Source organism: Zavarzinia aquatilis, assembly GCF_003173035.1.
GTDB classification, from domain to species: Bacteria; Pseudomonadota; Alphaproteobacteria; order Zavarziniales; family Zavarziniaceae; genus Zavarzinia; species Zavarzinia aquatilis.
On record NZ_QGLE01000008.1, the window covers coordinates 171,446 to 223,719 of the forward strand.

General features: G+C 66.2%; 49 protein-coding genes, 2 tRNA genes and 1 pseudogene (1 of these 52 cut by a window edge). 22 read left to right on the top strand and 30 right to left on the bottom strand.

Annotated elements, in window-relative coordinates; translation table 11 throughout:
• On the top strand, nucleotides 1-342 hold the end of the coding sequence (locus DKG74_RS14575) for a hypothetical protein (RefSeq protein ID WP_109906904.1). Its footprint begins 513 nt before the window's first position; the window shows 342 of its 855 coding nt (coding positions 514-855); the start codon falls outside the window, past its left edge; its stop codon occupies nucleotides 340-342.
• Here the strand turns inward: DKG74_RS14575 and DKG74_RS14580 are convergent, their stop codons facing one another.
• From DKG74_RS14580 to ftsH, 3 genes are read right to left on the bottom strand one after another with little or no spacing between them, the layout of a single operon-like run.
• Nucleotides 343-672: a chaperone modulator CbpM gene (locus tag DKG74_RS14580; RefSeq protein WP_109906953.1), complete on the bottom strand. Its 330-nt coding sequence runs from the start codon at nucleotides 670-672 to the stop codon at nucleotides 343-345.
• Nucleotides 669-1,583, bottom strand: coding sequence for a DnaJ C-terminal domain-containing protein (locus DKG74_RS14585; RefSeq protein WP_109906905.1), 915 nt, complete (start codon nucleotides 1,581-1,583; stop codon nucleotides 669-671). The genes DKG74_RS14580 and DKG74_RS14585 overlap by 4 nt, the downstream gene beginning before the upstream one ends.
• Nucleotides 1,580-3,427: an ATP-dependent zinc metalloprotease FtsH gene (gene ftsH / locus DKG74_RS14590; protein ID WP_109906906.1), complete on the bottom strand. Its 1,848-nt coding sequence runs from the start codon at nucleotides 3,425-3,427 to the stop codon at nucleotides 1,580-1,582. The genes DKG74_RS14585 and ftsH overlap by 4 nt, the downstream gene beginning before the upstream one ends.
• A 113-nt stretch (nucleotides 3,428-3,540) precedes the next feature.
• On the opposite strand from ftsH, the gene dinB reads away from it, so the two are divergent.
• On the top strand, nucleotides 3,541-4,644 hold the full coding sequence (gene dinB, locus DKG74_RS14595; RefSeq protein WP_279340880.1) for a DNA polymerase IV: 1,104 nt from the start codon (nucleotides 3,541-3,543) through the stop codon (nucleotides 4,642-4,644).
• Between the two features lie 109 nt (nucleotides 4,645-4,753).
• Here dinB and DKG74_RS14600 read toward each other — a convergent pair whose 3' ends face one another.
• From DKG74_RS14600 to DKG74_RS14620, 5 genes are all read right to left on the bottom strand, one after another.
• On the bottom strand, nucleotides 4,754-5,104 hold the full coding sequence (locus DKG74_RS14600) for a gamma-butyrobetaine hydroxylase family protein (RefSeq protein WP_109906908.1): 351 nt from the start codon (nucleotides 5,102-5,104) through the stop codon (nucleotides 4,754-4,756).
• Nucleotides 5,101-5,319 carry a Trm112 family protein gene (locus tag DKG74_RS14605; RefSeq protein ID WP_109906909.1) on the bottom strand — a complete coding sequence of 73 codons (219 nt, stop codon included), beginning with the start codon at nucleotides 5,317-5,319 and terminating at the stop codon, nucleotides 5,101-5,103. Before DKG74_RS14605 ends, DKG74_RS14600 begins: the two co-directional genes overlap by 4 nt.
• A gap of 8 nt (nucleotides 5,320-5,327) precedes the next feature.
• Nucleotides 5,328-5,996, bottom strand: a complete 669-nt coding sequence (locus tag DKG74_RS14610) for an LON peptidase substrate-binding domain-containing protein (RefSeq protein WP_109906910.1) — start codon at nucleotides 5,994-5,996, stop codon at nucleotides 5,328-5,330.
• 10 nt (nucleotides 5,997-6,006) lie between these two features.
• Nucleotides 6,007-6,942 (bottom strand): thioredoxin family protein, encoded by a 936-nt coding sequence (locus DKG74_RS14615; RefSeq protein WP_109906911.1) that lies wholly within the window; start codon nucleotides 6,940-6,942, stop codon nucleotides 6,007-6,009.
• A 140-nt stretch (nucleotides 6,943-7,082) separates the two neighbouring features.
• Nucleotides 7,083-7,619, bottom strand: coding sequence for a prolyl-tRNA synthetase associated domain-containing protein (locus DKG74_RS14620; protein WP_109906912.1), 537 nt, complete (start codon nucleotides 7,617-7,619; stop codon nucleotides 7,083-7,085).
• A gap of 127 nt (nucleotides 7,620-7,746) precedes the next feature.
• Between DKG74_RS14620 and DKG74_RS14625 the strand changes: the two genes are divergently transcribed.
• The 3 genes from DKG74_RS14625 (at nucleotide 7,747) to DKG74_RS14635 (ending at nucleotide 8,908) form a co-directional block, all read left to right on the top strand.
• A tRNA-Gly gene (locus DKG74_RS14625) sits at nucleotides 7,747-7,821 on the top strand.
• A 48-nt stretch (nucleotides 7,822-7,869) separates the two neighbouring features.
• Nucleotides 7,870-7,944, top strand: a tRNA-Gly gene (locus DKG74_RS14630).
• 121 nt (nucleotides 7,945-8,065) lie between these two features.
• Nucleotides 8,066-8,908 carry an MT-A70 family methyltransferase gene (locus tag DKG74_RS14635; protein WP_207779362.1) on the top strand — a complete coding sequence of 281 codons (843 nt, stop codon included), beginning with the start codon at nucleotides 8,066-8,068 and terminating at the stop codon, nucleotides 8,906-8,908.
• 1 nt (nucleotide 8,909) lies between these two features.
• Here DKG74_RS14635 and DKG74_RS14640 read toward each other — a convergent pair whose 3' ends face one another.
• Both DKG74_RS14640 and DKG74_RS14645 read right to left on the bottom strand, forming a co-directional pair.
• Nucleotides 8,910-9,611, bottom strand: coding sequence for a BglII/BstYI family type II restriction endonuclease (locus tag DKG74_RS14640; RefSeq protein WP_207779363.1), 702 nt, complete (start codon nucleotides 9,609-9,611; stop codon nucleotides 8,910-8,912).
• 140 nt (nucleotides 9,612-9,751) lie between these two features.
• The gene (locus DKG74_RS14645; RefSeq protein ID WP_109906954.1) at nucleotides 9,752-10,627 is read right to left on the bottom strand and encodes a LysR family transcriptional regulator; all 876 of its coding nucleotides are present in this window, start codon (nucleotides 10,625-10,627) and stop codon (nucleotides 9,752-9,754) included.
• A 95-nt stretch (nucleotides 10,628-10,722) separates the two neighbouring features.
• Between DKG74_RS14645 and DKG74_RS14650 the strand changes: the two genes are divergently transcribed.
• Both DKG74_RS14650 and DKG74_RS14655 read left to right on the top strand, forming a co-directional pair.
• Nucleotides 10,723-11,139 (top strand): CidA/LrgA family protein, encoded by a 417-nt coding sequence (locus tag DKG74_RS14650; RefSeq protein ID WP_109906915.1) that lies wholly within the window; start codon nucleotides 10,723-10,725, stop codon nucleotides 11,137-11,139.
• Nucleotides 11,129-11,818 carry an LrgB family protein gene (locus tag DKG74_RS14655; protein WP_109906916.1) on the top strand — a complete coding sequence of 230 codons (690 nt, stop codon included), beginning with the start codon at nucleotides 11,129-11,131 and terminating at the stop codon, nucleotides 11,816-11,818. The genes DKG74_RS14650 and DKG74_RS14655 overlap by 11 nt, the downstream gene beginning before the upstream one ends.
• Here DKG74_RS14655 and DKG74_RS14660 read toward each other — a convergent pair.
• From DKG74_RS14660 to DKG74_RS14705, 10 genes are all read right to left on the bottom strand, one after another.
• A complete protein-coding gene (locus DKG74_RS14660; protein ID WP_109906917.1) occupies nucleotides 11,802-12,101 on the bottom strand; it encodes a DUF2218 domain-containing protein in 300 nt (99 codons plus the stop codon). The genes DKG74_RS14655 and DKG74_RS14660 overlap by 17 nt on opposite strands.
• Before the next feature lie 9 nt (nucleotides 12,102-12,110).
• Nucleotides 12,111-12,704, bottom strand: coding sequence for a PadR family transcriptional regulator (locus DKG74_RS14665; protein WP_243404138.1), 594 nt, complete (start codon nucleotides 12,702-12,704; stop codon nucleotides 12,111-12,113).
• A 66-nt stretch (nucleotides 12,705-12,770) separates the two neighbouring features.
• Nucleotides 12,771-13,196 carry an alternative ribosome rescue aminoacyl-tRNA hydrolase ArfB gene (gene arfB / locus DKG74_RS14670; protein ID WP_109906918.1) on the bottom strand — a complete coding sequence of 142 codons (426 nt, stop codon included), beginning with the start codon at nucleotides 13,194-13,196 and terminating at the stop codon, nucleotides 12,771-12,773.
• A gap of 76 nt (nucleotides 13,197-13,272) precedes the next feature.
• Entirely contained in the window at nucleotides 13,273-14,787 is a 1,515-nt protein-coding gene (locus DKG74_RS14675; protein ID WP_109906919.1) for an ABC transporter substrate-binding protein, read from the bottom strand.
• On the bottom strand, nucleotides 14,784-15,779 hold the full coding sequence (locus DKG74_RS14680; RefSeq protein ID WP_109906920.1) for an ABC transporter ATP-binding protein: 996 nt from the start codon (nucleotides 15,777-15,779) through the stop codon (nucleotides 14,784-14,786). The genes DKG74_RS14675 and DKG74_RS14680 overlap by 4 nt, the downstream gene beginning before the upstream one ends.
• Complete coding sequence (locus tag DKG74_RS14685) at nucleotides 15,776-16,750, bottom strand: ABC transporter ATP-binding protein (RefSeq protein ID WP_109906921.1); 975 nt, start codon at nucleotides 16,748-16,750, stop codon at nucleotides 15,776-15,778. The genes DKG74_RS14680 and DKG74_RS14685 overlap by 4 nt, the downstream gene beginning before the upstream one ends.
• The gene (locus DKG74_RS14690) at nucleotides 16,747-17,586 is read right to left on the bottom strand and encodes an ABC transporter permease (protein ID WP_109906922.1); all 840 of its coding nucleotides are present in this window, start codon (nucleotides 17,584-17,586) and stop codon (nucleotides 16,747-16,749) included. The genes DKG74_RS14685 and DKG74_RS14690 overlap by 4 nt, the downstream gene beginning before the upstream one ends.
• Nucleotides 17,583-18,521 carry an ABC transporter permease gene (locus DKG74_RS14695; protein ID WP_109906923.1) on the bottom strand — a complete coding sequence of 313 codons (939 nt, stop codon included), beginning with the start codon at nucleotides 18,519-18,521 and terminating at the stop codon, nucleotides 17,583-17,585. The genes DKG74_RS14690 and DKG74_RS14695 overlap by 4 nt, the downstream gene beginning before the upstream one ends.
• A 7-nt stretch (nucleotides 18,522-18,528) precedes the next feature.
• Nucleotides 18,529-19,470, bottom strand: a complete 942-nt coding sequence (locus DKG74_RS14700; protein ID WP_207779365.1) for a proline iminopeptidase-family hydrolase — start codon at nucleotides 19,468-19,470, stop codon at nucleotides 18,529-18,531.
• Nucleotides 19,467-20,354: a proline iminopeptidase-family hydrolase gene (locus DKG74_RS14705; protein WP_109906924.1), complete on the bottom strand. Its 888-nt coding sequence runs from the start codon at nucleotides 20,352-20,354 to the stop codon at nucleotides 19,467-19,469. Before DKG74_RS14705 ends, DKG74_RS14700 begins: the two co-directional genes overlap by 4 nt.
• Before the next feature lie 164 nt (nucleotides 20,355-20,518).
• Between DKG74_RS14705 and DKG74_RS14710 the strand changes: the two genes are divergently transcribed.
• On the top strand, nucleotides 20,519-21,277 hold the full coding sequence (locus DKG74_RS14710) for a LuxR family transcriptional regulator (protein WP_109906925.1): 759 nt from the start codon (nucleotides 20,519-20,521) through the stop codon (nucleotides 21,275-21,277).
• A gap of 80 nt (nucleotides 21,278-21,357) precedes the next feature.
• A complete protein-coding gene (locus tag DKG74_RS14715) occupies nucleotides 21,358-22,263 on the top strand; it encodes a proline iminopeptidase-family hydrolase (RefSeq protein WP_109906926.1) in 906 nt (301 codons plus the stop codon).
• 318 nt (nucleotides 22,264-22,581) lie between these two features.
• Here the strand turns inward: DKG74_RS14715 and DKG74_RS14720 are convergent, their stop codons facing one another.
• A complete protein-coding gene (locus DKG74_RS14720) occupies nucleotides 22,582-22,998 on the bottom strand; it encodes a phosphomannose isomerase type II C-terminal cupin domain (RefSeq protein WP_207779366.1) in 417 nt (138 codons plus the stop codon).
• Between the two features lie 714 nt (nucleotides 22,999-23,712).
• Between DKG74_RS14720 and DKG74_RS14725 the strand changes: the two genes are divergently transcribed.
• The 4 genes from DKG74_RS14725 (at nucleotide 23,713) to DKG74_RS14740 (ending at nucleotide 27,518) form a co-directional block, all read left to right on the top strand.
• Nucleotides 23,713-25,017 carry a GSCFA domain-containing protein gene (locus DKG74_RS14725; protein WP_207779367.1) on the top strand — a complete coding sequence of 435 codons (1,305 nt, stop codon included), beginning with the start codon at nucleotides 23,713-23,715 and terminating at the stop codon, nucleotides 25,015-25,017.
• 29 nt (nucleotides 25,018-25,046) lie between these two features.
• Nucleotides 25,047-25,463 carry a hypothetical protein gene (locus DKG74_RS14730; protein ID WP_109906927.1) on the top strand — a complete coding sequence of 139 codons (417 nt, stop codon included), beginning with the start codon at nucleotides 25,047-25,049 and terminating at the stop codon, nucleotides 25,461-25,463.
• Nucleotides 25,464-25,535: 72 nt separating this feature from the next.
• The gene (locus tag DKG74_RS14735) at nucleotides 25,536-25,763 is read left to right on the top strand and encodes a hypothetical protein (protein ID WP_109906928.1); all 228 of its coding nucleotides are present in this window, start codon (nucleotides 25,536-25,538) and stop codon (nucleotides 25,761-25,763) included.
• A 72-nt stretch (nucleotides 25,764-25,835) separates the two neighbouring features.
• The gene (locus DKG74_RS14740; protein ID WP_109906929.1) at nucleotides 25,836-27,518 is read left to right on the top strand and encodes a polysaccharide pyruvyl transferase family protein; all 1,683 of its coding nucleotides are present in this window, start codon (nucleotides 25,836-25,838) and stop codon (nucleotides 27,516-27,518) included.
• 21 nt (nucleotides 27,519-27,539) lie between these two features.
• On the opposite strand, the gene DKG74_RS14745 is transcribed toward DKG74_RS14740, so the two are convergent.
• The gene (locus tag DKG74_RS14745) at nucleotides 27,540-28,757 is read right to left on the bottom strand and encodes a polysaccharide pyruvyl transferase family protein (protein ID WP_109906930.1); all 1,218 of its coding nucleotides are present in this window, start codon (nucleotides 28,755-28,757) and stop codon (nucleotides 27,540-27,542) included.
• Nucleotides 28,758-29,111: 354 nt separating this feature from the next.
• Here DKG74_RS14745 and DKG74_RS14750 point away from each other — a divergent pair, with 354 nt between their 5' ends.
• From DKG74_RS14750 to DKG74_RS14785, 8 genes are all read left to right on the top strand, one after another.
• Nucleotides 29,112-29,894 carry an ABC transporter permease gene (locus tag DKG74_RS14750; RefSeq protein ID WP_165837701.1) on the top strand — a complete coding sequence of 261 codons (783 nt, stop codon included), beginning with the start codon at nucleotides 29,112-29,114 and terminating at the stop codon, nucleotides 29,892-29,894.
• A complete protein-coding gene (locus DKG74_RS14755) occupies nucleotides 29,891-30,625 on the top strand; it encodes an ATP-binding cassette domain-containing protein (protein WP_165837702.1) in 735 nt (244 codons plus the stop codon). Before DKG74_RS14750 ends, DKG74_RS14755 begins: the two co-directional genes overlap by 4 nt.
• Nucleotides 30,552-31,838, top strand: a complete 1,287-nt coding sequence (locus tag DKG74_RS14760) for a KpsE/RkpR family capsule polysaccharide export protein (RefSeq protein WP_133251600.1) — start codon at nucleotides 30,552-30,554, stop codon at nucleotides 31,836-31,838. The genes DKG74_RS14755 and DKG74_RS14760 overlap by 74 nt, the downstream gene beginning before the upstream one ends.
• A gap of 15 nt (nucleotides 31,839-31,853) precedes the next feature.
• Entirely contained in the window at nucleotides 31,854-32,909 is a 1,056-nt protein-coding gene (locus tag DKG74_RS14765) for a polysaccharide pyruvyl transferase family protein (protein ID WP_109906934.1), read from the top strand.
• A gap of 134 nt (nucleotides 32,910-33,043) precedes the next feature.
• Nucleotides 33,044-33,484 carry a hypothetical protein gene (locus DKG74_RS14770; protein ID WP_109906935.1) on the top strand — a complete coding sequence of 147 codons (441 nt, stop codon included), beginning with the start codon at nucleotides 33,044-33,046 and terminating at the stop codon, nucleotides 33,482-33,484.
• The gene (locus DKG74_RS14775; RefSeq protein WP_109906936.1) at nucleotides 33,484-35,148 is read left to right on the top strand and encodes a polysaccharide biosynthesis/export family protein; all 1,665 of its coding nucleotides are present in this window, start codon (nucleotides 33,484-33,486) and stop codon (nucleotides 35,146-35,148) included. The genes DKG74_RS14770 and DKG74_RS14775 overlap by 1 nt, the downstream gene beginning before the upstream one ends.
• A 53-nt stretch (nucleotides 35,149-35,201) precedes the next feature.
• Entirely contained in the window at nucleotides 35,202-36,944 is a 1,743-nt protein-coding gene (locus DKG74_RS14780; RefSeq protein ID WP_109906937.1) for a polysaccharide pyruvyl transferase family protein, read from the top strand.
• A 443-nt stretch (nucleotides 36,945-37,387) separates the two neighbouring features.
• Nucleotides 37,388-37,825, top strand: coding sequence for a hypothetical protein (locus tag DKG74_RS14785; RefSeq protein ID WP_109906938.1), 438 nt, complete (start codon nucleotides 37,388-37,390; stop codon nucleotides 37,823-37,825).
• 4 nt (nucleotides 37,826-37,829) lie between these two features.
• Here the strand turns inward: DKG74_RS14785 and DKG74_RS14790 are convergent, their stop codons facing one another.
• From DKG74_RS14790 to DKG74_RS14815, 7 genes are all read right to left on the bottom strand, one after another.
• On the bottom strand, nucleotides 37,830-39,026 hold the full coding sequence (locus DKG74_RS14790; protein WP_133251602.1) for a DUF1501 domain-containing protein: 1,197 nt from the start codon (nucleotides 39,024-39,026) through the stop codon (nucleotides 37,830-37,832).
• A gap of 5 nt (nucleotides 39,027-39,031) precedes the next feature.
• Nucleotides 39,032-40,369: a DUF1800 domain-containing protein gene (locus DKG74_RS14795; RefSeq protein WP_165837703.1), complete on the bottom strand. Its 1,338-nt coding sequence runs from the start codon at nucleotides 40,367-40,369 to the stop codon at nucleotides 39,032-39,034.
• Between the two features lie 98 nt (nucleotides 40,370-40,467).
• Nucleotides 40,468-43,497, bottom strand: coding sequence for a glycosyltransferase family protein (locus DKG74_RS21820; protein WP_165837704.1), 3,030 nt, complete (start codon nucleotides 43,495-43,497; stop codon nucleotides 40,468-40,470).
• Nucleotides 43,498-43,734: 237 nt separating this feature from the next.
• Nucleotides 43,735-45,063 carry a glycosyltransferase family 4 protein gene (locus tag DKG74_RS14800; RefSeq protein ID WP_109906941.1) on the bottom strand — a complete coding sequence of 443 codons (1,329 nt, stop codon included), beginning with the start codon at nucleotides 45,061-45,063 and terminating at the stop codon, nucleotides 43,735-43,737.
• 18 nt (nucleotides 45,064-45,081) lie between these two features.
• Nucleotides 45,082-46,443 carry a glycosyltransferase family 4 protein gene (locus DKG74_RS14805; RefSeq protein WP_243404139.1) on the bottom strand — a complete coding sequence of 454 codons (1,362 nt, stop codon included), beginning with the start codon at nucleotides 46,441-46,443 and terminating at the stop codon, nucleotides 45,082-45,084.
• A 178-nt stretch (nucleotides 46,444-46,621) separates the two neighbouring features.
• Nucleotides 46,622-48,373, bottom strand: coding sequence for a hypothetical protein (locus tag DKG74_RS14810; protein WP_133251603.1), 1,752 nt, complete (start codon nucleotides 48,371-48,373; stop codon nucleotides 46,622-46,624).
• A gap of 65 nt (nucleotides 48,374-48,438) precedes the next feature.
• The gene (locus DKG74_RS14815; RefSeq protein ID WP_165837705.1) at nucleotides 48,439-49,803 is read right to left on the bottom strand and encodes a capsule biosynthesis protein; all 1,365 of its coding nucleotides are present in this window, start codon (nucleotides 49,801-49,803) and stop codon (nucleotides 48,439-48,441) included.
• A gap of 243 nt (nucleotides 49,804-50,046) precedes the next feature.
• On the opposite strand from DKG74_RS14815, the gene DKG74_RS14820 reads away from it, so the two are divergent.
• Complete coding sequence (locus tag DKG74_RS14820) at nucleotides 50,047-52,155, top strand: capsular polysaccharide biosynthesis protein (protein ID WP_109906945.1); 2,109 nt, start codon at nucleotides 50,047-50,049, stop codon at nucleotides 52,153-52,155.
• Here the strand turns inward: DKG74_RS14820 and DKG74_RS14825 are convergent.
• Nucleotides 52,152-52,274 (bottom strand): annotated as a pseudogene (locus DKG74_RS14825) (IS5/IS1182 family transposase); the annotation flags it as partial. The gene DKG74_RS14820 and the pseudogene DKG74_RS14825 overlap by 4 nt on opposite strands.

Sequence of the window (52,274 nt, forward strand, 5' to 3'; positions counted from 1 at the left end):
CCCGCACCGGCAGCCGCCGCCAGCGGCGCGCCGCAACTGAGCACGGCGGCTTTCGATACGCTGATCCGCTCGATGGGCGGCAAGCCCGAGGCCGAGGCCAAACTCGCCGATGCCGGGGCTGCTGTCGCGACCGAAACGGCGGCGGCGGGCACGACCGAGACCCGGCGCTTCTTCCCGGCGCGGCAGAGCGGCGTGAAGCCGACCCGCGTCGTCGCCATGGATATCAGGCCCGAGGACAAGGCGAATTACGACAATGCCCTGCGCCTGATGCGCCAGAACATCGACCGTTACACGGGCGCCGCTTCCGTGGTGCCGGCGGCCGCGGCCGCGGCGGCGCCGTGATCAGCCGGTCACGGTTCTGATCGCGCTTTCGATCCGGCGGCGGACGTCTTCGGGCTCCGCCGCGATGGCCGTGGCGAGCAGCCGCATCTGACGGCGCAGGCCATGAATCTGGTCGAGCAGCGACAGCACGACGGGCAGCGCCCCGGGATCGAGGTCGAGTTCGCCGCGCAGCTGGCAGACCAGACGGATGCGGGCGAGATCGAACTCGTCGAAGGCGGGATCGGCTTCGTCGTCGCGGGGCAGGACCCAGCCTTCGGCGACATAGGTGCGCAACTCGGTCAGGGTCAGGCCGGCGGCGGCGACGACCTGGGTTTCGGTGTAACGGGTCACGGCATCACCTTCCACAGGGCGGCGCGGGGATCGGGTTTGCCTTTCGCCTGCCACTCACGCATCAGGGCTTCGAGGGCGGGATCGGGCACCTCGGGCAGGACGATCTTCAGCGTCACGCGCTGATCGCCCGCCGGCTTGATGCCCTTGCCCTTCAGGCGCAGCACATCGCCCGAATGGGCGCCCTTCGGCACTGACATCTTCACCCTGCCGGTCAGGGTCGGCACTTCGACCTTGGCGCCCAGCACCGCCTCGTCGAGGCCGATCGGCAGGTCCAGCAGGATATCGTCGCCATCCCGCCGGAAAACGGGATGGGGGCGCACGGTCAGCTCGACCAGGGCATCGCCGGCCGGCCCGCCGCCGAGACCCGGGGCGCCCTTGCCCTTCAGGCGCAACACGGTGCCGTCCTTCGCCCCCGCCGGAATGGCAAGGTCGAGGGGGCCGCCCTCGGGCAGGGTGATGCGCTTCGTCGCGCCGTTGGCGGCGTCGAGGAAATCGACCTCGAGATGGAAACGCAGGTCGCCGCCCCGGGCGGCGAAGCCCCGGCGCCCCGCGCCCTGCTGACCGAACAGGCCGGAGAAGATGTCCGAGACATCCTCGAAGTCGCCATAGGCGCCGTGCGATGTGTAGCGCCCGGTCGGATCGGCCTCGGCGTAATGGCGGTACGAGGGATGTTCGGGCGGCCGTTCCTGACCGCTGGCGTCGATCTCGCCCCGGTCGAAGCGCGCGCGCTTCTCGGCATCGCTCAACAGGCTGTGGGCGGCGGAAACCGCCTTGAAGCGATCTTCCGCCGCCTTGTCGCCGGGGTGCAGATCGGGATGCAACTCCTTCGCCAGCTTGCGATAGGCCTTGCGGATGGCATCGGGCGAGGCATCCCGCGCGACGCCCAGCAGTTTGTAGGGATCGTCACTCAAACTCGGACCTCATGAATTACAGGGGCGGGCGCCGGACGGCGCAGGTCGCGAGCGAGGCCGGTCAGCGCCGCCTCGTCCAGGGTCTCGCGCGCCAGCAGCGTTTCGGCGCCCTTTTCCAGTATGTCGCGATTGTCGGTCAGGATCGCAAGGGTGCGGGCGAAGGCGCCGTCGATGGTCGCCTTCACCGCAAGGTCGATCCGCGCCGCCGTCGCCTCGCTGTAGCGGCGGTCGAACAGGCTCTGCCCGCCCTGGCCGAGGAAACCCGGCCGGTCGCTGTCGTAGGAGACCTGACCCAGCGTCTCGTCCATGCCATAGCGCGTGACCATGGAGCGGGCGATATCCGTCGCCTTGGCAAGATCGTCGGCCGCGCCGGTCGACAGATGGCCGAAGCAAAGCACTTCCGCCGCCCTTCCGCCGAGGAGGACGGCGATCTTGTTCTCCAGCTCTTCCCGCGTCATCAGGTAGCGGTCTTCGGTCGGGCGCTGGATGGTGTAACCGAGGGCGCCGATGCCGCGCGGGATGATCGAGACCTTGTGCACGGCGTCGACCCCGGGCAGGGCGAGGGCGGTCAGGGCATGGCCCATCTCGTGATGGGCGACGACCTCGCGCTCCTTCGGGTTCAGCAGGCGGTTCTTCTTTTCGAGACCGGCGACGATCCGCTCCACCGCCCGGGTGAAATCGTCGAGACTGACCGAAGCCGCCTTTCGCCGTGTCGCCAGCAGGGCCGCCTCGTTGACGAGATTGGCGAGATCGGCGCCCGAGAAGCCGGGGGTGAGCTGGGCGATGGTCTCGCGGTCGACGTCATCGGCGAGGCGGATCTTCTTCAGGTGCACGGCGAGGATCTGCACCCGACCCGCCCGGTCCGGCCGGTCGACCAGGATCTGCCGGTCGAAACGGCCGGCGCGCAGCAGGGCGGGGTCGAGGATTTCCGGCCGGTTGGTCGCGGCCAGCAGCACGAGGCCCGAGCTGGGATCGAAACCGTCGAGTTCGGAGAGGAGCTGGTTCAGCGTCTGCTCCTGCTCGTCGTGGCCGCCGATCTGGCTGGCGGCGCCGCGCGCCCGGCCGAGGGCATCCAATTCGTCGATGAAGATGATGGCCGGGGCTTTCGCCCTTGCCTGCTCGAACAGGTCGCGCACCCGCGCGGCGCCGACGCCGACGAACATCTCGACGAATTCGGAACCGGAGATCGAGAAGAAGGGCACGCCCGCTTCGCCGGCCACGGCACGGGCCAGCAGGGTCTTGCCGGTACCCGGCGGGCCGACCAGCAACACGCCCTTGGGCACATGGGCGCCGAGGCGGCCGTGTTCGGCCGGCGCCTTCAGGAAGTCGACCACTTCCTGCAATTCTTCCTTGGCCTCGTCGACCCCGGCGACATCGTCGAAGGTTACCTTGGTATCGGCGACGACATAGATCTTCGCCTTGCTCTTGCCGATGGCCATCATCCCGCCCATGCCCTGTTTCTCGGCGAAGCGGCGGATGACGAAGAACCACAGGAAGCCGAACATCAGGGCCGGCAGCACCCAGGACAGGATATTGCTCAGCCAGTTGTCGTCGGCCGCGCCGGAATATTCGATGCCCTTGGCGCGCAGCTTCTCGGCCAGCTCCGGCTCGACCCTCGTGGTCACGAAACTGGTCTTCTTGCCCTCGGGCGCGGTGAACTCGCCCCTGATGTAATCCTTGCCGATGACAAGGTCGCGCAGCTTGCCCTCGTCCAGCAGCTGCTCGAAGCGGCTGTAGGGAATGGGCGCCACCGTCTGGCTCTGCACCCAGAGATCGCGCAGCATGAAGATGCCGAAGACCGCGAGGAGGACGTACCAGAGATTGATCTGCGTCTTGCGTTCCATGGGATTGCTGAAGCCCCCTTCATCGCCGACAGAGTGATGCCTTGATGTATTCGCGCTTTGTTCCAGGTCAAGGCTTTGCTAGAACCTCGGACCTGGGAAACCGGAGTCGGCGCGTGACCGGCGAAGATCAGCAACCGCCCCCGATCCGCAAGATCATCCACATCGACATGGATGCCTTCTACGCCTCGGTCGAGCAGCGGGACAACCCTGAACTGCGCGGCCTGCCCGTCGCCGTGGGTGGGGCGCGGGCGCGCGGCGTCGTCGCCGCCGCCAGCTACGAGGCGCGGCGATTCGGCGTTCGCTCGGCCATGCCGTCGGTCACCGCGCTGCGCAAATGTCCGGACCTCGTTTTCGTCCGGCCGCGCTTCGATGTCTACCGTGCCGTCTCGGCGCAGATCAGGGCGATCTTCGCCCGCTATACCCCGCTGATCGAGCCTTTGTCGCTCGACGAAGCCTATCTGGACGTGACCGAGAATATCCCGGGCATCGCCTCGGCCACCGCGATCGCCGAGGCGATCCGCGCCGAGATCAAGGCGGAAACCGGCCTGACCGCCTCGGCCGGGGTGTCCTACAACAAATTTCTGGCCAAGCTCGCTTCCGACTACAGGAAGCCCGACGGGCTTTTCGTCATTACGCCTGCGATGGGGCCCGGTTTTGTCGAGAGCCTGCCGGTCGGCCGTTTTCACGGCATCGGCCCCGCGACGACGGCGCGCATGAACAGCCTCGGCATCCTGACCGGGGCGGATTTGCGCGCCCGTGACCTCGCCTTTCTGGAAAGCCATTTCGGCAAGGCGGGCCGGCATTATCACGGGATTTCCCGGGGCATCGACCACCGCCGGGTCGAGCCCGACCGCGAGCGCAAGTCGATCAGCGCCGAGACGACCTATGACAATGACCTGACCAGCCTTCCCGCGGTCGAGGCCGCTTTGGGCGAGCTTGCCGACAAGGTCTGGCGCCACTGCGCCCGTCATGGCTACAGCGGGCGCACGGTGACCATCAAGGTGCGCGATCCCCGCTTCAACGATGTGACCCGCAGCCGAACCCTGCGCGATCCGGTCGGGGGCGCCGCCGAGCTTCAGGCCATCGCGATGGAGCTGTTCCTGCACAGCCTGCCGGTCGAGGCCGGTATCCGCCTGCTGGGCGTCGGCCTTGCCGCGCTGACCGATGGCGAGGGCGATGAGGCGCGGCAATTGCGGCTGGCGCTGGGTCCGGGGTGACGGCTTATCTCCCCCGTCACCCCGGCGAAGCCGGGGTCTTGCGACGGTGGGGCGTCCTTGCCCGCACCAGATCCCGGCCTGCGCCGGAGTGACGATGGGGAAGCGCGACTTACCGCGACAGGCCGGCGTCGTGCAGGGCTTCGAGATAGGCGGTGAACATTTCCGCCTTGGTTTCGCCGAAGCGGCGCAGCGTCTCCCAGGTGAAGAGGCCGCTGTCGTGGCCGTCGTCGAAGATCAGGCGGACGGCGTAATTGCCGACCGGCTCCGCCCCGATGAGGCTGACGTTGCGTTTGCCGGCGACCAGCTTCTTGGTCGCGGGGCCATGGCCCTGGACCTCGGCCGAGGGGCTTTCGACCCGCAGCAGCTCGGCCGGGACGACATCCTTGCGGCCATCGTCCCAGTCGATTTCCAGCGCCCTTTCGGCGCGGCGCAGGCGAATCTCGACCGGCCAGGGGCTCATGCGGTCGCGCCGTCGTCGAGCGAGCGGGCTTCCTCGATCAGCATGATCGGAATGCCGTCGCGGATCGGATAGGCGAGGCGGGCGGCCTCGGAGACCAGCTCGCCCTTCTCGCGGTCGTAGCGCAGGGGCTGGCGCGAGGCCGGACAGACCAGGATTTCCAGCAGCTTGGGATCGACGGCGCCGCCGTTGGCGGGCTTGCTCGGGGCTTCGGTCATGGTCGTCTCTATTGCAGCTTGGTTTCGGGGGCACCCGGCGGGGCCGCCACCGCCATTTCGAGCAGGGCGATCATCATGTCCGCCCGGTCGGCGATGTCCCGCGCCTCGAGCAGGGCCTGTTTCTCGGGCGGGGTGAAGGGGCAGATCATGGCGAGGGCGTTGATCAGGCTTTCCGCCGGCGCCTTCTCGATCGCCTGCCAGTCGGCCGAGAGGCCATGCAGCTCGAGATAGGAGCGCAGCGCCGGGGCGAGGCGGTTACGGTTCACATCGCCCGCATGGGGCGGCGGTTCCAGATCGTCGGCGAATTCGGTGTAATCCGCGACCACCTTGCGATAGGGGGTGACGCGGGCGAGTTCTTCCCTGATGCGGAAGCGGCTGATCCCGGTCAGAGTGATCTGGAAGCGGCCGTCCTCATTCTCGGTGAAGGCGGTGATCCGCCCGGCGCAGCCGACGGGATAGACCGCCGGCTCGTGTTCCCGGCTCGCCGGGTCGAGCGGCTGGACCATGCCGATGGTCCGGCCCGAGGCCAGCGCGTCGCGCACCATGGCGAGATAGCGCGGCTCGAAGATGTTCAGCGGCAGGCGCCCGCGCGGCAGGAGCAGCGCCCCCGCCAGCGGGAAGATCGGCAGGGTCGAGGGCAGTTCCTCGATCCCGGCAAGTCCGGCCCGGGCCGACATCGGCGGCCCGTCAGGCGAAGAGGATCGACGACAGGCGGCGGCGCCCGTCGATCGCCAGCGGATCGTCGAAGCCCAGCACCTCGAACAGCTTGACCAGCTGCTTGCGCGCGGCTTCGTCATTCCATTTGCGGTCGCGTTTCACGATCTCCAGCAGATGGTCGAGGGCGGCGGCATTGTCGCCGGCGGCGTGCAGGCCGACCGCGAGGTCGAAACGCGCCTGGTGATTGGCCGGATCGGCCGCGACGGCGGCCGCGAGCGGGGCGAGGTCGCCGACCTTGGCCGCTTCCTCGGCGAGGGCGAGGGCGGAACGGGCGCTGGCCACCTCGGCGTCGCCTTCCTTGTCCTCGGGCACGGCGGCGAGGAATTCCGCCGCCTCGTCGAGGGCGCCGCGCGCGACCGCGATCTTGGCGAGGCCGGCGAGGGCAGCGGCGTTCTGTTCTTCCATCTGCAGGACATGGGCGAAGATGCCTTCGGCTTCATCCGCCTGCCCCTCGGCGAGGGCCTGGCGCGCCGCCTCCAGCGCCTCCTCGACCGGCGAGCCGGCACCGCCACCCATCTTGGCGAGGCGCTCGACGAAGGTCTTCACCTGGCTGTCGGGCACGGCACCGGTGAAACCGTCGACCGGCTGACCCTGGAAGAAGGCATAGACCGCGGGGATCGACTGGATGCGCATCTGCTGCGCGATCTCGGGGTTCTTGTCGACGTCGATCTTCACCATGCGCACGGCGCCGCCGGCCGCGACCACGGCCTTTTCCAGCGCCGGGCCGAGCTGGCGGCAAGGGCCGCACCAGGTGGCCCAGAAATCGACGATGACGGGGACCTGCATCGAGGCGTCGATGACATCCTGCCGGAAGGTGGCGAGGCCGCTGTCCTTGATGAGATCGGCGGCGGCCGGGCCGGGCCGGCCGGCGCTGCCCGAGGGGCCCTGTCCGATGAGGGTTTCCATGCTTTTGTTCCGTTGCCTGCGTCGCGATGGCTCTTGGCGAGCCGTTGGGCTCATGTTTAGGCGTCCCCGCGGCCGAAGGCACGCGGGTTTTTGCATCGGCCTGCTAGATTGGGCGGTGCGTGCCCGGGCGCAAGGGGGGATCAGTCCGCCTTCGCCGCCCGCGCCGCCGCCCGTGCCGCGGCAAGGCCGGCCAGATCGGCCATCAGCGGCGGATGACCGACGGCCTCGAGGAAGCGCAGGAAATCGGCGCGGGGCAGCGCCGTCGTGCGGTCGTTGCGCAACGGATGGAAATGCAATGGGTCGAAGGCCATCAAGCCCTCGTCGAGCACGAGTCGCACCGGCGCGGCCGATTCGTTGGCGAGGGCGAGCGGCGTGACCGAGCCCGGGGAAACGCCTAGCAGGGCCGTCATCGCTTCCGCCGCGCCGAAAGACAGGCGCGGCGCCTGCAGGAATTTCTCCAGCGCGGTCAGGTCGACGCGGGTGTTTTCCTCGGCGACCACCAGCCAGAACCCGCCCTTCCTGTCCTTCAGGAACAGGTTCTTGGCATGGCCGCCAACAAGCGCGCCGCGCAAGGCCTGCGCCTCCTCGACGGTATGGGCCGGGGCATGGTCGTGGGTGCGGTGCGCGATGCCGAGGGCATCGAGGCGGGCGAGCAGTTCTGAATCGGTCAACGGCATGTCTCTGTTCTACCGCTTGCGGGCGCCGAAAAACATGCTTGCAAAGATCGGGCGCCTGCGTATAGTGCCGGCCTCGACGCGATCAGCGGCCTTTGAAACGCCACAGATTACGTCGTCCGACGCCAGAGCGGGCGTAGCTCAGGGGTAGAGCACAACCTTGCCAAGGTTGGGGTCGAGGGTTCGAATCCCTTCGCCCGCTCCAGTTTCCCGAAGGAAACTGATATCGACAGGCCGCCGGACAAACGCCAGAGCGGGCGTAGCTCAGGGGTAGAGCACAACCTTGCCAAGGTTGGGGTCGAGGGTTCGAATCCCTTCGCCCGCTCCAGATTTCTATATCTCATCGGCTCTTCGGGCGTGCATTGCGCGTTCTTGGGTATTCCTGTGTCACGGCCAATTTCAGAAAAAAGATCTTTGCGTAGATCTTTTTCGCCGCTAGCATGATGGCCATGAGCATCGCCCAGACCGAACCTCTTCGTCCTGAATTGGATCCCGCGCCGCTGCCCCGAGTGGTTGGCGGCTTTTCGACCGTGCTGGCCGATCCGCCGTGGCGGTTTTCGAACCGTACCGGGAAGGTCGCGCCCGAACATCGGCGACTCGACCGCTATTCGACCATGTCGCTCGAAACGATCAAGGGGCTCCCTGTGAAGGAGGTCGCGGCACGGAACGCGCACTTGTACCTCTGGGTGCCCAACGCCCTTCTGCCCGAAGGACTCGATGTTATGTCGGCGTGGGGCTTCCGCTATGTCTCGAACATCATATGGGCCAAGCGGCGCAAAGACGGCGGACCCGACGGCCGAGGGGTTGGTTTCTACTTTCGGAACGTGACCGAAATTCTCCTCTTTGGTGTCAAGGGGTCAATGCGGACGCTCTCGCCAGGGCGCTCACAGGTCAACATGATAGAGACGAGGAAACGCGAGCACTCCCGGAAGCCGGATGAGCAGTATGACCTGATCGAGCGTTGCTCGCCCGGGCCGTATCTCGAGCTGTTCGCGCGTCACCCCCGGCCCGAATGGACGCTCTGGGGCGATGAGTCTGCGGAAGACCATGTGCCGCGCGGAAAGGCCCACAAAGGCTACTTGGGGGGAGAAATCCTGCCGCCGCTGCGTGCCAACGAGCACTTGCAGCCCGAGGTCGCGGTTGCTCTGGGGGCTGAACTGAAGAGTCGCTATCAGGCGGGAAGTAGCGTGCGTGAAATTTCGGACGAGACCGGCTACTCGATACAGCGTGTGCGTTCGTTGCTGGCCGGGGTGGAGACCTCAATGCGCCCCCGGGGAAGGCGGGGGGGCTGAGTCAGGAGTAGGGCTGGCCGTTCCAAGTGCTCTCGTCGGCCGCAACGATTAACACAGGGCATGAACCCATAACGCCCCGGCGCATTCTCATCTGGGCTTTGTCGAAGGCCGTGACGGTTGAGGTGGAAAGGTCGATAGGCAAATTCTTGTTGCGCTTTTCCTTTGGCAGGGTCGCCTGGTAATCACCCCATATCCGCCGAGCGAGGGCAAGCAATGATAATCTGTCCTTGGTAATAATGACGCCCGCGGAGATGATCCCGGCCTCAAACCACGAGCGATATGCAGCCAGATCGCGATCGAGGTTGCCGTCCTTCGCATTCCATTCCACATCCAAGACAATGCGGTTCTTGAAGTTATCGACCAAATACCCTTCCTGCCTGATTACAGGAAGCTCACCGACTTGATGGCCTTCTTTGTCAAGTAGGAGGCCGCGTGTCTCAAGGTCAAGTCTCGTTTCTCGCCAACCGTGCTTGAAAAACTCGCCGTCTATTTGCTCCGCGATGTCACCTCTGTTCCCCCCTGCCTTCAGCCAGAACTTGGGATCTAACCGATAGGTCGAAAGAACTTCCACGATATCCGCCCACTCTTGGGGGCAGACAGCCTTCATCACGGCCGATGCAGAATTTGATTCCATGAATGCCCAGTGCTCTCGGGCTTCGGCGGGGAGAATGCTCGGATCTCTATAGCTGAATGTTTCATACATGGTTCAACCATGGCGGCATTCCCGCCAACTATCAATACTGACAATGCCACGTGCTTATCAGAGCGAGACGGGTACAAGCCTTTGAGTGGCGTTTCGCTGGCGGTCCCCGATCTCACTCAATCACTTTCGGCTTCTCCCCATCACCCCGCCCCCCGCGCCAGCGCCAGCCAGGCCCGCGCGGCGTCCGAGAGATAGCCGCCGCGGCGCCAGGCGAGGGCCATGTGCCAGTCGGTGTCGGGTTCGGTCAGGGTGGCGAGGTGGACGCCCGGGTGGGGGCGTTGCAGGGCGATCATGCGGGGCAGGAAGGCGACGCCGAGGCCGGCGGCGACCAGCGCCGCGATGAAGTCGATCTGGCCACTGCGGGCGGCTTCGGTCGGGGTGAAGCCCCGGCGCTCGCAGGCGGCGATGATCACGGCGTTGAGGGCGAAACCGCCTTCGAACAGGATGAAGGGGGTTTCGCGCAGGGCCGCGAAATCGACCGTCTCCGCGCCCGCCAGGGGATGGCCGGCGGGGATGAGCGCGGTCAGCGGCTCCCGCCGGACGGGCTGGAAATCGAAATCGTCGCCGAGCGGCAGCAGGGTGGCGATCATCTCGATCTCGCCCGCCATGAGGATTTCTTCCAGCCGCTTGCTGCCATGTTCGACCAGACGGATTTCGACGCCCGGATAACGCTGGCGATAGGCGGCGAAGAGCGGGGCGAAGAGCTGGCTGCTGCCCAAGGGAGGCAGGCCGAGGCGGAGTTCGCCCCGGCGAAGGCCACGCAGATCGTCGATCTCGCGCAGCATGTCGTCCCGCTCGGTCAGGATGGCGAGGGCGCGGCGCTGGACGATGGCGCCCGCCGCGGTCAGCACCGGCCGGTGTCCGGTACGGTCGAGGAGGGTGACGCCCAACTCGTCCTCGAGCTGCTTCACCGCCTTGGACACCGTGGGCTGGGTGGCGAAGACGACCTTGGCCGCCGACGAGAAACCGCCCTGGCGAACCACCTCGACGAAGGCACGGAGGGTGCGAAGGTGCATCGACATTCCAATCTGGAATGAAAAAAATTCAGACAATTCATTTTATCTATAACGCAGGCGGTTCAATATGAAAGGGAATTCCGGGAACCCCTGACATGACCGCGCATCGCCTGCCTCTTCGCCTGAAAGCCATTCTTCGCCGCAGCCGGCTGGCGCAGCTCGCGCTGATCGTCGGGGTGTGGGCGCTGGGGGATGCGGTATCGCGCGGCCTGGCCCTGCCGGTGCCGGGCGGGATCATCGGCATGGCGCTGATGCTGGCGCTGCTGCTCGCTCATGGGCTGGGGCCGGCGTCGATCCGGCGCGGCGCCGATGTCCTGCTGGCCGACATGCTGCTGTTCTTCGTCCCCGCCGTCATGGGGCTGCTGGATCATGGCGAATTCATCGGCCTGCTCGGCCTCAAGCTGCTGGCGGCGATCCTGTGCGGCACGCTGCTGGTGATGGCGGGCACGGCCCTGACGGTCGAGACCGTCCAGCGCCTGATGGCCCGGGCGGAGCTGCGCCATGACCATTGACTGGAGCCTGCCGTTTTGGCCGGCGGCGACGCTGCTCGCCTATCTCCTGTGCCGGACGGTCTATCGCCGCTGGCCCGGGTGGTATTTTTCGCCCTTGCTGACGACGCCGCTGATCCTGCTCGCCGTCGCGGTCGGGCTTCACGCGACCTATGGCGAATATCTGCGGGGAAGCCATGTCCTGATGGCCATGGTCGGACCGCTGACCGTCGCCTTCGCCCTGCCGATCTATGACCAGCGGGCGGTGATCCGGCGGCACTGGTTGCCGCTATCGGTCGGCGTCGCGGCGGGCAGCCTGATCGCCATCGCCAGTGGTTATGCGTTGGCCCGCGTCCTCGACCTGACGCCGGAGCTGCGGCAGAGCCTGCTGCCCCGCTCTGTCACCATGCCCTTCGCCATGAATGTCTCGGGCCATGTCGGCGGGCTGCCGGAATTGACCGCGGTTTTCGTCATGGTCACCGGCATCGTCGGTGCCGCCGTCGGCGACATCCTGCTGAAGCTGCTGCCCTTGCGCTCGTCGATGGCGCGGGGTGCGCTGTTCGGCATGGGCGCGCATGGCGCCGGCGTCGCCAAGGCGCGGGAGGTCGGGGCGGAGGAAGGCTCGGTCGCCGGCCTCGTCATGATCCTCGCCGGGCTGGCCAATGTCGCCGTCGCGCCCCTGGTGATCACGGCGCTGGGCTGAGCGCCCAGCTCACCGCCAGCTCTTCCCGGAAGGCGAAGCGGATCAGGTGGCGGGCGATCACGTCCTGCACCTGCGCGATGGCATCCGGCCCCTCCGCCTCGGCGGTCAGATGCAGCGTGCCGCCCTCCGCCGCCAGCCGGCAGGTGCCGAAGGGAAAGGCGATGCTGCCCCGGCCTTCGTCGAGCGCGAGTTCGACCGGGATCTTGTGGCCGAAATGCTTGCACAGCTGGCCGAGGTAGCGTTTGGCGAAGGTCGTGGCGACCTCCGCTTTCGATTGGGTCATGAGACCTCCTTACAGGTTTTCGATGGCGAGGGCGGCGGCGTCGATGGCGGCGGCGGCCTGGCGGATCGCCTCGTCCGACGGTTTGCCGGCGGCGAGTTTCAGACGCAGCGCGGTCTTCAGGTTTTCCATCGCCCGGATGATCTGCGGCGGCGGACCGTCGCCATGGATCGCGCGGGTTTCCGCCATGCGGGCGAAGAGGGCATCGACCGCGCCCTTGTTGGTCGCGAGGAAGGCGCGGCCCGCCTCGGTCACCGCATAGAGCTTGCGGCTGGACTCGCACAGCTGGATTTCGACCTGGCCCAGTTCCTCAAGGAGGGTGAGGGTGGGATAGACCACGCCCGGACTGGGGCTGTACTGGCCGCCCAACGCCTCCTCGATCGCCTTGATCACTTCATAGCCGTGGCGCGGTTTCTCCGCGATCAGGCCGAGCACGACGAGCCGCAGATCGCCATGATCGAAGAAGCGCCGGCCGCGCCGGCCGCCCCCGCCCATGCCCCCGCCCATGTGACGGCCGCCATGATGGCGGTCGCCGAATTCATCGCCGCCCCGGGCGAAGCGCCGCCCGAAGCCGTGGCCACCGCAATGGCCCTTGAACATATGCATTCTCATCTCCGACATTGTTTCGATATGTCGGAAATTAGATATATCTAAAAAGAGTCGATTTCAACCCTAATCGAGATCGGGTCGGCCCCGGGCTTTTTTGACGTCGCCGCGGCGGTCCTTGGCGGCGAGGCGGCGCTGTTTGGAGGCGAGGGTGGGGCGGGTCGGCCGGCGCTGGACGGGGACCACCGTCGCCTCGCGGATCAGCTCGACCAGGCGTTCGCGGGCGTCGGCGCGGTTCCGTTCCTGGGTGCGGTGCTGGCGGGCGAAGAGGACGAGCACGCCGTCCTGGGTCAGGCGCCGGCCGGCCAGCGTCATCAGCCGCTGCCGGACCCCTTCGGGCAGGGAAGGGGAGCGGGCGACATCGAAGCGCAGCTCGACCGCGGTCGCCACCTTGTTGACATTCTGGCCGCCCGGGCCGGAGGCCTGAATGAAACTCTCGGCGATTTCGCTCTCGTCGATGGAGAGCCGGTGGGTGATGCGGATCGGGGGCATGGCCGGGTCATTGTAGACGGAGTCGGGCCACGGGCAACCGGGGGCGCGGCATTCGGCGCCCCCGCTGCGATTCCGGTCAGTTCTTGACCACGTCCTCGAGGAAGAAGCGGCCGAGCGGGTTCTGGTAGAAATTGTCGATATTGGCGCGCGAGACGTTGCGGTACGGGCTGTAGTAGAGGTCGATCCAGTGCACGTCGGCCTTCGACAGCTTCTGGATCTCGATATACATCGCCTCGCGCTTGGCCGGGTCCTGCTCGATGCGGGCGGCGGCGACCAAGTCCTTCACCTTCGGGTTATTGTAACGGGTCATGTAATTCATGTTGGTATCGTGGCCGACGACGAAGGTGGTCTTCTGGTCGGGGTCTAGGATGTCGTTGGTCCAGTACATGACCGAGATGTCGTAATCGCCCGAGACCAGCATGTCCCAGCTCTGGCTGGGGTCGACCTTCTGCAGGTTGGCGGTGATGCCGGCCTTGGCCAGCTGCTGCTGCAGGAGGACGGCGATCTGCTCGTCCACCGCATCGCCCGCGTTGACGACATAATTGAGGGTCAGGCCCGTCGCCCCAGCTTCGGCCAGCAGGGCCTTGGCCTTCTCGGGATCGTAGGGACGCTGCAGGTTATCGCCGAAGTGATAGAGCGCGCCTGCGGGAATGAAGGAATTGGCGACCTGGCCGATGCCGAAGGTGACGGCGTCGACGATGGCCTTCTTGTCGATGGCGTAGTCGATCGCCTCGCGTACCCGGACATCGGCCAGCTTGCCGTGCTCGTGGTTGATCAGCAGATGGTCTTCGCGGGTCGACGGGTCGAGCTGGACCTTCAGGTTCTTGTCCTGCTGCAACTCGGCGATGCGCGAGAAGGGCACGAAGATCGCGCTGTCGATCTCGCCGGCCTGAACCTTCAGCATCCGCGTGTTGTCGTCCGGGATGGCGATCCATTCGACGCCGTCCAGGCTGACACGCCCGGCTTCCCAGAAATTCGGATTCTTGGCGAGCACGACCTTGTCGCCGCGCAGCCATTCCTTGACCGTGAAGGCGCCGGAAGCGACGGGGTTCTCGGCATAGGCCTCGGCCCCCATCTTCTTCATCGCCGCTTCCGACAGGATCGAGACGCCGGGCATGGCGAGGGTCGACAGGAAGGGCGCGGAAGGCGTGACCAGCGTGACCACCAGGGTCTTGGGGTCGGTCGCGACGGCAGTCTTTACCACCTTGTAGGAATCGGCCCAGAGCGAGCCCTCGTCGTCGCGGATTCGCAGCAGCGAAAAGGCGGCGTCGCCTGCCGTGATCGGGCTGCCGTCCGAGAACTTCGCGTCGCGCATCTTGAAGGTATAGACGAGGCCGTCGGGCGAGATGGTCCAGCTTTCGGCGAGGCCCGGCTCCAGCTTGGTGCCGGTCTTGTCGACGCGGACAAGGACGTCATAGACATTGGAGAAAACCCAGAAGTCGATGTTCTGGGCGGTCTTGATCGGATCGAAAGTGGTGCTGTCCTCGCGCCGGCCGATGGTCAGCACGCCCGAGGCCTCGGCCATGCCGGACCCGAAGGCGAGGGCGGCGAGGAAGCCCGCCGCGGCCAGACTCAGTCGATTTCGCTTCATGGCTCCATACTCCGTGGTTGGGTGGTGGTGATCTCGTCGGGTGACAACACGCAGGCGGTGATGCGCTCGCCGTCATGACGGGCGGGTGGCGCCATTTCCCGGCATTCCGGCCGGGCGAGGCGGCAACGCGGGTGGAAGGCGCAGCCCGGCGGCAGCGCCAGCGGGCTGGGCGGCTCCCCCGGCAGCGGATCGGCGGGCAGGGGCCGCGCCGGATCGAGCGACGGGATGGCGGCGACGAGAGCAGCCGTATAGGGATGGCGGGGGCTCGAGAACACCGCCTCCGTCGGCCCTTCCTCGACGATGCGGCCGAGATACATGACCGCGACCCGGTCGCACAGGCGACGCACGATGGCGAGATCGTGCGCGATGAAGATCATGGCAAGACCCATGCGCGCCTTCAGCTCGATCAGCAGATTGATGATCTGGCCCTGGATCGAGACGTCGAGGGCGGCGACGCATTCGTCGGCGATGACGAGGCGCGGTTCGATGGCGAGGGCGCGGGCGATGCCGGCGCGCTGACACTGGCCGCCCGAAAGGGCATGGGGCTTCCGCCCGGCGAGGTCCGGGCGCAGGCCGACAAGGTCGAGCAGGGCGGCGACCCGGGCCGGAACCTCGGCGGGTGGAACCTCGCCCTTCACCCTCAGCACCTCGGCGATCGAGGTCGCGATGGTCTGGCGCGGGTTGAGCGCGTTGAACGGGTCCTGGAAGATCATCGCCGCGTTACGGCGCAGATGGGCGAGACCGGCGCGGTCACGGCCCGATACCCGCTTGCCGTCGAAGCCGACATGACCCGCCGTCACCGGGGTCAGGCCGAGGAGGGCGCGGCCGAGGGTGCTCTTGCCGCTGCCGCTCTCGCCGACGAGGCCGAGGGTCTCGCCCGGCTCGAGACGGAGCGAAACGCCGTTGACCGCCTGGACCTCGCGCCGGCGCAGCATTCCGCCCGCCGGATAGTGCACAACGAGGTCGTCGACCTCGAGCAGCGGCGGGGTCATGGCACCTCCCCCGTCAGCGGATGATGGCAGGCGACGATGCGGCCTTCGAGGGCGTGGGGCGCTGGCATCTCGCGTCGGCAGGTCTCGCTCGCGCGGGGGCAGCGGGGGTGGAAACGGCAGCCCGCCGGCATCTCGCCGGCCGAGGGCGGCTGGCCCGCGATGGTCGGCAGGGGCAGGCCGGGGCCGCCGCCGTCCTCCCCCGGCTGGCAGCGGATCAGGCCCTGTGTATAGGGGTGCAGGGGGCGGCGCAGGATGTCGGTCTTCGCCCCCTGTTCGACGATGCGGCCGGCATACATCACGGCGATGCGGTCGCAGGTCTGGGCGATGACGCCGAGATCGTGGCTGATCAGCACGATGGCGAGGCCGCGCGCCTCGCGCAGGGCCAGGAGGAGGCGCAGGATCTGCGCCTGCACGGTCACGTCGAGGGCGGTGGTCGGCTCGTCCGCGATCAGGATGCCGGGATCGCAGGACAGGGCGACGGCGATCATCGCCCGCTGGCGCATCCCGCCCGAGAATTCATGCGGGTAATTGCGGGCGCGTCGCGCCGGGTCGGGAATGCCGACCTGGGCCAGCAGGTCGATGGCCGCCGCCCATGCCGCCTTGCGGTCGAGGCCACGGTGCAGGCGCAGACCCTCGGCAATCTGGTCGCCGATGCGCATGACGGGGTCGAGGTGACTGGCCGGGTTCTGGAACACCATGCCGAGAGCATGGCCGCGCAGACGGCGCATGTCCGCCTCGGGCAGGGCGGCGAGATCGTCGTCGCCAAGCAGGATACGTCCGCCGGTGACCGCGACCTGACGCGACGGCAGCAGGCGCATCAGGGCGCGGCAGGCCATGGTCTTGCCCGAACCGCTCTCGCCGACGAGGCCGAGGATTTCGCCCTGGCCAAGGTCGAAGGAAATACCGTCGACGAGATCGAGCGGCCCGGCGGACACCCGCAGGTCGCGGACCGAGAGCAGCGGCGCGCTCATTCCCGCACCCCCAGCATGTCGCCGAGGCCATCGGCCAGCAGGCTGAAGCCGAGGGCCAGGGTGACGATGGCGAGGCCTGGGAAGGTGGTCATCCACCAGGCGGTGGTGATGAAGCCCTGACCTTCCGCGACCATGACGCCCCATTCGGCGACCGGTGGCTGGACCCCGAGGCCGAGGTAGGAAACGGCGGCACCGTTCAGCAGCACGAGCACGGCATCGGACATGGAAAAAACGATGGAGCCGGCGATGGCATTGGGCAGCAGGTGGCGAAACATGATGCGCAGGGGGCCGAAGCCCAGGCTCTTCGCCGCGACGATGAAATCGGCCCCGCGGAGCACGAGAACCTGCGCCCGGATCAACCGGGCGTAGGACACCCAGCCGACCATGGCCATGGCGATATAGAAGGAGGCAAGGCCCGGCCCGAGGATGGCGATGATCGCCAGCATGAGGACGAGGAAGGGAAAGGCCAGCACGACGTCGAGGATGCGCATGAAGACGGTGTCAACGAGGCCGCCGAAGTAACCGGAAACGGTGCCGAGCACGGTGCCGATCAGAAAAGGGAAGATCACGCCGAGAAAGGCGATCTGCAGGTCGATCCGCGCGCCCCAGATCACGCGCGACAGGACATCGCGGCCGAAATTGTCGGTGCCGAAGGGATGCGCGGGGGAAGGGGGCTGCAGGGCGATGGTGCCGTCCTGCAGGATGGGGTCGAAGGGCGCGACAAGGGGCGCGAAGAGCGCCAGCAGCAGCCACAGGCCGACCACGCCGAGCCCGAGGCCGAAGGCCGGATAGCGCCGGCCCAGCCGGAGGGGCAGGCGAAGGCTCCCCGCCCTCACAGCCGCACCCGCGGATCGGCGAGGGCGGTCGCGATGTCGGCGATGAAATTCACCGTGACCGTGGCGCAGGCGAAGATCATGGCGACACCCTGCACGACCAGATAATCACGGGCGAAGATGGCGCGCACCAGCAATTGCCCCAGGCCGGGTATGGCGAAAACGCTTTCGATGACGACGGTGCTGCCGATCAGCCAGCCGATATTGACGGCGAGCAGGTTGATCGTCGGCACCAGCGAATTGGGCAGGACATGGCGGCGGAACACCTGGCCTTCCGACAGGCCGCGCGCCCGCGCCGCCATCGCCTGATCGGACTGGAGTTCGGCGATCATCGAGGCGCGCAGGTTGCGCGTCAGCACGGCGGACAGGGCAAGGGCGATGGTCAGGCAGGGCAGCACCAGATGGTGCAGCCTGTCGGCCAGGGTCTCGCCATAGCCGGCGACGGGGAAGAGGTCGAGATGGATGCTGAACAGGATGATCAGCATGAGGCCGAGCCAGAAGGCCGGCAGGCCGAGGCCCGAGGTCGAGACGAGGCGCACCAGGTGATCGGCGAGACCGCCCCGGTTGCGCGCCGCCAGCGTCGCCAGCGGCACGGCGAGCAGGAGGGAGAGCAGCACCGAGCCGGCGACGAGGGCCAGCGTCGGCTCGATCCGTCGGGCGACGAGGTCGAGGATCTCGATCTTGTAGACGATGGACTTGCCCATCCGGCCGTCGAGCAGGTTCTCGACGAAGTAGAAATATTGCCGCCACAGGGGCTCGTCGAGGCCGAACTGCTGGCGGATGCGGGCGATCGCCTCGGGCGTGCCGCGCGGGCCGAGCAGCACGCGCACCGGATCGCCGGGAATGGAGCGGACCAGGGCGAAGGTGGCGATGCTGATGCCGATCAGCACCGGCAGGAGCTGCAGGGGGCGGAACAGGACGAAGCGAAACCGGTCCATCGTCCGTTCAGCCCCCCAGCCGGTGACGGTTCAGGAACTCGACGATGCGCCGACGATACGCCGCCGGTTCCTCATAGAAGGGCGAGTGGGAGGAATTGGCCATGATGGCGATCTCGGCCCCCGGGATGGCATCCTTCATGCGCATCCCGCAGGCCGGGGTCAGTACGTCGTGGCGTCCGTTGACGATGAGCACCGGCCAGGTGAATTCATGCAGCCGGTCGAGCCGGCGCCACGAGGTGATCGAGCCGATATAGTGATATTCGTTCGGCCCCTGCACCGCGAAATAGATCGGATAATTGAAGCCGGCCTTGGAACGGGCGGCGGGCAGCGGCCGCTCGGGCAGGCGGCGGATGTGGCGGTAGTCGAGCAGGGTGACGGCGGCGTCATAGGCCGGATGGTCGTAACGCCCCTCGGCCTCGAGGCGCTGCATCATGGCGACGGTCTCGGGACCGAGGGCGCCGCGCAGGGCGTCGATTTCCGCCATCAGATGGGGAATGTCGGCACAGGTATTGGCCAGGATCATGCTGGCGATGCGCGCGGGATAGGTCAGGGCATATTCGATCCCGCACCAGCCACCCCAGGAATGGCCGAGGAAATGCACGCGCTCTAGGCCGAGGCCCGCCAGCACGTCTTCCACTTCCTCGACGTAACGCTCGATGGTCCAGAGTGCGGGATCGTCGGGGTGATCGGAGCGGCCGGTGCCGAGCTGGTCGTAGGTGACGACGCGGAAACCCTCGGTGGCCAGCGGCACATGCGGGTCGCGCAGATAGTCGGAGGGCAGACCCGGCCCGCCGTTCAGCAGGAACAGAACCTCCGGCCCGGTGCCGTAGGAATAGGCGGTGACGCGGTGGCCGCTGCGCAAGGTGATCTCGCTCGTCTCGTCGGCCGGCCGGTCGTCCCAGACCACGAAGCCATCGCCGAGGCGCCCGCTTTCGGCCATGCCGGTCATCGGGCGACCCCGGCGAGGAAGTCGAGCAGCACCGGGTAATAGGCCGCCGGTTCCTCATAGAAGGGCATGTGGCTGCTGTTGGGGAAGACCTTCAGCACGGCATGGGGAATACCGAGCCTGATCTTCAGGGCGCAGGCCGGGGTCAGCTCGTCGTGACCGCCGCAGGTGATCAGCGTCGGCACCGCGATCCGGTGCAGCTCGGGCACCCGGTTCCAGTCCTTCAGGTTGCCGGTGTAGAGGAATTCGTTCGGCCCCTGCATGGTGCCGTAAGGCCCCATGTTCCAGTCGTCGAGCGAGCGTTTGACCGGCGCCGGCCAATCGTCCAGCCGGCAGACATGGCGGTAGTTCAGGATGGTGATCGCCGCCTGATATTCGGGATGGTTCAGGGTGCCTTCCGCTTCGTGGCGCTGCATCATGGCGACCGTCTCCGGCCCCAGCGCCGCGCGCAGCCGCTCCAGTTCCGCGATCAGATGCGGCATGTCGGCGACCGTGTCCTCGAGGATCAGACTCTTCAGGGCCTCCGGATAGGTCAGGGCATAGTCGATGGCGAGCCAGCCGCCCCAGGAATGGCCGAGCAGATGGACCTTGCCGAGGCCGAGCGCCTTCCTGACCGTCTCCGTCTCCTCGACATAACGGCCGATGGTCCACAGGGCGGGATCGGTCGGCCGGTCGGCGGCGCCGGTGCCCAGCTGGTCGAAGGCGACGACGCGGTAGCCCCGGTCGATCAGGCAGGAATGCGCCTCGCGCAGGTAATCGCAGGGCAGGCCCGGGCCGCCGTTCAGGCAGAACACGGTTTCCGGCCCGCTGCCGAAGCTGTAGGCGACGACCTTGAAACCGTCGACCGTAACCTCGATCCGCTCGTCGGGTTCGATTTCACGCCACATGACCAAGCCTCCGGGACCGAAACGATGTCGGAAAGGCTAGTGCCTTCGTCGCGGGCAGGGCCAGCTATCATTTCTTCTAGGTGCGGCGCCGTTGTGCACTTGCTGCGCTGCGACGGGGTGACTAGCATGACGCCTGGACGACACGCTGGCTTCGGGAAAGACGCATGTTGGACACCCTTGTCGACGCCGCTGGGCGTATCGACCCCGCCCTGCCGCTGGACGCGCAGGTGGATCGGACCCACGAGGCGATGCAGGCATACGGCTTCGCCACCCTGGTTTACGACTATACGCCGGTGCCCTGGACCCACGACGGCGCGATGATCGCGCCGTCGCTGCTGTGTCTGCGCAACGCGCCGGACGACATGTTCGCGCGCTGGTGCGACGATGGATATTACCAGCGCGATCCGGTGCAGCAGGTTGCCATGCGCACCCATGCCCCCTTCACCTGGTGCTATCGGGACAAGGCGGGCACGGTGATCAACACGGTGATCGACGACAGCCACCGGCCGGTGGTCGAATACCTGCGCGACAGCGGCATGGTCTATGGCGCGACCGTGCCCCTGCACATGCCCGGCGGGGGCTATGCCACCCTGACCGGGATCTGCAGGGGCGCCGACGCGACCGCCGAGGCTGAGGTCCGCCATCGCCTCGCGGATTTCGCCCTGCTCGCCCATGTCTTCCATGCCGGGGCCTTCGCCCGCTACGACCCCTCCGCCCATGTTACCCGGGCGGTGTCGCTTTCGGCGCGGGAGCGGGAGTGCCTGCAATTCGCGGCCGAGGGGCTGACCGCCAAGGAAATCGCCTGGCGCCTGAACCGCTCCATCGCGACGGTGGTCATGCACCTGAACGCGGCGACGCGGAAACTGGGCGCGCGCAACCGGGTGCACGCGGTAACCATGGCCGTGCACTATCGGCTGCTGTGACCCCGACCTATAAGAACTGATAGCTGACGCCCGAAGAGCCGCCTCGCTAGGCTTGCCCCGGAACGGTGGGAGGACTGGCGATGGATGTGACGGAAGGCTATGCCCCCTTTGGCGAATGGCGAACCTGGTATCGGATCACCGGCAGCCTGAAGGGCGGGCGCCTGCCCCTCGTCGTCGCCCATGGCGGGCCGGGCTGCACCCATGATTATGTCGACAGCTTCCGCGATCTGGCCGTCGATGGCCGCGCCGTCATTCATTACGACCAGATCGGCAATGGCCGCTCCAGCCACAGGCCAGACGCGCCGGCGGATTTCTGGACGGTCGAGCTGTTCCTCGCCGAACTCGACAATCTGTTGAACCACCTCGGCATCGCCGGGCGCTATGCCCTGCTTGGGCAGTCGTGGGGCGGGATGCTGGGGGCTGAACACGCGGTGCGCCGGCCCCGGGGCCTGAAAGCCTTCGTCATCGCCAATTCGCCCTCGTCCATGAAGGTCTGGGTCGAGGAGGCGCTGCGCCTGCGCCGCGACCTGCCGCAAGAGATGCAGGAGACGCTGGCCCGGCACGAGGCGACGGGTGACTACGGCCATCCCGACTATCTCGCCGCGACGCAAGCCTTCTATGCCCGCCATGTCTGCCGCATCCAGCCCATGCCGCCCGAAGTGCGGCGCACCTTCGACCAGATGGATGCCGACCCCACGGTCTATCGCACCATGAACGGTCCGACCGAGTTCCACGTCATCGGCCCCCTGAAGGACTGGAGCATCGTCGACCGGCTGCCCCTGATCGAGGTGCCGTGCCTGTTGATCTCAGGCGCCTTCGACGAGGCGACGCCGCTGGTGGTCAAGCCCTATCTCGACTTCGTGCCCGACATCCGCTGGCACCTGTTCGAGCACTCGAGCCACATGCCCCATGTCGAGGAACGGGCCGCCTGCATGAAGGTGGTCGGCGATTTCCTGGCGACCTGCGATGGAATCGCGACAACGTGACCCTATGCGTGTCATCCGTCCGCGGCGTGACATCGGCGCCTGCGCCGGTGAAGCGGCGGATTCAGGGCGGGACGTAACCCTGTCCTGAGGGACGCCGTGCCGACAACGCCGAACGCCACCGTAAGCGGCGTTTCAGTCTGAAATGCAGGATGTGTCGGGGCAGGACGTTGCCTCTGGAAGGCCGGGACGAGGGCGGTATCGTTTCCCGCCCTGGTACCCTGTTCCCGTTTCCGGGATCGCGATCATTCGATCGAGCGCCGCGCCCGGCGCGGGCAGCCGCGGTAAGGCCGGGCGTTCCCCCGCCTTACCGAACGGCGATCAACGGCCGTAGTCGTCGGACAGACGAACGATATCCGTCTCGTCCAGGATGTCACCGCGCTGGATTTCGACGAAGGTCAGAACCTCGTCGCTGGTGTTCGAGATGCGATGGGTCGCCGTGGCAGGGATGTGCACATGCGAGCCCGGGCCGACCTCGATCGGTTTGCCCGAAATCTCGACGACCCCCCGACCGTCGACGATGATCCAGTCTTCTGCGCGATGAAAGTGGTATTGTAGCGAAAGCCTCTGACCAGGGGCGACCTTAATACGCTTGACGATAAAGCCACTGCCTACGTCCAGTACGGCCCACCCCCCCCAGGGGCGCTCATCGCTGTCACCGATGCGATAAGCGGTTTCGGCGGCCTCGCTGGCCATCGAAGACCGCGCACGATCGGCACGCTTCAGCGTTGCGTCCATGTCCGTCCTCTCCGTAATCTCGGATTGATCTACATTGCTGTGCAACAAAGGGCCCTGTCAAGGACCGCGTCCTCACTATCTCCAGGCCTTCATCCGTGCAAGTGACGGCGGTCACATTCGCCATCAAAGCGCATCTTGATGATCCTCATTTCTGCAGCATTTGCATAGCAAATTGGGGCCGTAACTGCGGATTGCATCTGAATGTCCAATAATATGGAAATCTTGTGTCTGTTCCGCGCGGATTGATAATTTTTTTGTTTAACGCGGGAACCGTTGCGCTGCGGCAAAATTATCGTTTACTAGCCTTGGTCCAATTGTGAGCGTCCTTGTGACGTTGTTCGTATTTTGGCCCAGAGGCGGCCCGTGGGGCATGCTTTTGTGTTGCGTTGCATCATGAAACCGCGCGAGATTGCCGCCGGACAGTGTTTCGACGCCTTTGTCTGTCGGGGTGGGACCGGCGAGGGCGGATGAGGTGGATATCCACCGAAGGGGGAACGCGGGAATGACTGCCGCGAGGTTTCGGCTTGTTTGAAGATGCCACTGCCAGGATCCTGGCAGGGGCTTCGCCGTGCCCGGGGCGTGGATTTTCGGTGCGTCCCCTGTTTGTTCTCGGACCCTCTGCCGCAGTGCCGTCACGGCAATGAACGGGGTTGACGGATATTGGGGCAGCGGCGAAAACTCGGGCCGACTGACCGATTGGAGGTCTAGAAACTCATGAGCACCGAAACCGTGGACAATTTGACTGAAGACGCCGAAGCCGGCGGTACGCAGGTGGTCAATCAGACCATTCAGACTGTCGTCGAAGGCAAGAAAATGTCTTTCGGCTATAGTTTCTACCGTGGCGAGCATACGAATTTCGGCCCCACGCAGGACTTGATCGAGCGCCCGGACGCGATCGCCAAGTTCTTCCTGAAGGGCTGGATGCCGGAAGAGCCGTTCATCGACGAAAATACCAACATCATCGCGTTCGGCAGCTGTTTTGCATCCAACATCAGCAATTACCTGAACAACATCGGCTATAACGTCGCCACCAAGAAGGACAACGTCGCTTACGTATCGCGACTTGGCGACGGTATCGTGAACACCCATGCCATCCGTCAGCAGTTCGAATGGGCCTGGGAAAACCACACGCCGGCGGTCGATCTGTGGCACGGCTACAAGGCCGAGGAATTCGGCTATGACGAACAGGTCCGGCTGAAGACCAAGGAGCTGTTCGACGAGGCCGACCTCTTCATCATCACCCTCGGCCTGTCCGAAGTCTGGTATGACGAGCCGACCGGCGAAGTGTTCTGGCGCGCGGTGCCCTTCGACAAGTTCGATCCGAGCCGGCACAAATTCCGCGTCGCGACCCACGAGGAAAGCCTGACCAACCTGCGGGCGATCTACAGCCTGATCCGCAAGCACAAGCCGGATACCCCGGTGGTGTTCACGGTGTCGCCGATTCCGCTGGCCGCGACGTTCCGCGATGTTTCCTGCATCACCGCCAACGCGGTCTCGAAGGCGATCCTGCGCAGCGCGATCGACCAGCTCTACCGCGAGAACAAGCCGAACGATCCGAAGCTGTTCTACTTCCCGTCCTACGAAATCGTGCTGAATGCCTTCCGCAATCAGTTCGGCAAGGATGGGCGCCATGTCCATCCGCATGTGCTGCACCTGAATATGCAGTCTTTCGAGCGCTATTTCTGCCGCACCGGCCTGACCGACGCGGATATCGAGAATACCTTCTCGGAAGCTCTCGCGCTCGACAAGGAACTCGGTGGCGAGGACAAGGCGAATGCCCTGAGGCGCATTCGCAGCGAAAAGCTGAGCCAACCCCGCAACGTCTCGAAGCATATCGTCGAAGCCGCGCGCGAGAGGACCCGCGAGGAGCGGCAGAAGGCGCGGGGCCGGGAAACCAAGCCCGATGCGGCGACGGCCGAGCAGCGCGCGGCCGAAAAGGCGGCGAGGCGGGAGCAGATCATGGCGGATCGCCGCGTGGAGCGCCGCCAGAAGGGTGGCCCGGACAACAAAGCCGAATGATCCTGCGTCGTAACGGAAGGGACAGCTAGATGGCCAAACTCTTCGGTGGTTTCGGCAAGAAGCAGAAAGGCGGCTCGGCCCCTGCGAAAGCGGCTGGCGCCAAGTCGTCGGTGACCGAGGTCGCGGCCTCGGTCGAAGACGTGCAGGCCCCCGTCGACGCGCCGGATTTGCCCGACACGGCGGCGCCGGTCGGAATCGAGGTCGCGGCGGATTCCCCGGCAGCCGACGCGGCCGAGGCGGGGCGTCCGTCGCCCGCTCGCGCCGCGGCGGAAGAGCGGCGCAAGGCCACGGCGCAACGCCGGCTCGAAGCCGCGGAGGGCCGCCGCGCGGCGGCATCCGTCCGCCGCAACGAGGCCCAGCAGTCACGAGAACAGGCCGCCGAGCAGCGGCGCAGCGGCGCGGCCGCCCGGCGCCAGGCCCGCATTGGCGGCAACGCTCAATCCTGAAAATTGCCGGTCGGCCGGACGTTCGCGTCCTGGCCCTCGCCGGCAAGGCAGAACAAGCAAGGAGCAAAAGAGATGGAAAGCGAAAAGAAGGTCGTCCTGAGCAAGGAAGAGCGGGCCAAGGTTGCCGAGGCGCGCAAGGTTGCTTCGGAAGCGAAGCGTACCGAAGCGGCTGCGAAGCGCGCCGAGGCGACCGCTGCCCGCAAGACCGCGACTGAAGCGCGTCGCAGCGAAGCGACGGCCCGTCGCGAGGCCGCGGCTGCTTCGCGCAAGCCCCGCGGCACGACCCCTGCCGCCGGCTGAGCCGCAACACTTCTGCACTTTTGTGATGGCACGCGTCCTTGGGCGCGTGCCATTCTCGTTTGATCGACGCGCATGAGGGTTGGGCCCGTTCTGGTCCTGACCGGTATCTTTGGTTTATCCTTTCCCACGATGGACATGTCTCAAAAGGGTTCGCGCGGCTCCAAGCAACCGCCTGCGGTGGGATTGGCGCCTGGCGTCTTGAAAGGGATGCGCGCCGCCCTGGCCGCGCTGATCGCCGAGGGCGAGGTGTTGCTGGATCTGACCGACGGCAGCCATGCCGCATTGTTGGCCGGTCAAGGCAGCGGCGTCGCCGTACTGGAGCAGCCGCTGAATCATGACCCCGCCACGGGTACGGCCACGGTCGATCTCGACAATTTGCCGGCAGCGGTGATCCGCCGCGTCGACCATGTCGTGGCATTGACCCCGTGGCGTCTGCTCGCCAATGGCGAGGCCCTGCTCGATTGTCTGGGCGCGGCCGGGGGCAGCCTGATCTGCCGGACCACGGCGGCGCGCGAAGCGGCGCTGGTGGCCGCGGCGGAGGCTCGCGGTCTCGCACCGGCCGGTCGTGTCGCCGCGGGCCATGCCGGTGTCTTGCTGCGACTCTCGGGAAGGCCCCACACCCTGGCGCCGGCGGCCTCGCGGGGGGGCGACGTGCGCCCGGCCATTGTCGTCGCCGGCTTCTACGGTCGTGGGAACTGCGGTGATGAAGCCCTGTTCCAGTGCATTTACGAGACCTTCGCGGCGGATTTCGATGTCATCGTGGCGGTCGACGGCTTTGGCGCGGTCGAGGGCTATCAATCCTGGTATCCCTACAACAAGTGCGAGATCCGTCATCAATGCGACCTCGGCCTGTTCGAGGAAGGGCGCCGAATCGTCGGCATGATGATCGGTGGCGGCGGCCTCGCGGTGGGCTTCGCCGCCAATCTCGTGTTCGAGGCCCGGGCGAGGGGAATTCCCACCTTCATCACTGGCGTCGACCTGCCGGGACTGGTCATGCCGGGTTGCGATCCACCGGATCGGGCGGTCGCACGCGGCCGCCATGCGATCGACACCGCGCAGATGAAGGCCTACCTCAGCGGATTCGACCGCGTGATGGTGCGCACCCGGCACGGTCTCGACATCTGTCGCCAGCTGGGGGTCGAGGCAGACTTCGGCGCCGACTGGGCCATTCGCCTGAAACAGGACGAGGCGGAGGATATCTCGGCGTCCGATCGGCGGGCCCTGATCGTCCTGCGGGAATTTCCGCTACACCTTGTGCCCTACAGTTATGTGCGGGAAATTGAACGGCTGATCGAGGGATTGCGGCATCAGGGATGGGAGCCGGCATTCCTGCCCTTCTGCCCTGAAGATGGCCGGAATACTGTCGAGCTCGACCTCGCGCCGGTCGCGCCCACGCTGGAGCACTGGTGGAACCCGCGACGGGTGAAGCAACTGATCGGCGCCAGCGGTCTGGTGATCGGGGTCGGGCGACTTCATCCGCTGATTTTTGCCGCCAGTCTCGGCGTGCCCGCCTTATCCCTGGTGCCGCCGTTGCCGCTGCCGTCGGGTCGCAAGTCGATCACCAAGATCGACGCCGTCTGCGCCGACTGGGGGCTGAAGCAGGTCGCGACTGTCGATGCGCTGCTGGCGGAAACCGCGATGACTCTGAAGGGCGTGTCGCTGCGCAAACGCGCCGCCGCGCACGAACGTCTCGACCGCTCGATCGAGACGCTTCGGGGGATCATCGACCGTTACACGGCGACAATCCCGGCCTGAGGCCGGGACTGTCGGCGCGCCTCAGACCTTTTCGCGCGCTTCGAATTTCTCGCGCCGCTTTTCCTCGCGCTTCAGGCGTCGCTTTTCCTCGCGTGCCTCTTCCTCGGTCTTCAGCGAACTCAGCGTATCTTCGAGCGGACGGCCGCCCGGCGTCGAACCGGACCAGTGCCCGGCCTCCCCTCGCGCTGGCAGGCTGTCGACATCGGCTTCCAGAATCGCCCTGATGAAGCCCTTCTGCGATTCGAGGCGCTCGTAATAATCGGGCGAGAAATCGCGCACGGCGATCTTGCTGGAGAAATCGTCGCCATAGGCGCCGATCAGATCGTCGACCGAATGGAAGAAGTCGAGGCCGACTTCCTGGGTGAAATTCAGGTTCTTGCGATTCAGGATGTGGCGGCCGTCCGACATGATCTTGGGGTCGATCGCGAAGGTCGGGGTGCGCGCGGTCATCGACAGGATCAGCGTGTGCAGCCGGCCGACACTGACCACGACATCGGCGGCCGCGATCAGGCCCTTCACCTGCCGCGGATCCCACCAGACATTCTCGATCATGTCGGGGGTGACATGGGGCATGAGATCGAGGAAGCCCCGGTCCTCGGGCGCGAAGGGCAGGTAGCGCACGCGGTGGCCCTGGCGCTCGAGATAGCGGTGCAGGGCCAGCATGTCGCGGCGATGCTCGTCGCCCGGCGGCTCGCCGAAGGCGCGGATGGTGACGAGGGCGCCGCCGCGCTTGGCGGCCGGGGGCTCGATCACGCCAAGGCCGAGCGCCCAGTCGGCGCCGTGGTGCACCGCAACATCGTTCTTGCGCAGATTGTCCAGCGACTTGATCGTGCGGACCGAGAAGAAGTCCAGCCGGTTATAGATGTCGAAGCGGATATGGTCGGCGGGCAGGCGGGGCTTCAGCGCGGCGTCGATGCCGCTGACCAGCGTCTTCTTGCCGGCGTCGAGCGCCGTCAGCAGGAACTGGCCGGAAAAACCGAACGCCAGCGAGCCGCCGCCAATGTGAAGACCAACGACATCCGGCGCATAAAGTCGCGGAATTTCGTCGTAATTGATGACTTCGCATTCCGTGTAAGGATACCAGGAGCGGAAGTCCGGATGGGCGTTCTTGTGCTCGATCGGCACAATGATATTATATTTGTCCTTCAGAAGTTCGTACTGGACATGAAGGAAAGCTTCGTCCCCTGCGTTGCCGCGTGCGAAGAAACCGAGGAGGACGACGGATTTATCATGCTTCACGAGATGCCTCGCTGGTAGAACGACGTGGGACGCCGGCGAACCGGCCTTGGGAACTGACCCCGCTCGGAGCCGGTCAGGCGAAGGGCGCCACGCCCTCTTACTTCACCTGTCCCCGCGAAGGATAGTGCGGGAGGGTGATGGCCATCAATGTTGATTCATCGCGCATCGCTTCGCCGAAGGGCAGGCGCCCGGGCCGATGCTGCGCTGCCACAATTAAGCCCCGTTTGCCGGGATTACTCCTTGCGGTGGGGGAACGGAAGGGGCAATAAGGTCCAACTCCCGACCCCGAGGCCACGCGCAGACGGGAAGGGGTTCCTGGGGGTCCATCATGCCCACGACGGTATCGAGCTGCCGATGAGCGATGTCAGCAACGCGATCAGCAACCAGCTGCGCGTCTTGAAGGCCGTGACCTTTCGCGAGGCGAAGGCGCGCATAGGTCTGAATTTCCTCGGGGTGTGGACCGAGTTCGGCCGATTGTCCGTGGCGATCGCGGTCTTTTCCGTCATGCGCTATATCACGAGCAAGGGCATCCATCGCGGCATGGAAATCGTTCCGTTCATCGCCACCGGCGTGCTGATGTTCTGGATCTTCCGGCGGACGCTGATGCTCGTCTCGACCACGACCCTGTCCGCCGAGCGCTACAGTTTCTTCCCGCAGGTCACGATCCTCGATCTCGCCATCAGTCGCGGCATCGTCAACATTGTCCTTTACGTGATCCTGTCCTTCGTCGCCTTCGCCGTCTTCATGATCGCGGGCGTCTCGCAGCCGATCTACCGGCCCGCCTATGTCGCCATGCTGCTGATCGTCTCGGGTTTCTATGGACTCTTCGCCGGCATCATCTTCAATGCGCTGTGCACGCGGATCCGCCTCGTCCGGCCTGTTCTTCAGGTTGCCCTGCGCATCCTGCTGATGACCAGCGGCGTTTTCTTCGTGATTCCCGAAATTCCCTATCTCTTTCATGGTTTTGCGTTGTGGAACCCGTTGCTCCACCTGAACGATCTCATGCGGCAGGAGTATTTCGGCAAGTACAAGGCGGAGATGGCTGATTTCGGCTATGCCATGGAATGGCTGTTTTGGCTGGTGTTCTTCGCGCTGGTCAGCGAACGCGCCATGCGCCCCCGGGTGGAGCGGGCGTGACCGTCGCCGCAGACAAGCTGGACGATGCCGGCCGCGCCGAGACGGGGCGCATGGTCGCGCTCGACCATGTCACGGTGCAATATTACCAGCGCAGTCGCGTCGTGACCGCGCTCAGCGATGTCAGCTTCATCGTCCATCCGGGGCAGAGCGTCGGCATTCTTGGCACCAAGGGCTCGGGCAAGACGACCCTGATCCGTCTGCTCGCCAAACTGGAACAGCCGATGACCGGGCGGGTGGTGCATCACAACATGACGGCCAGCTGGCCGCTCTGGGCGCGGACCGGCCTCATCCGGGGCATGACCGTCCGGGACAATATCCGCTTCACGGCGCAGCTCTATGGCCGCGCGGCGCCGGATCTCATTCGCAGTGTCGACGATTTCGCCGGCCTCGGCGCGTCCATGGACCGGTTGCTCGGCGATCTTCCGGCGAGCACTATGGCTAAGGTCATGTTTTCGGCGGCGGTCGGACTGGACTTCGATTTTTATCCGATCGACGGTCTGAACGCCACGAGTGACCTCGAGTTTCGCCGCAAGGCCGATGAAACGCTGCAAATGCTCCGGCGACGCGCCGCCATCGTCCTTGCCACCGGCCGCGCCGCTGCCATCAAGCAGTACTGCGACGTCGCCTATGTTCTCCATCGGGGTGTTCTGACGCACCATGACACAATCGACAAAGCCATCCGATACTTCCGCACATGTTCGGCCGAGCCGGGCGAGGAAGCAGCGTCCTGAAGTCGAAAGCGATCCCTTCGCCGACGATTTCTTCGACGATACGGAGGCGCCGCCGCCGCGCCAGGTCGTCCTCACGCCGCTGCCCTCGGCGCAGAGCCGGGCGGACCTGCGGCGACGCAAGATCAAGTCCACGATCCTCAGTGCTCTGGCCGTGGTCATTCCGACCCTGATCTCGACGATTTATGTCTATGGTTTCGCGTCGGACGTCTATCAGGTCGACACGATCTTCCAGGTCAAGACGTCCTATGACGCGGGCGGCGGCGGTGGCGGCAAAGGCGGCCTCAGCCTGTTCAAGGGCGGCTCGATCATGGGCCGGGCCATGGACGAATCCTTCTCGGTCGTGCGCTACATCGAGTCGCGCAACGCCCTCGACAAGCTGCAGTCCGACCTCGACCTGCGCACGGCCTTCACCCAGCCGGATATCGACGACTTTTCCCGTCTGTCGGCCGATGCCGACGATGAGGCGCTTTACAGCTACTACAATGGTGTCGTCGATATTTCCTTCGACGAAGTCAGCGGCATGATCGTGCTCGAAACCCGGGCCTTCACGCCCGATCTCGCCCACAAGATGGCGGTCGGCCTGGCCAATCAGGCGGAAAGCCTGATCAACGAATTCAACAGCCGGTCCGAACACGATCTGACGGAACTGGCGCGCAACGAGTTGAAGAGCGCCGAACAGCGCCTGCGCGACGCCGAAGTGGCGCTGACGAAGTTCCGCAACGAACATGGCGCCATCGACCCGGCTGTCACGTCGAGTTCGGTCAACAACATCATCTCGGGACTGAAGGCGCAATCCGCCGCGATCGAGGCGGAAATCCGCGCGATCACCGACATTTCCCGAGGCGACGTGCCGCGTCTGTTCGAGCTGCGCAACAAGCTGGCCGGTCTGCAGGAGCAGATCAAGATCGAGGAAAGCCGGCTGACCGGCGGCGCCGATGCCTGGGCCAGCACCCTCGAGCAATACGGCATTCTGATGCTGCAGAGCGATCTGGCCAAGCAATCCTATGGCTCGGCCCAGGCAGCCCTCGATTCCGCGCTGGTCGAGGCACGGCGGCAGAAGCTCTACGTCGTCGACGTGGTCTCGCCCATGATGCCGACAGAAGCCCGGCTGCCCTATCGGGCGCAGACCGTGTTCTTCACCTTCCTTGCTTCGCTGGTGTCCCTGATGATCGGTCGGCTGGTCTGGGCCGGCGTCCGAGACCACATGGTCTGACGAGCGGGGGCGGCGATGGGGTGGCTCGATCGGCTCGTCCGGCGTCAGCCGGCCTCCGGAATGCCGGGGGGCCGCGATGCCGTTTCGGGCAATGAGGAGTCGGGTTCCCGCGCCGGACCGTTGCGGCTGGCCTGGGCGGCGACCAACAAGCAGGTGACCTTCGCCAATCTCGGCGACGCGATCAGTCCGCTGATCGTGTCGATGGTGGCGGGGGGGCGCCCGGTCGTTCACGCCCATTTTCGGGAAAATGGCGAACGGCTGGCGGCGATCGGCACCATCGGGCACGCCCTGGCGGGCGGGGCCCTGCATATCTGGGGAGCCGGATCGGACCGGAAGCTGTGGCCGCGCGACGAGGCGGGCCAGCTGACGCGGCCCGAAGGCGACATCCGGGTTTACGCCACAAGGGGGCCGATGACCCGATCCCTCATGCTGGAAGCAGGGATTGGGGATATTCCGCCGGTCTATGGCGATCCGGCCCTGCTGCTGCCCCTGCTGTTCGACCTGAAGCGCGAACCCGAATACGACCTCGGGATCATTCCGCATTTTACCGAACTCGATGGCATCGGCCCCCAGGCGCACCCCCTTGCCGATAACGTCCGATACGGTATCCCGCCCGAATTCCAGGGGCGCGTGCGTCTGCTCACGACCTGGACCGAGCCGACGCCGACCGCCCTGTTCGACCGGATGACCGAAATCCTGTCCTGCCGCCGGATCATTTCGCGCAGCCTGCACGGGATCGTCATCGCGGAGGCCTTCGGCATTCCCACCATCGCCATGGCGGCGAAGGGGCGGGGGGCGACGGCCTGCGACCTGCGCGGCGAGGGCCATGGCGTCGATCACCGCTTCGTCGACTATTTCCTCGGGACCGATCGGCCGGATGTGACGGTCTATGCCCGGCGCACGAGTCAGGCGACCGACTGGCACGATGTGATGGCCGCCATCGACCGCTTCGCCCGGCCCCTCGAATATGACGCGAAACCGCTGCTCGACGCCTTTCCCTGGCGCGCCGGCCCGGTCGGCCCGCTGCCCGTCGCGGCCTTGCCCCGGTCCATCTGGGAGATAAGGCTTTGAGCCGGACGCTCGTTCACGTCGCCTCGACGCGACCATCCGATCCTGTCGCGCCGATCGACCCGGGCGACAGACTTGCAGCGCAAACTGAAGGCACAGTAGTGTCCCGCCGGACCGAAGGGGAAAGGCCATTGTCGATGATCACGAAATCGAGCCGACGGGGGGGGCGGATCGCGCTTCTGGCCGGCGCGCCCCTGCTTCTCGCGGCCTGCGCCACGGACATGGCGGCAGATCGAGGCGCCGGCTCCGGCGCCGGTTTGTTCGGCGCATCCGGAACCCTGGGCGCGACATCGCTGGTCGATACCAGCGGCGCGGCCTGGCAGGCGACGGTGGAGCGATCCTATACCTCCGCCGCGGGGAACGACTGCGCCATGGTCACGCTGATGCCGCTTTCGGGCGGCTTGCCCATTCACCGGGCGCTGTGCGTCGATAACGGCCGTCTCGTGGTCGCCGCGCCGTTGACGCTGGCTCCGGGCGAAGCCGATCCGCGATTCGCGCCGGTGGCCGCGCCCGCGGCGCCGACTTCCGAAACCGCTCCGGCCAATCCCGCGCCCTTCAGCCAGCGGAGCCCGTCGTGATGTATCCGAACATGCGCAGCAATCCGGTCCGGCGTCTGCTTTCCGGCGTCGTGCTCTCGCTCGGCCTGATGTCCGGCGCCGCCCAGGCGCAGTCGCTGGTGACCAGTGGACCGGCGGCCCCCGATCCGCAGACCGCGCCGCAGACCGCGGCGGTTTCGGTCCAGACCCCGACCCTGGTCGACCGGCCGTTCGGCGCCGGCCTGTTCGTCAGCCGTCAGGCGCCCGCGCCGACCGGCGGCAGCAACCCGCAATACAAGGTGCAGTCGGGCGATCAGGTCCAGGTTCACCTTTATGGCGCGGTCCAGCAGGATCAGGTCCAGACCGTCGATCCCCAGGGCAATATTTTCATTCCCGATGTCGGGCCGGTGCCGGTCCGCGGCGTGCCCGCGGGACAATTGACCGACGCCATCCAGGGGCAGGTGCGGAAGTCCTATCCGTCGGACACGGTGCAGGTTTATGGCACGATCGTCGACGCGCGTGCCGTTGGCGTTTTCGTGACCGGTTTTGTCGCTCATCCCGGGCGCCATCTGGGCTCGGCGTCGGATTCGACCCTCGACTATCTGCTGCGCGCGGGTGGTATTCTCGAAGGGGCCGGATCCTATCGCGATATTACGATCAAGCGGCGCGGCGGCGTGCTCGCCGATGTCGACCTCTACGATTTCCTGCTCAATGGCGAATTGCCGCCGATCAGCCTGGAGGAAGGCGACACGATCGTCGTCGGCAGCCAGCACCCGGTGGTCAAGGCGCGCGGTGCCGTGCGCAACGAGGCCATCTTCGAGCTGATGGGCAAGCAGATGACCGGCGCCGAGCTGATCGCCCTGGCCCGGCCGCTGCCCGCCGTGAACAATGTCTTCGTCTCGGGTACGCGCGGCGGCGTTCCCATGTCGAAATATCTGACCCTGCAGGAATTCGCCGGCTTCGCCCTGTCGGATCAGGATATCGCCGAGTTCCAGCAGGATTCGACCGCGCCGGTGATCGCCGTGCATCTCGAAGGCTCCTACGAGGGGCAGTCGACCTATGTCGTCTCCAAGGCGACCACGCTGCGCCAGCTTCTCGCCCATATCCCGGTCGATCCGCGCACGACGAATGTCGCCGCCGTGCATCTGCGCCGGGCCACGGTCGCGGCCCAGCAGAAGGCGGCGCTCGACGGCGCCCTCGACCGGCTGCAGCGCAGCGTGCTGACCGCCGTGGTGCAGACCAGCGGTGAAGCCGCGCTGCGTTCGGCCGAAGCCCAGATGGTGCTGCAGTTCATCGACCGCGTGCGCGGCGCCAAGCCGGACGGCACGCTCGTCGTCACGCGCGAGGATGGCAAGATCGCCGACCTGCCCCTCGAGAACGAGGATATCGTCGTCATTCCGAAGCGGTCCTCGACCGTGCTCGTGGCGGGCGAGGTGCTGGCGCCGCAGACCGTGATCTGGCAGCCCGGCCTGACCGTCGACGACTACATCGAACAGGCCGGCAGCTATACCGACCGTGCCCAGCTGGACCGCTTCATGATCCAGAAGCAGAACGGCGCGATCATGATGCTGAGCGATCCGGTGATCGAGCCGGGCGACGAGATCGTCGTCCTGCCGGAAATGGCCTTCAAGGGCTTCCAGTTCGCCCAGGATCTGGCGGACGTCATCTTCCGCGTCGCCGGCATCACCCGGTTCCTGGACAATTGATCCCCGTGCCCCGCCACCCTGGCGGCGGGGCACCCCTTCGGTGAAAGCAGCCCATGTCGAAGTCCCCCGTCACCGATTATGCCCGCTGGTCGACTGACGAGCATCTGTCGCCCAAATGGGCCGAACGCGCGGATTTCGTCGCCCGCTTCGTGCCCCCGGGCCTGACGGTCATGGATATCGGCTGCGGCGGGATGCAGTTCGAGCATTCGTCGAAGGCGAAGACCTATATTCCGGTCGACGTCGTGGCGCGCGACGAACGCACCCGGGTGGTCGATCTGAACGCGGCCGAGTTGCCGGACGAATGGCTCGACGAGGTCGAACTGGTCTCCTTCCTCGGTGTGCTCGAATATCTGCTCGAGCCGCATGAGGTTCTTGCCAAGATCGCGCGGCGCGGCATCGCGGTCGCCTGTACCTACAAGAGTCTGGAGCTGGCGCCCAACGCCAACCGCCGGGCCAGTGGCTGGGTCAACGATTTCTCGTCCAGCGAATTCCGCGCCATGGTCGAGCGCGCGGGGTTCCATGTCGCCCGCCGCGTCCTCTACAAGAACAACCAGCACGTCTATCTGCTCCTGCCGCTGGTCGAGCACGACGACAAGACCTGGTGGAAGGAAACCGAGGAAAAGAAGGCCGCCCGGCGCGCGGTCAAGCGGGAGGCCCGTCGCCACGGCCAGCTGGACCACAAGCCGGTGCTGCTGGTCGCCGGCTTCTACGGCCGCGGCAACTGCGGCGACGAAGCCTTGTTCCACTGCATCTACGAGGCTTTCTGCGACGACTACGACATCTATGTCGCAGTCGACGAGCATGGCGCCTTCCGGGGTTTCTGGGACTGGTATCCCTATAACAAGTGCAAGGTCATCCATCAGACGGACCTGCACGCCTTCTCGGCCAAGCGGACGATCGCCGGCTTCATGATCGGCGGCGGTGGTCTCGCCATTGGCTATGCCGGCAATTTCGTCGTCTCGGCGCGGATGCGGCGGGTGCCGAATTTCGTCGCCGGGGTCGATCTGCCGGAACTCGTGCAGCAGCCCCAGGTCGATCCCGAGGACATGACCCGCGGCATGGCGGCGCGCGCCGCCCGCAAGCTCGATACCGCCTTCATGAGTGCCTATCTCGGTGCCTTCGACCACCTGATGGTGCGGACCGAACGCAGCCTGCGGGTGGCCTCTGAAATCGGTGTCGAGGCGTTTCTCGGCGGCGACTGGGCCTTGCGGCTGATCGCCGACAATGCGCCGGAGGAAGTCCCCGATCCGAAACGGGCGGTGATCGTGCTGCGCGAATTCGCGCTGGAAATCATCCCCTTCACCTATGTCCAGCAGATCGAGCATCTGATCGCGGGGCTGCGCGAGCAGGGCTGGAACCCGGTGCTGCTGCCCTTCTGCCCGGAAGACGTGCGCAGCGCCAAGGAGCTGGGCCTCGACAAGCTGGCCCCCACGTCCGAGCACTGGTGGAATCCGCGCCGCATGAAGCAGATCATGGCGGAAAGCGGTCTCGTCGTCAGTGTCGGGCGCCTGCACGCGGTCATCTTCGCCGCGCCCCACGATGTTCCCCTGTGCTCGCTGGCGCCGCCGCTGAAGCTGCCGTCGGGCAAGAAGTCGATCTCGAAGATCGACTCGATCTGCGCCGACTGGGAAATCGACCAGTTCGCCGATGTGGATGCGTTGCTCCAGGCCGCCGCCGACGGACGCCTGCGCCCGGCCAGCCGCGAGAAGGTGACGGCGGCCATCGAGCGACTGGACGAGTCGATCCGCACCATGAAGCGGATCATGCAGGAACGTTACGAGGAAAAGGGCCTCTGAATCACTGCGGGTTGTGTCATTTTCAGAATCGTCTACATAAGTTGTTGATTGCTGGGCTCGCGATATTTTAACCTGTGGTTTGTGTATATTGACCATGGGGGCGGGCGATGATCTATGTATGTTATGGAGCGAAAAAGTCAGGCTCGACCCTGGCCTATTTTCTCACGAGGGCGGTTGTAGAGGCGGCTGGACATGCTCATGTCGCGTTATCTGCCGATCTGCGACAGGACGAGCGAGGGCACCGAGGCATCGCGAATACGGTCCGTGAATGGAGTGCTTCCGTTGTGCGGGCCCTCGATGAAACTGTCCCTTTGGATAAAATTGTCTGTTGCAGGACGCATCACGGTCCCGGGAGGCGGCCGACAGCGATTCGACCACTGGTCGAAGCCGGCAGGGCCAAGGTCCAGGTCGCCATCCGTGACCCTCGGGATCTTGCACTTTCCATGCGCGATGTCGTGACCCGCCTTCGCGAGATGGGCCGGCCCCGCAATGGCAGTCAACTCGAGACGCTCGATGAACTCATGCAGCATATCGGCCGCAATCTTACTTTTGCGACCGAGTGGGCGGATATGCCGGACGCGCTGGTCGTCAACTACGAGGATACGGCGTTCCATGGCGAGCGGACATGCGCCGCTATCGTCGAACACCTGGGATTGACTCTTTCGCCAGGTATTTTCCCGTTCCTGATCAGAGATGTTCAGGCGCCGGAAAACGACGGCCGCAACAAGAAGCGCACGGCTTTACCGAAGCGCCATCGGCGCGAGATGTCGGCTGAGGAGCAGGCCGTTTTCCTCGATCGTTTTGCTGCCTTCTACGAGCGGTTCATGCCGGATGCCCGGGTCGATGTCGAAGAGGGCGAAGGCCAGGACGAGGTCGCCTGAATCGCTACCCCCTGACGAGGTCCGGGGTGAAGGGCAGGCGGGCGGCGTCGACGAAGACCCGGCTGCGGATATCCGCCTCGGGCAGTCCGACATGGTCGCGGAGCACGCTGGCGAAGACGCTGCGCAGGTCGGTCGTCGGCGCGAGGTCGCGGCCTTCGTAGAGCCTGTCGCGCGCGAGGCCCGGCCAGTCGACGATCATGCGACGGCCCTCCAAGGCACCGCCGAGCACGAAGGCGGCGCCCGCGGTGCCATGATCGGTGCCGGCGCTGCCGTTGGGCGCCGCGGTGCGGCCGAATTCCGTCGCCGCCACCACCACGGTTTTCGCCCATACGGGCTCGAGATCCTGACGCAGCGCCGACAGGGCGTCGGCGAATTGTCCGAGCAGGGTGGCGAGCCGCCCCTTGGCCGCGCCTTGCGCCGAATGCGTGTCCCAGCCCGTGACCTCGAGGGTCGCGATGCGGGGGCCGCGCGCGTCGCGCATCAGGCTGGCGAGCCCCTTGAACGCGGGGGTCAGACGGCCGAGACCGCGCTGCCGCGCCATCGCATTGGTGTCGGCATCGGCGAGCAGCTGTTCGGTGTCGCGCGCGGTCGCCAGCGCGGCGTGGAAGGCCGGGGCATCGGCATAGAGCCGGTCGATGGCGTCGAGTAGATAATCCGACGGTCCCGCGCCCGCGCCGTTGACCCAGGTCGCGACCTGGGTCGGTCCCGACATCACGAGGGGGGCAGCCTCGTTCACCGCAAGGCCGAGGCCGCTGCCCCCCATCAGGCCGAGCGCGCGATTCAGCCAGCCGACACCCGAGCCGGACGGGCCGTTGCCGCCGGTTTCCAGCACGTTCTGGGCATCGAAATGCGAACGGTCGCGATAGGGCGTGGTGGCGGCATGGACGATCTGCAGGTGCCCGGCCTGCCACAGGCCATGGATCGGCGCCAGCGCCGGATGCAGGCCGAATCGGTCGTCGAGGGGCAGGACACCGTCCGGCTGGCCTGGGGCGGCGATCGCCAGCGGGCCGCGCAGATCGGCGTAATCCTTGTCCCCGACAGGGGGGACGGCGGCGAGGCCGTCCATGCCACCGCGCAGGATGATGAAGATGAAGCGGCGGTCGTCCGGCGTCTTCGCGAAGGCATAACGCGGCATCGAGGCGAGCAGGCCGGCCCCGAGAAAGCCCTGCAACAGGCCGCGGCGGTTGAGGAGCGTGTTCATGCCGATCACCTCTGCTGGAATTCGGGGGAGGCGAAGACCATGGCGACCCCCGAGGCGCGGTCGCCGGCCCCCTTGATGAACTGGGCCTTGGACGGGGACAGGAGCGGGGCGATCGTCGCGTCGATCAGACTGGCGAGGTCCGTGCCGCCTGCCTGTTTGCCGGCGATGTCGGCCCCGAGATCAATGCGGCGCATCAGGGCATCGGGGCCGAGCCAGTCGGGGGCGCGGTCAGGCCAGCCGGCCGGGGAGGGGGCGCCGAAGGGAGGCTGGCCCAGGCTGCGCAGCCGGCGGAACAGGGCCGGGCCGTCGACCATCAGGCCATCCCCACCGAGGGCCCGCGCCATGGCGACCGCCAGTTCCCAGGGAGTCTTCATCTTGGCCAGCGGATCGGTCCAGGCCGAGTCGAGCGCGATCACCGCCCGGGTAACGGCGGCAAGGTCGCCGTCGCTTTGCAGGTAGACCGAGGCGATATGGTCGACGGCGGCGGCTGGCGGGTCGTCGGCGACGAAATGGCGGACCAGCTTGGTCGCGAGGTGTTTGGCGGTCGAAGGATGGCGCGCCAGCATGGCGAGCGCGTCATGGGTTTCCTGCTCGCCGCCTTCCTTGATCTTCGTGCCGACCAGCATCTTGTCGCCGGGTTGGTGCCGATTGGGATCGAAACCGAATCGCTTGGCCACCCCACCCTTGTCCGTGGTCGCCGTCCAGCCGGTGAGGATGCGCGCGAGGGCGATGACATCGTCCTGACCGTAACCGCCATCGACACCGAGGGTGTGCAACTCCAGAACCTCGCGGCCGAGGTTTTCGTTGAGGCCGACATCCTTGCGTTGGCCGATCTTGGAGTCAGGGCCGATCGAGCGGTATTGGTCGAGATAGGTCAGCATGGCGGGATGCAGGGTCGCCGCCGTCAACAAATCCGCGAAACGGCCGGTGACATGGGGGGCGATCGCCTCGCGCTCGAAGACGCCCGCCAGCGGGACGACGCCGCTGCGCGCCACAGACACGGTGAAATGATTGGACCAGAACAGCACCAGACGGTCGCGCAGCGGTGCCGTGCTGGCGACACAGCGGGCGAACCGCGCTGTAACCTCGCGCAGATAGAGATCGCGGATCGGATTGTCCGGCCGCCCGTCGTCATTGGCGTCCATCGTGGTGCCGGCCGTCATGGCCCGGCGCGATCCGGCTATTTCAAGCGCGCCGGCTGTATCCGGCAGATCGGTGGGGACCGGCGTGGCCTTCAACTGTTCGAGAAGGGCGCCGCGCGGATCGCCCGCGAGGGCGGACAGCTCCCCCGGTCGGGCCCCCAGGCCGAAGCGATTGGCGGCAATGAACGCGTCCCGGGACATACGCTTCTCCGTCTGTGGCGACACAGGATCAACACTGAAACGCCGCAGGAGTTCGTCTCCTGCGGCGTTTTTCGTGTCGGTCTCGATCCGGTGGAGGATCAGCGGGTCAGCAGTTTGCCGAGCCCCCTGGCGACGCCCTTGCTCTTGCGCTGGGACAGCAACTCCTTGGCGACGCGGACGTGGATTTCGTCGAAGAACAGCGGCGTCACTTCCGGCTTGCTGAAGACGACGAACACTTCGTTGGCGAAGTAGGGGTGCATCTTCTTGGCGATCTCGTCCTTCAGCCATTTCTGCATCGTGTCGATCTGGCCCTTGTGGACGATGATGAAATCGACATCGTCGTCCTCGGTCAGCTGGTCGATGGCGATGGTCCAGGGCGAGACGCGGCGGAATTCGGCCGGGCCGGCGATCTTGGCACCCGAGAAGCGCGAGATCGAATTCCAGGCATTGACCCAGATCCGGTCAGGCAGGCCGACGACGCTGAGTTCACTCGCGGCCGAGGGATCGAAGATCGCCATCGACTTGGTGCCCACTTCGCTTTCCTTGAAGGGGGTCATCGTGCCGGTGCGCGAACGCGCGGGCATCTGGCCGGCGGTCTTGCTCCACGGCTCGGGCTGCACATTCAGCTCGACCGGGGTGCCGAGGGAAGCGTTCAGGACCAGGTTGAGGTCGAACAGGGTCTTGATCGCCGAAGCATTCTCGGTGACCGCGGCGAGCGCCGCCGGCTCGATCGGGCCGCCGAACAGAAGTGTCAGCGCCGACTTTGCGTCGGGACCGGAGAGCGCCTCGATGAGACCGGGCACCAGCTCGTCGGGCAGCCACATCGGCTCCGCCTGCTGGGTCGCCTTGGCCTTCAGACGATCTTTCAGGCTGAGCTGCTTCTTCTCGCGGAACAGGTCGTTGCCCATGCCCGAGCGCATGGTGCCGAGCAGCCAGAACCGGGCGATCTGGTAGAAATTCTGCTCCGACACCATGGTGTCGAACGAGCCGTTCTGGCTGAGGAAGAACTCGTCGATGATCTTCTTGATCAGGACGGGCTTGGTCAGGTCCTCGTGCGAGGCATCGCCGTCGATGTCGACGATCGCGCTCTGGAACAGGGTCGCCTCGGGCTGCTGCGAGATGAAGAGCAGGGTTTCCGTCCGGGTCTTGTGCTCCATCGCGTAGCAGATGTCGTCGAGACGGTTGCGCGGCGGCTGGGTCTTGAAGAACAGGGCGACGGCCGAATAGAAGAACTGCTCGTCCGACATCATCGCGAATTCGGCCTTGAAGGCACGGTAGCGCGTCTGGAACTCGGTCGGATTGCCGATCGAGGCGGAAACTGGAGTCTCCGTCTTCTCGGTGATGTATTTGGCCGCCGACTCGACCCAGGTCAGGCGATTGTCGAACACATCGTCCGGCACGCCGTGCGCGGTGACGAGGCCGATGATCTGCGCCTCGGTCAGGCCGCCCACCCGGCTGAGATAGGACAGCATCTTGGCCGCCGGAATGATCAGCATCACGGGCAGGCGCACGGGCGATTTGCCCGACGTGCCGCGGAAGCCGATGCGGTCGACATAGTCCTGCATCAGCCGGCGCAGGTTCTGCACCGTGTCGCGGTCGGTCTTGGCGTAAATCTCGGGGAAGACCTGCTTGACCAGCTTGCCGGTCACGCTGGCCGAGAAGATCTTGTTCGAGACGACGTCGTGATATTCGCGCTGGATGCCCTGGATGTCGCGCAGTGTCTCGCGCCGGACCAGCGGCGACAGGCTGTCGTCATGCGACAGGAAGCGTTCCACCTGGTACAGGTTGCTGGGCAGGGTGGAGCACGAGGCCAGCAGGTTCAGACGGTCCGCCGGCAGCAGATAGGGGGAGATCAGCCCTTCGCAGGCGACGGCGAAGCGCAGCGGCGTCGAGGCGATCTGGGTGTCGATCTCGTCCTGCATGGCGATCGCGGCCTCGCTCTCGCCGGAACAGGCGGCCAGGATGGCCTGTTCGGCCGCGTCGGCGCTCTCGCCGTCGCGCTGGCCGGCGGCCAGCATGAGGTCGATCATGGTCAGCGAACGGCGCTGGTCGCGGAAATTCCTCATGCGATAGCCGGTCAGGGCCGAAGGCGGCGTGGTCGCCAGCATGTTGAGGAACGTCTCGTAGACCTTCGACATCTCGTACTTGCGGGCGAAGGCCTTCGTCCGCTCGCAGGCGAGTTCATAGGAATCCGGGCTGGCGAAGAGTTCGTCGATGCGGAAGTGCATCTCGTCCTGGTGGGCGAAGATGACGCCTTCGCCGCAATCCTCGAACTGCGGGCCATAGGGCACCAGGATCGGCACGCCGAAGTTGAACAGGAAGCGGATCGAGCCCGAGGTCGCCCAATGCGAGATCGGCTCCTGCGTCACGACACCGAAATCCATCGGCGCCAGCCGGTCGAGAAGATCCTTCTCCTCGCAGAAGTCGGTGAAGACCGTCGCGGGGACCTTCAGGCGCTCGGCGTAGTCGAGCAGTTCGCGCGCCGCGGTGCGATTGGTGGTCGCGAAATTGCCGATGAAATTGGCCTGCGCGCGCTCGCAGATGTCGATGATCAGGGTCGGCTTCTTGTTCGGCGACAGCAGGCCGAAACTGCCGACCGTCGGCCGGTCACGGCGCAGGTTGCCGCCCGACTTGCTCTTCGACGCCGTGCTCTTGCCATCGTCGTAGACATAGACGCCGTGCTCGAGATGGGGGATCGCCATCTCGTAACAGCCGCGGCTGTTCAGGTTGATCACGGGGATCGACGAGTTGAACAGGCACTGGTTCATGATGTTCAGCACATGGTCGGTCAGAACCACCGTGTGCATGATGATGGCGGCGCGCGACTGTTCGTGCAGGGCCACATAGCGTTCGACATTGCCGACCAGGGTCGACGTCGTCTCTCCGGTGCCGAGCGGCGACAGATTGTCGAACAGCCCGTATTCATGCTGGACCAGGATGAAGTCGTAAACCGGGGTGTCGGCGTCACCGGCGAAGAGTTCGGCGGACGAACGCATCATCGTCGTCGCCATCCCCAATTTCTTCAGCGACAGCGCGACATAGTGAGAATACCGGGCAATGCCGCAGCTCTTCCCGATGGACGGGCAGATGATCGCGACATTGGCCGATGAACTCTTAAGCTCCTTCATAATTTGCTCCAGCTGTCTTGCCCGTGTTGCGAACACACGCCCCCGCGCGGCCGTTCGGCGACGGATAATGCCATGTTGCACATGCTAAATGCCAGCCGTCCTTCAGGAAAAACTTTCGGCAGTCTCCTGCCGTTCACCGTCGTGACTGCCGCTTGCATTGACTATCGCCGGCACTTTTTACCCTGTTTGTCGGCGGATGTGGCTTTTTTCACCGTTTCCGGCTGCATGATCGCGAATTTATTCACCCTGCAGATGCGCCGCGCCTTCCGCGCTCGCTGCCGGAGACGCAGCCGCCGGCAGACCCGTCACGTCGAGACTGCAATGGCGGGTCAGCGCGGCTTCGAGCAGGGCGAAATGGCGCTCCCATGTCGGGGGCGTATAGGCCTTCAGGCGCTCGACCTGCGCCTGACGCGCTACCGATTGCTCGGACGCATAATCGAGGATGGTCTCCATCCAGCGCGGGCCGTCGAGCGGGTCGATGAAATCCGGTATGTCGCCTCCGACCTCGCGGAAAGCCGCGATATCGGAACAGATAACCGGCACGCCCACGGTGAGCGCCTCGGCGATGGGCAGGCCGTAACCTTCGGTGAAGGACGGAAAAAGCAGCGCGCGGGACCGGCGCAGCAACTCCGCCAGCTGGGCATCCGACAGGCTGGGCAACTCGACGACGCAATCCTTCAGGTCGGTGCAGCGGTCGAGGAACCGCTCGGTATTCTCGATTTCCCAGCCGCGGCGGCCGACCAGGATCAGTTTCGGCGTCCGGTCACCCAGCAGTGTGTGCAGGCGCCGCCACAGTGTCAGCAGCAGGTAATGATTCTTCCGCGGCTCGATGGTGCCGATCATGATGAACCAGGGCACGTCGGCGTCCGCCGGCATCGGTTCGATTTCGCGGAACAGGGGCGCCACCCCGAGGGGCAGAACCTTGACCGGCGGCGGCGTCTTGTCGTTCTGGCTGCAGAAGGCCCTGAATTCGCGCGCGGTGACCTGAGAATTGGTCAGCACGAGGTCGGCCGTGCCGATCATCGTCGCGAGGCGCGCCAGATGCCGGCGGTCTTCCCCTTCGCGCGAGAATTCCGGGTGGTGGTAGGGGATGAGGTCGTGGAGATAGACCGCGAGACGCGCGTTCAGCCGCCGTTTCAGGTTTTCCCACAACTCGGTCTTGTCGATGCCGCCGTGGGAGACCGACAGCAGAATCGACGACGGCGAGCCGCGCTTGAACATGCTGCGGCCCTGGACATCGGGAACGGGCAACACGGTTTCGCCCATCAGGCGTTCGCCCGCCCGGACGAATCGGTCCATCAGCGGCGAGAATCGGCGCAGGCGCCGGTGCAGGTCCGGATCGACCCGGTCGATCCAGTCGGCCGCGATCTCGTCCCGCTTGGCGACGGCGTTTTCCCAGGTCAGTCGGCGGAACTTGTTGCCGCGGATGGTGAAGAAGCCGATCAGCTGGCGGGGCTGGTTCAGGAAATGGCAGAGGTAGGCATATTCCATCCGGTCGATACCCGATGGCGGCCGGTCGCGATCACGGCCGGCGAGGCGGGAAATATCGAGGAGGATCTTGGCCATGGGCTTGCTTTACCACATTCACGCGGGCGAGAGGCCCAGGACCTTGGAATACATGAGTTCGAGACGTTCGCGATAGGGCGGAATCCCGAAGCGGGCGGCCTGGGCCGGGCCGCGGGCCGCCAGCTCCGCCACCAGCCGGTCGTCCCGATCGAGCGTGGTGATGGCCTCGGCCATCGCGCCAACGTCGTAGGGATCGACCAGCAGGGCGGCGTCCCCGGCGATTTCCGGCATCGACCCCTCGGAAGCGGTGAGCACGGGCGTGCCCATGGCCATGGCCTCGATGATGGGCAGGCCGAAGCCTTCGTAGAGTGACGGGAAGAGCACGGCGCGCGCGCCACGTACCAGGGCGACGAGATGTTCCGCCGGCAGGTAGCTGAACTTGTGCAGGCGACGGGGCGCGCCCGTCGCGGCGATCTCCCGCTCGTAGTCGGCGAGGAAGTTGCTCTCGTCGAGGGCTTTCCACGCCGGATCGCCCACGATGACGAGGGGGCGGGACGGGCAGGCCCGCAGGGTGGCCTCGATCAGGCGGCGCAGGTTCTTCTTCGGCTCGATCGCGCCGAAGAACAGGAAATAACCCTGCCAGCGGAAACCGTAGACATCCTCGACATGGCGCCGCGACACCGCCGGCTCCTGACGGGCGCTGATCTCGGGCAGGACCACCGATTGATAGGTGACCGAAATCCGCGACTCATCCACCCCGAACATCTCGCGGATATCGGCTTTCGAGCGTTCGGACACCGTGCAGATATGGCCGCCCTGGTCGACGCAGGCGCGGATGAGGGCGTGATAGTATTTTTTGTCGTCGAGCGTGAGATAGGGCAGCTTCAGCGGCACCAGATCGTGCAGCGTATAGACATTGCGCGCCCCCTCGACACGGATCGGCAGCGGATAGGTCCAGTGCATGACCGCCGGCGGATCGGGAACCCTCACGCGAAGAAAGCTGCCCCAGCGGTTGAAATGGCGCATTGCCCGGTGGACGAGGTCCGGCACCGCGGCGATCCGGTCGAAATACGGCAGGCTGGCCGCCACCTCGCGGGCCAGCACCCGGCCCTGCAACTCGATGAGGGAAGCGGTACAGCCGAAGGGCGAGGTCAGGGCCTGAACGAAGCGCTGGCGCTTGGGATGGCGGGGCCGCACGCCGTCGGGGTCGATGAAGGCAATCTCGCGCAGGATCGGTTCGGGCGACAGCTGGACGCGCCGCCCATAGAGGATATCGACCTTGCAGCCGAGATCGCGCAGGCAATGGGTAAGTCCCCGGGCATAGGTGGCGATGCCCGTGCCGCGCGCGAGGGCGAGGTTGTAACCGTCGACGCCGATGCGGATGCCCGCCAGCCTGCCCATCCCGGCCGAAGCCTCCGTCCCGGCACCGATGCTCGTCATCGGCACTCCGTGTGCGAAGGGGGGACTGTCTGCGGGCAATCTCTATTCTCCTGCGCCGTCCCGGCACCTGCACGGCTTCGGCTTATCCGACACCCGGGACAGCGATACAAGACCCGGGGTGGGGCAATCCTGAACCCTGGGCTCGGCGCCGCGCAAGGCTGAAGACAGGACGCGACCGTCAGGCCCGGTCGACCCGGCTCACCGTGATGCCGCGGAAGATCAATGTCCCGGACTGCCCGGGTGTTCCCTTCAACTCGACGATGAAGCGCAGGGCCAGATTGCGTTTGTCGACGGTGAAGGCGATCGTCGCGCCGGCCAGATCTTCGCCGCCCGCTTCAGGCCGAAGGTCGACGACGGAACGGGCGATGCGATCCGCCGATCCGGTGGCCAGCGCGTCGTTCTCGCGGATGGGGGTGGTGCCGACCTCGATCGCGACGGCGACGCTTTCGCCCGGGGCCAGAGGCTTGGCGGTGACGAAGTCGACACGCGCGACATACTGGCCCGGCGCGATGGCGAATCGGGGACCATCGCGAACGATCTGGCCCGGCGACCCGAGATCGGCCGCATACCCGCCGCGCAGCTTTCGGGCCGCGACGCCAAGACGGAAGTGAGGCGTGGCCAGGTCGACGCGGCCGTGCGCCGCCAGCGACATTTCGCCGATCAGTCGGCGCTGTTCGACCGTGGGGTGGCCGCCTGCGATTGATCGTTCGGCCAGTCCAAGGGCCAGTTGCGCGGTTTTCGCGTCCTTTCCGATCCGGCGTAGCAGCCTCGCGAGGTCGAGCCAGAAGGCGGCGTCGTCGATCGTGGCTTCCGCCGCCCGCATGATGACCTGACGCGCCTTCTCGGGCTGGCGGGCATCGACATGCAGGGCCGCGATATCGGCGAGGAAATAGACCTGATCCTGCGCCAGCTGCTCGAGCACGGCGGCGCGGGCCGATCCCTTGTCCGCGAGGCCGACCCGGCTCGCCAGTCGCGACCACAGGGACGGCTGCGACGTTCCGGTTTCCATCAGCAGGTCGGCAAGCAGATTGCGGGCCGCCGTGTTGTGCGGGGCGATGGCCACGGCACGGCGCGCGAGGTCGACCGCCCAGGTCCGGCGGGCCGCGCCTCTTGCGGCGAGAAGACTGGCCGCTTCGAACATATAGGTCGGGGAGCGTACCCGTCCCGCGCGAATGCGATGGCGCAGCACCTGGGGCGTTTCGCCGTGGCCCGCGCGCAGGCTGGCAAGCAGGTCGCCCGCCCCGCCGGTTTCGGTCACGCTCCTGATCGAGAAGTGGCCGGTGAAACAGGCGTAGATCTCGTCGATGGGGCCGGCGCGCGCGATCAGCCGTACATGCTCCCGGTCGAGTGCGAAGAAGGGATCGTAGACGACATACGCATGGGGGCAGAGATCGGCGGCCGTAATGTCCATGCGATCGTGAAGGTCCGCCTGATAGAACTCGCGGGGGCGCCGGGCGTCGAAACGGGCGACGGCCTCGGGCCGGATCGAATATTGCGGCGAGAAGGCATAGGCGCGGGTGGCGCCCAGCGCCGCGGAATATTTCAGGGCGCCATAAGCCCCCATGCTGAAGCCGTAGGTGACGACTTCCTTGTAGCGCGAGAGAAGCGGGGCGATGAAATCGCGCATCGTCGCCATGTCCCGCTCCGGGTACCACAGGCCCTTGAGGTCGATCAGGGCGAAGATGTCGTAGCCGAGTGTGGCCAGCCGTGTCTCGCCCCAACCTTTCTGGGGAATGCCGCCGTCGAGGATGCGCGTGTTGAAGGTGATGACCAGCGTATCGCTGCCCTGTTCCACCAGATAGCCGTGAATCAGCGGGGATTCGACGAAACGTCTCCGCGTCGCGCCGGCCTCCTGTAACCCGGCCGCATTGTCGCGCGACCTGAGGCGGGATCGGGATGGTGGCGGCGAGCCATCAGGCATGGATGTCATGGGCAAAAATACCGGCGGCGACCGTGTCGAACAGGCAGGCATAATGCCCGCCGATTGTGTGGTGTTCAACCCGCGGACGCAGCGGCGACCGGCGCGGGGCAGGGCGTGACTGCGGGCGGGGCGATCATGGCGGTCGGGATCAGCGCAGGTGCCGCCACGGCGGTTTCCAGACGCTCGACCGCCCGGGGCAGGGCGAGTGCCATGCCCCGGGCATTGTAGAAGCCGCCGTTGATCTGACTACGCGCGGCGACGACCTGACGCCAGGCCATGTAGAGATCGCGGCGCGGCCGCTCCGGAGCGGTCCAGAACCGGTCGAGGCCGGCCTGGTGGGTCAGGCCCGGCATGTCGTAGATCGCGCGGCCGAGGACGACGAGCGGCGCGCGCCGGTGCAGGGCGGAAATGCCTGCCGTCGAATTCACGGTGATGACGCCCCGGCTGGCCCCGATCAGCTCGATCAGATTGCCGCCATCGAGGAACAGCACCCGGCCGGCGACCCCTGCCGCCGAGGCCAGCGCGTGCAGATCCCGGGCGTGCGGCGTCTGGCCGTTGTCCAGCGGGTGGCCCTTGAAGACCAGCAACGTATCCGTCGGGGCATGGTCGGCGAAAGAGCGGATCGTGGCCGCCATGAAATCGCGCACGCAGGTGAACGGCGAGTGAAACAGGATCTGCTTGTCGGCGTTCAACTGCATCAATGCCAGATAGAACGGGCGCCGCGAGGCCAGCAGGACTTCCTCCTCGCGGGCGACGCGCGCCAGCCGGGCGCGGCGGCCGAGCAGGCGGGTGACCCAGAACCACCATTCCGCCAGCGGTCCCGACTCGCGGTGGTGGCGATAGTTGCGGAACAGCCAGCCGAACAGGAAAAAGCTGAAATAGGCGACGGTGGCGCGCCAGCCCATGATGAAGGTCTGCGGCCCCACAGGCAGGGAATGCACGATTTCTTCGCGGGCTTCTGGCGCGCTCAGGATCGTTTCCGGATCGGTCGGCAACGAGGAGCGGGCGTTCACCCCGTCGAACTCCAGCGTGATATTGTCCGGACGCAGGTAGCCTTCCTCGAAGACATGAAGGCGGATGTCCGGCCGCCAGAGCTTCAGCGCCGCGCAGGCGCCGGCATGGAGAGGCCGGCAATCGCCGATCAGGACGACATCGGTGACCTGACGGTTCCGGGCGAGGTCGACGATCCAGGCCGGAAAGCCCTGTTCATCGCCCCGGTAAAGACAGGTGTCGGGCCACGGCCAGTCGTAGATGTCGCCACCGTTGAAATTGACCCGGACCACCCGGTGGCCCCGCCGCTTGAGCGCCTTGCCCAGCCGGCGGAAGAAGGGGCCCAACGGCCCCTGCAGGAAGAGGTAGCTGCGGCGCTGGAACGCCCCCTGTCCCGGCTCGACCGTATCCGGAGGCGGTTCGGTGCGGGGCGGGACTTGATCCATCATCGGGCCAGACATTACCATGGAGCGACAGGGACATTAAGGCTATGAAGTTGGCCGCCCATGAGGCCAACGGAATAGTGTCGTCCCAGAGATTTGTTGTAAAGAAGATCGCGAGGCAATTATGTGTTTACTGTGCGTAATCTGAAAGCAATGTGACGGCGCGCACAATAAACGCATTTGGTCGCCCCTGGTTCCGTCCGGGCCTGCCATTTTCTCGCCTGTCGGAACCGGGAAGTGAGTGTCACCATGCCTGAGCGAGTGGATAATGCTGCGGGTCGGCTGTCCGGCGACCGGGTCGGCGTGCTCTCGATCGGCATGTTCTGGCGGGTGCGGGGGCTTGCCCGTCTGCTCGAAACCCTCGGCCGGCCGGTCTGGCTCAGCGGCCTTGCCCGGCCGGGGGCGGGGGTCGTCGCCGTCGCCGGCTGGGGCCGCAAGGCGCCGGCCCTGCGGGCGATGCGGGCGGCGGCGCGCTGGAGCCTGCCCTTCGTCACCATCGAGGATGGCTTCCTGCGCTCTGCCGGCCTCGGGGTTCAGGGGGTGCCGCCGCTCTCCGTCGTGCTCGACGACCGGGGGGTTCATTACGAGGCGGGGGCGCCCTCCGCCATCGAGGCGGACCTGCAGGGCTGGCAGGCGATTCCCGAGGCGGATATTGCCGCCGCCGCCGAACTGATCGGCCTCATGCGCCGGCATTTCATCGGCAAATACAACGATGCCCCCGACCTGAACCCCGCGGACGAGGCGGGGCGGAGCCGGCCGCTCGTTCTCGTCGTCGACCAGACGCGGGGCGATGCCTCGATCGCCGGCGGCGGCATGGACGAGGCCGGCTTCATCGCCATGCTCGACGCCGCCGTGGCCGAGAACCCGGGGGCCGATGTCAGGGTGAAGGTTCACCCGGACGTGATGGCGGGCAAGCGGCAGGGCTTCCTGCTGGGTGCCGCGAAGGCGCGGGGCATCGCCCTCGAGGCGCGCGCGGTCTCCTGGCCGTCGCTGGCGGCGCGGGCGGCGCGGGTCTATGTCGCGACCAGCCTCGCCGGGCTGGAGGCGCTGATCCAGGGTGTGCCGGTGACCTGTTTCGGCCTGCCCTTCTATGCCGGCTGGGGCCTGACCGACGACCGCCAGGCGTTGCCCCGGCGGCAAGCGCGGCCCAGTCTCGAAGCGGTGGTCGCCGCCGCCTATATCCGTGCGTGCCGCTATCTCGATCCGCTGGGCGGCCCCTCGGGCAGCGCCGTCGGCGTCGCGCGTCATATCGCCCGGATCAAGCGGAGCGATGCCGAATTCGCCGGCCATACCGTGGTCATGGGCCTGCGGCCGTGGAAACACGCGCGGATGCGCCTGTTCCTCGCCAGCCGCTGGGGCCGGGTCAGCTTCGCGACCGATGTCGGCGCGGCAATCGCGACGGCGAGGCGCGACGGCGGCCGGGTCGCGGTCTGGGCGGCGCGGGCACCCGATGGGCTGGTCGCAGCCTGCCGGGCGGCGGATGTTCCGCTGTGGCGGATCGAGGACGGTTTCCTCCGCTCGGTCGGGCTTGGCTCCGACCATGTCGCGGCGGCGTCGCTGGTCGTCGACCGGCAGGGCATCTATTTCGATCCGACCGGGCCGAGCGATCTCGAAACCCTGCTCGAAACCGCGGACTTCGACGCGGGCGTGATCGCTGAGGCGGTGCGCCTGCGCCGGACCATCGTCGAGCGGGGCCTGACCAAATATAACGTCGGGCGGGCACAGGATGTCGTCATCGGCGCGAAGCCGGGCCAGCGCCGCATCCTCGTCCCCGGTCAGGTGGAGGACGATGCCTCGGTCCGGCTGGGCGCGCCCTGGGTGGGCGGCAACCTCGGCCTCCTCAAGGCGGCGCGGGCGGCGGCGCCCGATGCCTTCATCGTCTACAAGCCACATCCCGACGTCGAGGCCGGCAACCGGCAGGGGGCGATCCCCCGGGATGTCGCCCTCGGCTTTGCCGATCAGGTGGTGGTCGATACGTCGGTCGTGCGTCTGTTCGATCTCGTCGACGAGGTGCACACCATGACCTCGCTCGTCGGTTTCGAGGCGCTGGTGCGCGGCCTCGCCGTCACCACCCATGGCACGCCCTTCTATGCCGGCTGGGGGCTGACCACCGACCGGCACGAGGCAGCCCGGCGCAGCCGGCGCCTCAGCCTCGATGAACTGGTGGCCGGGGCGTTGCTGCTCTATCCGCGCTATTGCGATCCCGAGACGGGGCTGCCCTGCGATGTCTGGCATGTCGTCGAGCTTCTGTCGGCCAGGGCGCCGCAGCCGGCCAAGGGCCTGCGCCAGCGCGGGCTGCGGGGCCTGCGCCTTGCCGGGGCCATGCTGCGCTCCGCCCTCGCGGGGCTTCGGTCCTAGGTTCTGGACTCATAAGACCTGAGCCATAGGCGGGTTGCGGCGAGCGACACAGCTGCGAGGAAGTTGGCAGCGAGCTTGTCGAAGCGCGTGGCGACTCGCCTGAAGTGCTTGATCTTGCT

Bases quoted from the DNA above. Each gene is read 5' to 3' on its own strand.
- DKG74_RS21820 (WP_165837704.1), bottom strand. From the start codon at position 43,497: ATGAAGGAGCTTAAGAGTTCATCGGCCAATGTCGCGATCATCTGCCCG.
- DKG74_RS14810 (WP_133251603.1), bottom strand. From the start codon at position 48,373: ATGACATCCATGCCTGATGGCTCGCCGCCACCATCCCGATCCCGCCTC.
- DKG74_RS14785 (WP_109906938.1), top strand. From the start codon at position 37,388: ATGCGCGATGTCGTGACCCGCCTTCGCGAGATGGGCCGGCCCCGCAAT.
- DKG74_RS14700 (WP_207779365.1), bottom strand. From the start codon at position 19,470: ATGACCGGCATGGCCGAAAGCGGGCGCCTCGGCGATGGCTTCGTGGTC.
- DKG74_RS14605 (WP_109906909.1), bottom strand. From the start codon at position 5,319: ATGACCGAAGCCCCGAGCAAGCCCGCCAACGGCGGCGCCGTCGATCCC.
- DKG74_RS14715 (WP_109906926.1), top strand. From the start codon at position 21,358: ATGGATGTGACGGAAGGCTATGCCCCCTTTGGCGAATGGCGAACCTGG.
- DKG74_RS14765 (WP_109906934.1), top strand. From the start codon at position 31,854: ATGGGGTGGCTCGATCGGCTCGTCCGGCGTCAGCCGGCCTCCGGAATG.
- DKG74_RS14780 (WP_109906937.1), top strand. From the start codon at position 35,202: ATGTCGAAGTCCCCCGTCACCGATTATGCCCGCTGGTCGACTGACGAG.
- DKG74_RS14610 (WP_109906910.1), bottom strand. From the start codon at position 5,996: ATGTCGGCCCGGGCCGGACTTGCCGGGATCGAGGAACTGCCCTCGACC.
- DKG74_RS14775 (WP_109906936.1), top strand. From the start codon at position 33,484: ATGTATCCGAACATGCGCAGCAATCCGGTCCGGCGTCTGCTTTCCGGC.
- DKG74_RS14615 (WP_109906911.1), bottom strand. From the start codon at position 6,942: ATGGAAACCCTCATCGGACAGGGCCCCTCGGGCAGCGCCGGCCGGCCC.
- DKG74_RS14665 (WP_243404138.1), bottom strand. From the start codon at position 12,704: ATGCATATGTTCAAGGGCCATTGCGGTGGCCACGGCTTCGGGCGGCGC.
- DKG74_RS14800 (WP_109906941.1), bottom strand. From the start codon at position 45,063: ATGGCCAAGATCCTCCTCGATATTTCCCGCCTCGCCGGCCGTGATCGC.
- DKG74_RS14735 (WP_109906928.1), top strand. From the start codon at position 25,536: ATGGAAAGCGAAAAGAAGGTCGTCCTGAGCAAGGAAGAGCGGGCCAAG.
- DKG74_RS14740 (WP_109906929.1), top strand. From the start codon at position 25,836: ATGAGGGTTGGGCCCGTTCTGGTCCTGACCGGTATCTTTGGTTTATCC.
- DKG74_RS14725 (WP_207779367.1), top strand. From the start codon at position 23,713: ATGAGCACCGAAACCGTGGACAATTTGACTGAAGACGCCGAAGCCGGC.
- DKG74_RS14815 (WP_165837705.1), bottom strand. From the start codon at position 49,803: ATGATGGATCAAGTCCCGCCCCGCACCGAACCGCCTCCGGATACGGTC.
- DKG74_RS14730 (WP_109906927.1), top strand. From the start codon at position 25,047: ATGGCCAAACTCTTCGGTGGTTTCGGCAAGAAGCAGAAAGGCGGCTCG.
- DKG74_RS14600 (WP_109906908.1), bottom strand. From the start codon at position 5,104: ATGAGCCCCTGGCCGGTCGAGATTCGCCTGCGCCGCGCCGAAAGGGCG.
- DKG74_RS14820 (WP_109906945.1), top strand. From the start codon at position 50,047: ATGCCTGAGCGAGTGGATAATGCTGCGGGTCGGCTGTCCGGCGACCGG.
- DKG74_RS14710 (WP_109906925.1), top strand. From the start codon at position 20,519: ATGTTGGACACCCTTGTCGACGCCGCTGGGCGTATCGACCCCGCCCTG.
- DKG74_RS14795 (WP_165837703.1), bottom strand. From the start codon at position 40,369: ATGTCCCGGGACGCGTTCATTGCCGCCAATCGCTTCGGCCTGGGGGCC.
- DKG74_RS14640 (WP_207779363.1), bottom strand. From the start codon at position 9,611: ATGTATGAAACATTCAGCTATAGAGATCCGAGCATTCTCCCCGCCGAA.
- DKG74_RS14645 (WP_109906954.1), bottom strand. From the start codon at position 10,627: ATGCACCTTCGCACCCTCCGTGCCTTCGTCGAGGTGGTTCGCCAGGGC.
- DKG74_RS14680 (WP_109906920.1), bottom strand. From the start codon at position 15,779: ATGACCCCGCCGCTGCTCGAGGTCGACGACCTCGTTGTGCACTATCCG.
- DKG74_RS14760 (WP_133251600.1), top strand. From the start codon at position 30,552: ATGACACAATCGACAAAGCCATCCGATACTTCCGCACATGTTCGGCCG.
- DKG74_RS14685 (WP_109906921.1), bottom strand. From the start codon at position 16,750: ATGAGCGCGCCGCTGCTCTCGGTCCGCGACCTGCGGGTGTCCGCCGGG.
- DKG74_RS14655 (WP_109906916.1), top strand. From the start codon at position 11,129: ATGACCATTGACTGGAGCCTGCCGTTTTGGCCGGCGGCGACGCTGCTC.
- DKG74_RS14705 (WP_109906924.1), bottom strand. From the start codon at position 20,354: ATGTGGCGTGAAATCGAACCCGACGAGCGGATCGAGGTTACGGTCGAC.
- DKG74_RS14620 (WP_109906912.1), bottom strand. From the start codon at position 7,619: ATGCCGTTGACCGATTCAGAACTGCTCGCCCGCCTCGATGCCCTCGGC.
- DKG74_RS14650 (WP_109906915.1), top strand. From the start codon at position 10,723: ATGACCGCGCATCGCCTGCCTCTTCGCCTGAAAGCCATTCTTCGCCGC.
- DKG74_RS14750 (WP_165837701.1), top strand. From the start codon at position 29,112: ATGAGCGATGTCAGCAACGCGATCAGCAACCAGCTGCGCGTCTTGAAG.
- DKG74_RS14805 (WP_243404139.1), bottom strand. From the start codon at position 46,443: ATGACGAGCATCGGTGCCGGGACGGAGGCTTCGGCCGGGATGGGCAGG.
- DKG74_RS14635 (WP_207779362.1), top strand. From the start codon at position 8,066: ATGAGCATCGCCCAGACCGAACCTCTTCGTCCTGAATTGGATCCCGCG.
- DKG74_RS14660 (WP_109906917.1), bottom strand. From the start codon at position 12,101: ATGACCCAATCGAAAGCGGAGGTCGCCACGACCTTCGCCAAACGCTAC.
- arfB (WP_109906918.1), bottom strand. From the start codon at position 13,196: ATGCCCCCGATCCGCATCACCCACCGGCTCTCCATCGACGAGAGCGAA.
- DKG74_RS14720 (WP_207779366.1), bottom strand. From the start codon at position 22,998: ATGGACGCAACGCTGAAGCGTGCCGATCGTGCGCGGTCTTCGATGGCC.
- DKG74_RS14790 (WP_133251602.1), bottom strand. From the start codon at position 39,026: ATGAACACGCTCCTCAACCGCCGCGGCCTGTTGCAGGGCTTTCTCGGG.
- DKG74_RS14695 (WP_109906923.1), bottom strand. From the start codon at position 18,521: ATGGACCGGTTTCGCTTCGTCCTGTTCCGCCCCCTGCAGCTCCTGCCG.
- ftsH (WP_109906906.1), bottom strand. From the start codon at position 3,427: ATGGAACGCAAGACGCAGATCAATCTCTGGTACGTCCTCCTCGCGGTC.
- DKG74_RS14770 (WP_109906935.1), top strand. From the start codon at position 33,044: ATGATCACGAAATCGAGCCGACGGGGGGGGCGGATCGCGCTTCTGGCC.
- DKG74_RS14675 (WP_109906919.1), bottom strand. From the start codon at position 14,787: ATGAAGCGAAATCGACTGAGTCTGGCCGCGGCGGGCTTCCTCGCCGCC.